Here is a 56271-nt window from a genome sequence, read left to right on the forward strand (position 1 = left end):
CTCTGGCTGCTCGACGGCAATGCCTGGGTCGCGGGCGCGGCCGAGGCGCTGCGATTGCAAAGCCGCTTCGCGCTTCAGAGCGAGATCGAACCGATGCTGATCGTCGCGGTCGGCTATCCGGGCGAGGAGCCGTTCGACCTGGGACGCCGGGCCTATGACTATCTGCCCGAACATACGTCGGGGAAGCTGTCCGAGCGCTTCATGCAGGGCGCGCCCTGGCACCAGCCGGGCGGCGCGGACGCCTTCCTCGACTTTCTGACCGGGCCGCTGCGCGAGGACATCGCGGCGCGCTATCCGGTCGATGGTCGGCGGCACATCCTTTGCGGCCATAGCTTCGGCGGTTTCTTCACGCTTTACGCGCTGCTGCATCGGCCGGGGGCATTCCGCCGCTATGCCGCGCTCAGCCCCTCGCTGTGGTGGGACGACGCGCAGTTGCTGAAGGCCGCCGATGCCGCGATCGCCGCGCTGCCGCGCGATCTGATGGCGGACGTCCTCATTGCCGTCGGCGAACGCGAGACGCCCGAGCGCCCGAAGATCAGCGCCCGGATGCTGGATGATTCCAGCGCTTTCGTGGACCGGCTGGAGCGTGAAGGACTCGCGGGCGTGTCGGTCGACTATCGCGTGCTCGCCGGGGAGAACCACCAGTCGCTGCTGATCACAGCCTTTTCCGCCGTGCTGCGCTTCGCGAGCATGAATGGAGGCCGGGTATGAGGCCCCGCCTGCGGATGCAGGCCATAAGGCAGGGCATCCGTGGTTGGATCGAGCGCCTGTTCCATGCACGGATCGAGGAATGCACGCTGCTGCGCGTGGTCGAGACGAGCCGGATCACGCCGCACATGCTACGCGTGGCCTTCATCGGGCGCGACCTCGAACCCTTCGCCACGCAGGAGAATCTGCACGTCAAGCTGCTGCTGCCGCCCGAGGGGGCGGCGCGCGACCGCTGGCTGAAGGAAGAGACGGGCGGCATGGCGCGGCTGAAGCGCCGCAAGCTCGATCCGATATTCCGCAAATACACCATCCGGTCCATCGACGCCGGAACCCGGCGCGTGGCGATCGACTTCGTGCTCCACGAGGATGGCGGAGCCGGCGCCTCATGGGCGGCGGCGGCAAGGCCCGGCGATGTTGTCGGCATGATCGGCCCCGGCGGGCGTTCCGCCGGTTCCGCCGACTGGATCCTGCTCGCGGGCGACGAAACCGCACTACCGGCGATCGGCCGTATCCTCGAAAGCATGCCCAGCGATGCGAAGGGCGTTGCGCTGGTCGAGGTAGACGGACCGGATGAGGAACAGACGCTCTCCGCGCCGCCGGGGGTCGAACTGCGCTGGTTGCATCGTGATGGCGCCCTCGCCGGCACCACCGATCTGCTGGCCGGTGCGGTGAAGGCTGCATCGCTGCCCGGCGACGGCACGCGCTTCGTCTGGGTCGCGGGCGAATTTGCCGCCATCCAGGAAATCCGGCGCCATCTGCGCGGCACGGGACTGGGCAAGCAGGAGCAGCTCGTAGTCGCCTATTGGCGGCGCGAAACGGCTGACGCGCGGGCGACGGCATGATGCAGCGCCGCGCCTTCCTTCACGCCCTGACGGCGGTCGCCATGTTCGGACTGGCTGTCCCGGCTCGCGCGGCAGGAGGGTGGGACCTGCTGACCGAGGCGGCCTTCCGCGCGCCGACGACGGCGCGGGCGCGGGCCTTGCTGTCGCAGGTGCGGGCCGAAGCGGAGACCGCGCTGCACCAGAACCCCGCGAACCATGAAGCCGCGATCCAGCAGGCCGTGGCGGCGGCCTGGGGCGCGATGCTTTCCGGCGGTATCGGTCCGGCCCGCGAGGCGCGGCGCCTGATCGAGCGGCAGATCGCGGTCCAGCCCGACAATACCGAAGCACATCTTGCGCTGGGTGCGTGGCACATCGAGGCTGTCCGGCGCGTCGGCATGCTGGCCGGGCCGACGGTCGGCGCGAGCCGCAAGGCCGGCAACGCGGCGCTCGATCGCGCGATTGCGCTGGGCGGCCAGCGCGCCTTGCCATCAGCTTATGGCGCGTTGCTGCGGGCCGCGTCGGGCGAAGGCAAGTCGGCTGGCGGTCGCGCCGCCGTCCTGGCGCTTGCCCGCCGCGCCGGGCAAGGCACGACCCCGACCACTCTCGACGCGGCGATGCGGGCCCGAGCCCAGCGGTTCGTCAATGCTCTCGCGACGCCGGCCGCGAACGCAGCTGACGCAGCGGCACCGCTGCTGCCCTTCGCCCATCTCTCGGGTAAAAGCTGATGGGCAGGATTGCCATCCGGCGCGGTTTGCGCGCGCGCATCGCCCTTTCGGCCCTGGCGTCGATCGTCGGCATCGCCGGGATGCTGCTCGCCGAAGGGGCATGGGACTGGTTGTTCTTCATGCTCGCCGCCCTGCCCTTGCTGATCGGCGGGGCAGCATCGGCCGCGCGCAAGGTCCGGGAAACGCCTCTCGATAGGCTTGACCGCCATCCGGTCGAGAACTCCTGACCGATGGCGGCGCGCATGAAAATAGCGACGATCGCACCCGCAAAGACGCCCTCACGCTGGTATCGGGCGAATCTGTGGCTTCACCGCTGGGCGAGCCTGGTGGCGACGCTGCCGTTCCTGATCCTCTGCCTTACCGGCACGGTGCTGATCTTCCACGAGGAGATCGACGCCGCGATGGGCGTCCTTCCGCCCGCGCCGGGATTGAGCGCGCAGGATCGTCCGCTGGCGGAGTCGGTGGACGCGGCGCTTGCCGCCTGGCCCGATGAGAAGGTCGCACTGATCGGCATCGACCCCGGCGATCATCCGGGGCTGCTGCTGGTGGCGACGGTTCCCAATGGCGACACCGGGTTCGACCGCACGACGCTGCGCTTCGCCCACCTGGCCACCGCAAAGCTGGTGCCGGAGAATTTTGGCGAGGGCGAGACGCTGACCGGTTTCCTCCTGGAGCTGCACGGACAATGGTTCATGGGGCCGATCGGCGAACTGATCGGCGCCCTGATTGCGCTGCTGGTGCTGGTGTCGCTGGTCTCGGGCCTTGTGGTCTACGCACCCCATGCCCGCCGCGTTGCCTTCGGTGCGTTCCGCCGCGGGCGCGGGCCGCGCCTGTTGCAGCTCGACCTGCACAATTTCATCGGTGCGGTGGTGCTGGGCTGGGCGTTGGTGGTGACGCTGACCGGCTTCCTGCTGGGCTTCGGCAGCATAGCCACCGGGCTCTGGGCGCAAAGCGAGCTTGGGCAGGCCCAGCGGACCTTTGTCGGAGCGCCCGTCGATCCCCGCCGTCCACCGGTAGATGCCGATGGCGTCGCCCGCGCCGCGCTCTCGGCCGCGCCCGAGGGTTGGCATGTTGGCAGCATCTTCTGGCCCGGCACCGACTTCTCCACCCCGCGTCATTACACGGTGCTGGTGCATGGCGAGGGTCTCGACGAGCGGATGTTCCGTGCGGTGCTGGTCGACGCGCAAAGCGGCGACGTCGTGACCACGACGGCGATGCCCTGGTATATGAAGGCGATCATTCTCTCGCAGCCGCTGCATTTCGGGGACTATGGCGGGCTGCCGCTCAAGCTGCTGTGGACTGCCTGCACCTGGCTCACCCTGTTCATCACCGGCAACGGCGCCTGGCTCTGGTGGGACCGCAGGCGCAGGCGCCGCCGCACGCCTATGGAGGTTACAGTATAATGCATCACGGTTTGCGCGGGCGCCTCGCCCTGTTGGCCCTGTTCTCGTTTGTCGGTCTCGTAGGGCCGGTTCTGGCCGACAAGGGCTGGACCTGGCTGTTCGTCGCGCTTGCGGCGACTAGCCTTGCGATCCTGGGTTTGGCGCACGTTGCACGGGCTGTCCGGGCATCTCTCGACCGATGGTGCGATGACTTGTCGGCGCGGGCGGCGGAATGGTGACGGCCCTGTGGCGACGCTGGCGGCGGAGGTGCGAATGGAAAGCCTCGCCGGCCTTTGAGGAAGCCGTCCGGCAGGAATGCGAATGGTTGCGCGAGATCCATGGCCAGGGCGCGCTGGAGGTAGCGCGCAGGAAGCTCGCTCGCCGACACCAGCGCACCGGCCGACGCTGGGTATTGCGCGCCGTCGTGGACCGACTGGAGCAGTCGGAGGCCAGTGATCCGCACAACGCGCAGCAAGGGGGAGCCGTCCCATGAACATTCTTCAGTGGGGCACCACCGGCGGTCTCATATTGATCTGGGCGCTGCTCTGCCTGCTTTTTCTGGTGGTGATGACGCCATGCTGGATGGTCGGCGCGCTGGTTGTGGTGTGGCGGGAACGGGCCGGATGTGGCGGCCATTCGACAGTTACTCGACAGGGATAGATGGATGAAAATCGCTTTATGGTCTTTGGGTGCGGTCGCCCTCTTGCTCGTGCTGGCTTTCGTTGCCCTCCAAATCTGGTTCGCGATGAGTATCAAGCCGGTGGAACCGTTTGTGCCGACGAAGGAGGAGCAGGAGAAACTGGCCTTCTATTCGCAGTCCGAAAGCTGGTTCATGGAGCATCTGCAAGGCCCGCTCGAAACGGTCGACGGGCAGACCATCGACCCCAAGCTGCAATATATGATGGAGCAGGTCCGGCCCGCCGCTCCGTGGCTGCGCCGCGCCGCGCCAATGATCTTCGCAACGCCCTGGGGCCGGGGCTTCATCCGCCACGGCGCCGACCGCGACTGGCGGCTCCTCACCAAGGTCACGCCCGACATGGCGCATGTCGAGGACCGAACAATCAAGGGACGCGGCGGGCCGATCCCCATCCGTATCTACCACCCCGAAACGGACGATGACGGGCCGCTTCCGGTGCTGGTCTATCATCATGGCGGAGGCTGGATCTTCGCCAGCATCGCCTCGCATGACGGGGTGTCGCGGCTGCTCGCCAACGAGGCGAAGGCGATCGTCGTCACGGTCGATTATCGCCTCGCGCCCGAACATACCTATCCCGCGGCCAGCGACGATGGCGAGGATGCATTCCTGTGGGCGCGCGCCAATGCCGCTTCGTTCGGCGGCGATCCCGTACGCGTCGGCGTGGGCGGCGACAGCGCCGGGGGCCATGTCTCGATCAACATCGCCCAGCGCCAACTCGCTGCGGGCCAGCCCGGCCCCGCCGCCATGCTGCTGTTCTATCCGGGCGCGGGCCTGCCGCAGAATGATCCTTCCTATCGCCTGTTCGGCAAGGGCTATGCGCTCGACAGCACGTTCATCGAGTTCATCCTGCCGCGCGTGTTCGAGGACTATAGCCCCGACCGGATCGACGAGGCGGACGAGTTCATGAACCCGGTCAGCGCGAAAAGCCTAAAGGGCCTGCCGCCCACTATCGTCGCCACTGCCGGCTTCGACATATTGCGCGATTCCGGGCGCAGGTTCGCCGAGCGGCTGAAGGCCGAGGTCGTTCCCGTGCGCTACGCCAACTACCCCTCGCTCACGCACAGCTTCCTGCAATTCTCCGCCGTGGTGAAGGATGCCGACACGGCCTCGACCGATAGCGCGCGGCTGTACGGCGAGGTAATTCGCAATCCAAACGACGCAGTGACGCTTCTCGCCGCGACGCCCGGCAACGACGTCGAAGATCCGACCAAATGAGCAGCGCCAGGCGATCCGGCTTCTTCGGAGTTGTCGAAGCCGCGAAAGCGGCCGGGCGCAGCCATGCTGGCCGACGATTCAGGAGGGTTGGCCGGGAACTGCCGGGCCTGTGTCGTCTGGCTGCGCGACCGCGCCAATGGCTTCGATTCCACGCTGATCCCGTTGAAGGGAGGAACCGAATATTCGGTGCGGAGATAGCCGTCAGCCTGTTGAAGGATTGTTCCGCCTCACGCTCCACCAGGCAGTTGCGTGCCATCTTACCGCCGCGCCTGGCTATGCGTCCGGGGACGACGACACCAACTGCGAACAATTTCAACGAGGAATGAACGGACGTGGAGAACCACGTTCGCGAGGAGGAGGAAGTCAATGTATGTCGGTCCCCGGCTGCGCAAGGTCCTTTCGCGGCTCAATAGGGCCTCTTCGATCGAGGCGCTGCGCGACGGACTGGCCGATGCCGCCTTGCTGATGGGCTTCCCCTATGTCGCGCTGGTGCAGCATGGCGGCCTCCCACGGCTGGTCGAGGGCGCGCTGGTGGTCACCAACTATCCGGAGGACTTCGTCCGATCCTATATCGACAATCACTACTTCGTCATCGACCCGGTCTATGAGGTGAGCCAGCAGCTTGACCGGCCGTTCGGTTGGGAGGAGATCGCGGGCTTCGTTGAGCTTGCCGATCACCAACTGGCCCTGTTCCAGGAAGCGCGCCGATACGGGATCGCCTATGGCGTCACGGTGCCGCTCGCCATTCCGAGCGACTCCCGCGCGTCCTGCTCCTTTGCCGGCCCGGAGCCGATCGAGATCACGCCGCCGCTGATGGCCACGCTCCAGATCGTCGCGGGTTTTGCACGCTGTTTTGCTCCGCCCATTTCGACAGCCTGCTATGTGCGCTCGTGCTTATGCTGCTGTCCATGCAGTTCCCCTCGCGCGTCGGCGCCGACGACAATGCCTGCGAGTTTGCCGCCGACACGCCCACCGCCCCGCATCATCTGCGCCGTGATGGCTATCGCACGCCCCTGTCTGGAAAATTGCGATCGTGGGCCGGGCAAGCTTCAAGGTTTCGCGGAGGATCCGATTTCGGGCCGCAGTGATCAACGCACGATAGATCCCGCAAGCCCTAAAGCCGGTTGCGGATGGTTTGCGCCATCGTGCTCATGCTCGTTCCAAAATCCTTCGCCAACTGACGCACGCTCGCTCCGGCACGCCTGCGCTTTATGATCTCGTCGGCATGGGGATGCCTTTTGATGTAGCGCTTTGTTTTCGGGTTTTGGCGCCTCTCGTTCTCCCACTCATGGAGAACGACGATCACATCGGGCCGGATATATCCGCGATCACGATAAGAACGCAGGTTCGATTCCGCGGGCCAGGGCACGGATCCCATTTTCAACAGGCCAAATTCCTTCTGGTCGGGCAACAGGAACAGGTTCGCGGGGGCATGATTGTCGTTGTCGCCGTCCAGACAGATCACGACTTCGTTTCGTTCGAGCCTCCGGCCGATCTCGCGTTCAGCGACAAGCCGATGCTCGCCATTATATTTCCCGGCAAAGCCCTGGCGGTCGATCCTGCGAAACTTGCGCCCGTTCTGCTTGACGACCCCGCCTCGCCAACCGTGCGAGCGATCGCGAACATAGTAGGCCGTCGCGCATGCCCGTGAACAGATTGTCTTGCCGGAATGCGAGCGCGACACGGTGAACGGCTCGCCGCAGTTGAGGCATGCCTTGGTGATGCGCAGCGATCTGCGATGCTCATGGAGGCAGGCGGTAGAGCAGAACCGCATCCTCGCATCTTTAGGGGGAGCGTCGAACGGCTTTGCGCAGTTGGCGCAAGACACACGCCTTCGCTGAGACCACCCGTGATGGGCCCGGACGCATTCACGCGAGCAATATTTCGCGGCGTGATCTCCACTTGCGCTCTGCCCGGCGGGGATTTCGAAGGTCTTGCCACAATGTAGGCAGCACTTGTCCCTGCGCGATGTCGGCAAACGCCGGGCCAGCCCCGCGCATTTTCGTGAGCAGAATTGCTGGTTTATCCTGTGCGCTGTGTACGGCTTTTCGCAGACCTGACAGATCTGGCCAGGAACAGTCGGCATCCAATGACCGCCGGGCGAATAATGCGGACGGTTCATAGGCTTTTTCATCTCTTCACACTTGCGCTGGAGAGACGTTGGTTCGGCAGGACGCGGACCGTTGCACTCTGGGTCGCCTGCGGGTTTCATATCTGGCCGCTCTCATCGCCGCGCCGCCATTCGGGCGAGAGATCCTGCTTGAGCGCGGTGAGCACCCAATCCGATATCATCTCGATGCACTTGCGCTCGATGGCGGGCAGATCGCCGTAGATGAGCTGGCGCGGAAAGCGCATGCGCTGGCCCGCAAAGAGGATCGAGAAGGCGATCTGTCCGGTCGGCATGCCGAGACTGAGCGTGGCTCTGATATGATCCTCCAGCTTCGTGCCCGGCCCCCCGGCCTCAATCTCGCGCATCGTACGCGGGCTGGCTCCCATATTGGTCGCAAGCTCGATTTGCGTGATGCCGCGCAGGTTGCGCTCTTGTCTGATGCGCTCGCCGGACAGCAGCTTGATCTCCCTGAAGATCGACGTGTCGACGGCGGCAAATTTATCTTCGGGCTCCATGGTCTCGTCCTCCGCGGCAACGCCTCATGGCGCGATGGATCGCCCGAAAAATCTAAGTAGACCGGATAGTCGACGGCAATGGCAGATACCGATGTTTTTAGAGGAAGTTATATTCCTAATAGCCGATAACATGCATCTATAAGAGATGAATACAGCACAATCGGCATCTCATTTCCGATCTGATCCAAAATTGGTTGTTTCGGAGCTTATTCTCCGAAAGCGGCCCAGGACGGTGCGGATGCATCCGTTCATGCCGAAATGGAACTATTTTCGAGCAATTCCAGCTAATTTCGAAGCTGTGGGCACTCCGCTTCCGGGGCCTGTTGCAATCGACTTCGATTCCCATCAGTCAGACCTCGTTCCGAACAACCCAAGGCGAATCAGACCTGATACTTCGGATCGTTAAGTAATCTTAACCGTGGCGCAAAGCGCCAAGATGGAGTCGTGCATGACGCCGATTGCCAAAGCGATGACGGTTGCCTTGGGCGCCCTGGTCGTCACGACGACAGCCTGCGCGACGCCGGGCGATCGCTCTCGGCGGGCCGGCGTCATGCCGGATGCCGAGCGGCAGCGCACCATCGCCGCGACGGCGGAAGGCTTCGTGATCCGCGCGGCGGCCTCAGCCCCGGCGGAGAACGGCAGTCTGCCGGCCACGGTGCGCCAACACATCCCAGTGGGATCGGGCACGCATCTCGATACGCGGCTTCTCTCCCGCCCCGGCAGCCCCATTCAGGAGACATCGCATGCGCATCCGTAAATTCGGGCCAAAGCTTGGGGCGGCAGTCCTCGCCCTGCCTCTGATCCTCGTGGCCCAAAGCGCCGCCTCGGCGCAGCAAGCCGATCCGCTCGCAGCGGCGGCGCGCGAGGCCGAGAGCGAACTTCGGCAGACCTTCACCAATCTCCAGTTCGAGGATTTCGGACCGGCGCCGGTAAAGGGCCCGATCTACCAGGCATCAGCGGGCGGCCGTATCATCTACTACGCGCCCGAGAGCGAGCACCTGCTCTTCGCGGAAGTGTACGACCGCAACGGACAGAACCTCACCGTGCTGGCGCAAAGCGCCGCCGCCGCGAGGAAACTCGCCGGGATCGATACCAGCAAGGCGCTGGCGATCGGCCCGAAGGACGCCCCGGTCGTCATCGAGTTCACCGATCCCGATTGCCCCTATTGCCGCGCGCTCGATCGCTTCTGGGCGGCGAAGGCGGCTGAAGGCAAGCCAGTGCGCCGCCTGATCTTCTTCGTCTCCGGCATCCATCCTGAAGCCGCGGCCAAGGCCGAGCATATCCACTGCTCCGCGAACAAGGAGGCCGCGTTCAACGCGATCTATGCGGGGGCGGCGCCGCCATCGATGCTCAAATGCGAGGAAGGGCGCGCGCGGGTCCAGGCAGATTCCGCGGTGGTGCGCAGCATCCGCATTACCGGCACGCCGACCCTGATCGCGGACGGCCAGATCATCTCGGGCTTTCGGCAAGCCGAGATCGAGGAATTTCTCACCGGGGCGAAGGCGCTCGCCGATGCGAAGCGCTGACCATGTCCCGTTCCCTGGCACGGCGATCGCCGCGCCAGCCCCATGCCGGCGGCGGGACCCGAACCGGGCCGTCCAGCCTCGCCGCCGGCCGACAGCGATCCTCATCGATGCCGGCAAGCTGATCCCGGAGCGGCCCATTTTCACAGGAGCAAGTGCATGCTGAAGACTCTTCGCAGACAGACCGTCTCGCTCGCCAATGTCGGCATCCCTTTGACCGCGCTCGCGTTGCTTGGCGCCGGTGGGGCTCACGCCTTCTCCGCGCCCGCCGCGGGCGACCTTGGCTACGACATCTACGATATCGTCGTGAACCAGGGCGTCAAAGGCCCGCTCGGGTTCGTCGGCGGGGTCGCAGCCTTCCTGTTCGGGGTGAGCAGGCTGTTTTCCAACATCATGATCGGCATCCCGACCATCGTTGCGGCGGTCTGCCTGATCAAGGCGGACAGCATTCTCCAGACATTCGGGATGGTGATCTGACGGTTCGGTCCGTGGTCCGCCCACGCGGATCGCGGACCTCAACAGGCCAGTGCGCGCAGGCGCAATGGCGAGACAGCCCACGAAGTTCAACCAGCTTCGCAGGGAGGTCACGACGCAAGGAGGAGAAGGCTCGTGGACGAGCGGCTACCCCAATATCTGCACAAACCGGTCCAGATCCTGTGGTTTGGTTCGGACGAATTCGTGCTGGTGATCACCGTCATCTTCGTCGCCGTAATCCTCGGCGGGATGCTCGGTTGGGCGCTTGTCGCAGGCCTTCTCCTTTTCGTCCCCTGGCTTCGTACCAAGCCGCGCGGGTTCATCCCGCACATGGCCTGGCGCTGGGGACTGGTCGGCTTTCGCAACTATCCGGGTCCGACCCAGACCCGCTTCTTCGAGTGAGCCCAAGCGATGTTCGGACGCAAATCCAGCGACACGCCACCACGCGATCCCTTGCTCGGCAAGCCCGCGAGCTTCGGCCTGCATCGCTACCTGCAAGGGTCGAGCAACCTGTTCGAGGAGAACCGGCTCCTCAAACTCGCCGTGGTCGGCCTGTTCGGGATCACCGCCGTGCTCGGCACGTTGATCTACACCTCGAACCAGAACACGCGCACCGTGGTCGTGCCCTTCGGCGCGGGCGGCGATCTCTATGTAACCGGCAGCGAACCATCGGAAGCCTATCTGCGCACGATCACGCGCAACCTGGTGTCACTGTCGGGCACCTATTCCGCCTATTCTGCGGATCGGCAGTTCCAGGAATTGCTGAGCATCACCCATCCTTCGACGTACAACAGCCTGCGCGACAGCCTCAACGGCCTGCTCGATGAACTGGCCAACAACCCCACGCTTTCGATCGCGACCTATATCCGCCCCGATCAACCCGTCACCTGGACGAAGACCGAGATCCTCGTCCCCGTCGAAAAGGTGCGCGTGATCGGCGGTGTGATCCGCAAGTTCCGGGGCAATCTGCGGATCCGATACGTGATCGACAACGGCCGCTTCTGGCTGACCGCCCTGACAGAGGAAAGTTTCGATGCCCAGCCTCGCTAAGCTTACGCGGTCGAGCCTGATGCTGCTTGCGCTGACGCTTGCCGCTCCGGTCGCGGCGCAGACCATCATCGCGCTGCCTGATCAGACCAGCACCCTTCGCCTGTCGAACCGCGACATCAACCATGTGATTTGCGCCGGCGGCGAGATCGAGGACGTCAAGTTCTCGGCCGAAAAGGCCATCGCCGTCGAACGCGCCGGGTCGGACGCCTGGATCAAGTTCCTCGTCCGCGAGATTGACGATACCGGCATGGTGACCCGCACTTATGTGACGGTCCCGTCCGAATTCTTCATAACTTGCAACGGCGCGGTCTATTCGCTTTATGCCGAGCCGTCCGACATCCCCGCACAGACGGTGATGCTGCAGCCCGGCAGCGCCCAGCGCGCGCAGGCGAACGAAGATCTGCTCGGGCCGCTGGTCGAGGAAGAACGCGCGGTCTCGATCACGCTCTCGATGCTCCAGGACCGGATACCAGCGAGCTTCACGACTGCCGCGACCCGGTCCGGACCGATCCGCCTGGGCCTGCTACCGGACGCCAGCATCGAGGAACGCCGCCGCATCGAGATCGACGGTTCTGGCCTTTCAGCATCGGAATATCTGGTTTCTGTGCCAACCGATACCCTGCTCGATGAACGCAGCTTCCTCGACAGCGCGCTCGGCGCCAACATCTTCGCGGTGACGCTCGATCGCGGCAATCTCGCAGCAGGCGAGACCGCGCGGCTGATCGTCGTGCGCCGGGGAGCCGGCCAATGAATCCCGCCGGCCCCAATGATCGCGGTCCTGGTGATCGCGGTCCCGGCAAACGCAGCGAGCGCGGCTCTTCCGACCGGGCAGGCCAGCCTCATGACGGCGAGCTCGACCTCGATGGTTTTCAGGAAAAGCGCGAGCGTTCGACAGGGATATTGCGCGGTCCCGCGCTACTCGACCTCAAAGCACGGTGGCAGACGCTGAGTGCGAAACAGCAACTGCGCCTGAAACAGATCGGCGTCGCCGGCATTGTCGGCGCGCTGGGGCTCGGCCTCTATTCCGCGAGCGGAGACGGCACGCAGGAAGCGGCGGCACCACCCAGCTCGCATCTCGACATGGGCGCAGGACTTCGCGGCGACAGCCTCGAGATCAAGCTGCGCGGCGATCTCAAGAAAATCCTCGACGGCCAGAACCTGCTCGGCGAGCGGGTAACAGCGATCGAGGAAGGAAAGATCGTGCCTGGCACCGGTTCGGCAGCGTCCGCGATCGACGGCGATCTTCCGCCCGCGATCCCCGGCGCAGTCCCCGAATTCCCTGAACCGCCCGCGACCGGGGACATGGATCCATCCATGTCCGCACCGCCCGCGCCTCCGATAGCGCCTCCCGCACCCCCGGCGCCGCCAGTTGAGAAGACGGTTGGGGCGATCGGCGCTGCGACGGCGCCGGTCGGCACCGATGCGGCAGCAGGCGCTAAAAAAAAGACCCGGACGATCTATTTGCCGCCTGGTTTCATGAAGGCGCGGCTGCTGACCGGGATCGACGCGCTGGCGAGCCGGGACGCAACCAGCAATCCCGAGCCGCTGATCGCGCGTGTCCAGGCGCCTGCCGTGCTCCCCAATGACGTGAAAGCGAACCTGTCAGGTTGTTTCGTGATCGGCAACGCAACCGGCAGCCTCGCCAAGGAGCGGGTTGAAGTTCAGCTCGTCTCGCTCTCCTGCGTCGACTTCGACGAACGCTCGGTGGTCGATCAGCCGATCAAGGGCTTCTTCGTCGATGCCGACGGCAAGAAGGGCCTCTCCGGCAAGGTCGTCACGCGCGCCGGCGCGGCGCTGGCCCGCTCGTTCATCGCGGGGACCATCACAGGGGTCGCGCAGACGGTCGAGAACACGGTCGGCAACGTCTCGACCTCGGCGCTCGGCTCGGTGCGCACGCTCGATGCGGGCGATGCGGCGCAGGCGGGGATCGCCGGCGGCCTCTCGCGCTCGTCGGACAAGCTCACCGATTTCTATCTCGATCTCGCCCGCCAGGCCGGTCCCATCGTCGAAGTCGGCGCGGCCAAGGATGTGGTCGTCGTCATCCAGGAAGGCGTGAGCCTCGAAATCAAGCCGACCGCCGGGAGCAAATTCTGATGCGCCCGCCAGCAACCACAAGGCCAGAAATCATCAGGGGAGTTCGTCCCATGCATCATCGTCCGCGAGGCCGCGCAATCCGGGCCGCCGCCTTGATCCTTACGCTTCCCGCGCTGGGCGGCTGCGCGACGCTAGGCTCGGTCATGTCGCCCTACAGCGAGAAATTCTCCTGCAAGAATGACGATCATGGCCAGTGTATCCATCCCGACCAGGCCTATGCCGACGCGGTGGCGGGCGTGGCGTCAAAGTCCGATCCGGCCGTCACCAATAACAAGAAGATTCTTCGCGAGCGCCAATCTCCGCGTGCGTCCGGTAGGTCCGGCTCGGGCCAGGCGGCATCGGGCAGGTTCGAGGGTTATCGCGACAGCGTCTATCGTGAATTACAAGGCCTGATCGAGCAGCCCGTCACCCCGATGCTCAAGCCCCCGCGCACGGTACGCACGCTGATCCTGCCCTATGCCGACCGGCAGCGGCCCGACCGGCTCTACATGCCGCGCTATGTCTATTCGCTGATGGAGCGCCCGCAATGGGTTGTGGGCGACTATCTGGTCGCGCCGGTCTCGCCGGCCACCCGCGCCAACGTCCTGGAACAGGTCAAGGACGGTTCCGACGATATGGAGCCTTACCCATGACCAGCTATCAGGCCGGCATGACGCTTTCGCGGCTGCGCCGCAGCGTGGAGCGCGACAGCTATTCCGATTTCCTCCCCCTCGCCGCCTGGGTCGAGGAAGAGCAGGCTTTCCTGACCATCGACGATGGCTGGGGCTACGCCTGGGAGCTGGTTCCCGCCGCTTACTTGTTCGCGCATGTGCATGAGGCGCTGCTCGGGCTGCTCAATGTCAACTTTCCCGAAGAGACGATCCTTCAGCTTCAGAGCTTCGCCGATCCTCTGGTCGAGGGTGCGCTCGACGCGTTTCTCGACCTCAAGACGCGCCCCGATCCGCTGATCCAGGCCTCGGCGCGGCGGACCTTCGATTATCTGCAGGCCGGCACCATGGGCCTGAAAGCGCTCCACGGCATCCCGGTCCGCAACTTCCGTACTTTCCTGTCGGTGAAGACCCGCGAGCCGATGGACAGCGACCTCAAGCGCCAGATCGAGGAACAGCTTTCCAAGCTTGGCATCCGCCCGATGGCAGCGGGCGAGATCGTCAGCTTCTACCGACGCATCTTCAACGGCGTCCATGCCTCCGCGCCCGGTGTGTTCACGCAATCCGCCGACGTGCCGCTGCGACGGCAGATCATCGACGCGGGACCGGCGCTTCGCTTCGATGGGCCTGAGGTCTTTCTCGGCAATCAGGTGGCGCGCTGCCTGACGCCCAAGTCACCGCCGAAGCGGATCACCGCCGAGCGCGCCAATCGCCTGACCGGCGGGATGCGTGGGAGCGCCGAGGACAGCGACCAGATCGGTGGGCCGTTCCTCTACACGCTCAATGTGCTATTCGACCATTCGCAGTTCGAGATCCACAAGCGCGCGCAGATCCTCTCGGCGCAGAAGGCTGCGGGCAGCTTCGCGGTCGAGGTCGGCAAGCAGATCGAGGAAATTGGCTGGATCCTGGATGAAGTCGGCAACAGCCGCTTCATCTCGGTGATCCCGACGCTCTGGGTGTTCGGCCGCGATAGCCACCAGGCGCGCGAGATGGCTGCCCGCGCCAAACGACTCTGGGAATCGGAGCCTCTGCCCTGGATGGTGCAGGAGGAAAGCTACCTCAATCCGATCCTGCTTGCCGCAAGCCTGCCCTTTGGCCTTTATTCGGAGCGCCGCACGATCCGCATGCTTCAGCGCGATTTCCGCGTGCCGGTACGCGCCGGCGTCCTCATGTCGCCGATCCAGACCGACTTCCGCGGTGGCGGCCGCCCTGCCCTGCTCTACACTGGCCGCAAGGGGCAGCTCGTAACGCTCGACCTGTTCGATCCGCGCATCAACAACTACAATTTCATCGTGTCGGCGGAGTCCGGTGCGGGCAAGAGCTTCCTGCTTAACAACCTCTGCCAGCAATATTTCGCGCAGAATGCGCTCATCCGCATCATCGATATCGGCGGCTCCTACCGCAAGCTCTGCACCCTCTGCTCGGGCCGCTATATCGACCTCGGCGAAGAGCATCTCGTGCTTAACCCGTTTGATCTCGGGCTGGCGCTCGATGGCGATGACCGGGAATCGGCGATCACCATGGCGGTGTCGATCGTCGCCGAGATGGCGAACGCCGCGACCCGCAAGCCGGTCACCACCTCGGAATGGAACCTGCTCAAATCCGCAGTGCAATGGGCGATCGAGAGCGGGCGCGCGGAGGCCGGGATAGATGCAGTGCGCGAATGGCTCGGTGCCTATCCCGCCAACACCGCCTCCGATCTCGATCGGGTCGACCATCTGGTGCCGACCGCGCGCGAGCTGGCCTTCAACCTGCGCGATTTCGGGTCGGACGGCGCCTACGGCCACTATTTCAACGGGCCGTCGACCTTCGACATATCGACCGACGAATTCGTGGTGCTCGAGCTCGAACGGCTGAAGGCGATGCCTGACCTGTTCAACGTCGTGATCATGGTCGTGGTGAACGCCGTCACGCAGGAACTCTATCTGTCCGCCCGGGACCGCCCGCGATTCGTCCTCTGTGACGAAGCCGCGCAGTTCATGACGCGGGGCGACGGCCAGGATCTCTCGCGCCTCGCCGAAGCCTTCAGCCAAGGCTACCGGCGCGCGCGCAAATATCGCGGCAGCTTCGGCATCGTCCTTCAGAGCATGAACGACCTCTTGCTGTTCGGCGGCACGGGCCAGGTCATCCTCGAAAATGCCGCGACCCGGTTCCTGCTCCAGGGATCGACTTACGACAAGGCGGTCGAGAACAAGATCCTCGATTATTCAGGGTTCGTTCTCGATCTCCTCAAATCGGTCCGCAACAACAAGCCCAATTATAGCGAGGTCTTCATCGACAGCCCGCTGGGGCTCGGCATTGCCCGGCTTGTCGTCGATCCCTTCAGCTACTGGATCAACACCTCCGCGCCCGAAGACGTTGCCGCATTCGAGGCCCTGGTGCGGTCCGGACGCTCGCCGCTGGAAGCGGTCTGCGATCTCGCTGGCGTCGATCCCGCCGAAATCCTTACCCCTCAGGGAGGCCATGATGCTTAAAGGTAAGTCGCATCCGGGACAGCTGGCGCTCGAGCTATCACCCGACGAAAACCTCGAAGCCTATGTCGAGGCGCGCGTCGCCGCGCGGGCCGAAGCCGATGCGCTGCGCTGGAGGTTCCGGCTCGTCATCATCGAATCGGTGATGATCGCCTCGCTGGTGATCGCAGCCGGCTTGGTTCTCAATCAGCCAATGGGGCTCGTTTTGCGCGGCGCCGCAATGGTCGGAACCGGCTGCTTCTTGACCGGCCTTATCCTGATCGGCCTGACCGGCGCTGCCGGCCGCCTGCTCGCCCGCTTCAGGAGGCCGCGATGATCTCCGTGACCCTCGGCCCTGACGGCGATGGCCGTCTCGTCCCGGCCTATTCCGAGCGCAGGCCCGACGAAACGCTCCACGAGTTTCTGCTGCGCTCCCGCCAGGAAATGGCGCTCCATATCCGGGTGCTCGAAGCGACAAGCGATGCGCAGACGCAATTGTTCGCGTCCGAACGCACGCGCTCGCGCCGCACCATGATCTCGCTTGCCTTGAGCGGAGCCGGCTTCGCCGCGGCGACCTATCTCCTGCTCGCCCACAACGGGCTTGCGGGGAACGGGCCTGCGCCGTTCCTCGCCGCAATGATCGGCGGATGCGCATTGGCCGGCGCCGCAGCGCCGCTCGGCATTGCGTCCATGGCAAGTCGCATCCCATCCTGGAGGTTGGCATCCGAGGATCTGCTACGGCGGCTGCTCGGCCGACCCCGGCGGGCTGCAGAGCCGTGCGCCACCATCCACCCGTTGGTGAGGGGCGGTGACCTTCAGGCAGAAGTCATTGCACCAGAAGAAATATCGGAGGCTGAGAACGCCGCCTGTGATCTCGACCGTGATCCCGTCGTCATAGAACTCATCGAGGACTTTACGATCGATCGGCTGGAGACCCGCACCTTCTTCTGGGGCCTTGGGCTTCCTGTCTTCCAGGCGATGGTCATCGCCACATTGTTCTGCGCCGTGCGCGTCATGTTTGGCTGGCCGCTCGCTGCGCTGATGGCCGATATGCTGCTGGTCCTGGTCATATGCCTCATCGGCTTCTTCTTCCTGCTCATCTTCTCCAATCTCGCCAGCGGTAGCCTCGCGCGGCTGATGCTGTGGTGGAGGCGGCGATGAACGGCATTTTCTCCTCAGCGCCCTGCCAATCGTCGATCCGCCTGGTGGTGGGCACGCAACTCCTGCTACTGGTGCAGGCCGGGATCATCATCTGGGCGCGTCCCGCCGCGAACGACATACGCGGTCTGGTCCTTCTCGCTTTCGCGCTGGGCCTTGCGGGATTCATCGCCGCGGTTTGCGGCGAGAGCAGCGCACCGCGCGTCCACTGGAGGGAGCGCCGCCGTGGCCGATGATCCGCTCCATAGTGGCTGGCCCGTGGTGGTCTTTCAGTCGGCGATGATCGCGGGGCTGATTGTCGGATCGCTGTTGCTGGCGTCCACCGCTCGCGCCGAGACCTCCACCGTGGGGCGCACCTGGCCGATTGCCGAGCCCGATGCGATGGCGGAAATCGAGGCGCGCGCCGCGCAGCAGCCCCCGAATATGGCCGAAAAATTCGGTCCGCGCTCTGGCTGGAGCGCGCTCAAGGGCGCAACGCTCGCTTCAGCGCGCGAGGACAAGGTGCGTCACGTCGTCCCCTTCTACACGCTCGACACCGAGATCCGACTTCCAGATGGCAAGCTGCTTTACCCCAAGGGCTTCACCTTCAATCCGCTCACCTATGTGTCGCTGCCGCAGCGACTCGTCATCGTGCATCCCCACGATCTGTCCTGGGCGCTCAAGACGGCCACGCTCACCGACTGGATCATCCTGACCGGCGGCGGCGATCCCAAAGACGACGCCCTGTCGCTCGGCGAACGCCACGGCCGCGCGCTGTTCACGCTCGAGGAACGAGTGAAGGACCGGCTCGGCCTCACGGTCGCGCCCGTCATTGTGCGGCAGGTCGGACAAAAGCTCGAACTCACCGAAGTCAACCTGTCAGCCAAGGGAGGGCGCGGACAATGACCCGCCTTGCATCCACTCTGCGCGTCGGAGCCGCCGCAATCCTGCTGGCGCTGATCGCGCCCGCAACGCCCGCGCACGCTTCCAAATGCCCTTCGGACACGGTGTTCAATCCGATCACAAAGGTCAGGTGGAACTGCATCTTCCCGATCACCATCGGCGGCGTACGGGTCGGAAGCTACGACAAGCTCGACAAGGCACTCGACGCGCAATCGGCCTCAAAACCCCTGTGCGCCTGCCGCAAGGGCGCGACCTTCTGGTTCGGTGTCAAGGTCAGTTTCTGGACGCCAAACCGGATGATCGACGTGGTGACCGAGCCAGGCTGCATGATGGCGCTCGGCGTCGACCTCATGCCGACCGGAGGCAAGCTTCAGGGCAGCCAGTCGTCGATCTCCGACGGGACCAACACGACCAAGCTGTTCGCGCAGATGCACTATTACATCGCGCCGGTCTGGAAGATGCTCGACATGTTTACCGACCTGCCCTGCATCGAGGATGACGGGTTCGATGTCGCGATGATCACCGAGGTGCTGCCGACATGGCAGTCGGGGACGCTGGGCGCGATCATCCAGCCCGAAGGCATCTTGTTCGGCAATCCCGCCGCAGGGCTTGCCTGCATGGCGGACAGCGCGGCGGCGGCGGCGGGCAAGACGATCGACCCCTTGTTCTGGTGCATGGGCAGCTGGGGCAGCACCTATCCCGTCGCCGGCGATATCCATATGGGCGACCGTGTCGAAGCCTGGGCGGGCCTTGCCGCGCGCGGCACCTTCATGATGGGCCGCCTCGGCGCGCTCACCATCCACTCCGAGGACGGCTGCTCTTTCAAGGCTCAGCCCATCTGGACCAAGAGCCGGTACAAGCTCCAGATCATGGAGCCCGTCAAGGGCGGCAAATGCGTTAATATCGGCCGCCCCGGTGCGCTCTGGACGTCGGGCAAGCATGCGCCCGGCAAAGACAATGCCCAGTTCATGCTCTTCGAAAAGGCGATCTGCTGCGCGGGGATATCCACGCCGTGAGTCAGTCGCATCCCCCATCCCGCGCACCCGGCACGGGCGGTTGTCCCGCTCGTCACGGAGCCCTCCCCACCGTGAGCGGGTGCGCGGACGGAGCGGCGGCGGCTGCCCCTGCCGCCGTCGCTCCACCCCCGGTCAGCGCGGCCGACGAACATGGGCCGGAAAGGAGGGTTGCCCCCACCACCTCGACGCCGGTGGCGGCCGCGCTGACCATTTTCGAGGGACAGGCCGTCTATAAGCTACTCTCGCCCGGATCCGCCGCGTTCCGGGCGGGAGACGTGCTGCGCTTTGCCTATGGCTCTCGCACCACATCTCCGAGGCTGCCATGAGACGGCGGGTCATTCTCATGCTGGCGATGACCGCCACGCTGCCCTTGCCAGCGTCGGCGCAAACCGTCGAGGACCGCGCCCGCGCGGCAGCCGAAGCTTCGCGGGAGAAGACGTCCGACAGCGAGGCGATCCAGCAGAACTACCTGACGCCGGGGCTTGCCGGACAGCCGATCGCGACGGTCGACAACAGCCAGACCTTCAACCCCAGCATTGCCTGCCAGCAGACAGCGACCCTGCTCGAACTGATCGCGCAGCCCGCATCTAGCGGCGATATCGGTACGCTTCGCATATCTCGCGACAAGAATCTCGACGGCAGCGTCGACCAGACGCTGACGCTACCGGTTCCCGTATCGGGCATCTGCGCCAATGGCGTCGTCTCCTGCCAGCCCGGCACCTGGAACCAGTGCCGGAGCTTCCAATGGGATGTGGCGTCGGGCGGCGATCTCAAGCTGACCGAAGTCGGCCTCACGGATCTCGCCGGCTGCTACTGCGTCAACAACAGCTGCGGGTCGAACCTCGTCTGGGGCAACATGGCCTCGGTGCTCAAGGATTTGGGCGGCGGCGTGATCGGCGCGCTGACGACGGCCGATCCGCGCGTCGGCGTCGCGCAAGCCACGATCGACGGCCCTGCGATCCGTTACACTGGAGCGCAAAGCACCGCCTGCACGCCCAATCCGTCGCTGCCCCAGACCGCCTATCGCGCCAGCCCCGCCACCATCCAGGGCGACGCTTCGAGCGCCGCCGCCGCGAGCAGCATCTTCCAGGCGCTCAAGGGTTCGCCTGCGGGCATCGGCACGGTCGGGCAAATCCGTGCCTGCACGATCGAGCGCGAAGTCAGCATCACACCGTGGCAGTTCGACGATATCGTTTCAGCCAGCGGCGTCATCACATCGAGCTGGAGCTGCGGCGAGGGATGCCGCCGCTACCAGATTCGCGGGGATGGCGCCTGCGGCGGCTATCCCCCACTCTATTCCGCTATCTTCACACCCCTGGCGCCTGAACGCATCGTCTCCGCGCGCATTGTCGAGATGGGCGCCGACGACTGGGTGCAGGCGCGCGTGGGCGGCGTAGCGGTCGGCTATGCGGGCAAGCGCGTGTGGATGCATGACGGAATCCCGTCGGGCGACTGCCGGATCAGCGGCAGCCCCTGGTACAATTACGCCCCTATCGACATCACCGAGCAGCTGAAGGCCGGCTCGACGACAGTGTCCGCGCGCGTGCGCGGCGGCGGCGGCGGGCGCTGGGGCTATGTCACCGTCGAGATCCGGGCCGATACCGCCTGCGATCTCAGCGAGCGGCTCGTCGATCTCTGCTCGGGCTATGCCGGCGATCCCGCCTGCCAGCTCGACAGCGAGCGCGTCGACGGCGTGCAAACCTTCAAAAGCGGGGTCGCGACAGGCATCAATCCCCTGCCGCAGGTCCGCCAGTTCGGTTCCGGCGCCTGTACGATGCAACTCGCGCGCGACTTCTTCCGGCGCGAGCGCAGTTATCGCTGTTCGATCGACACCGGCTCGATGCCCGCACCCGATCTGAGCCGCGGCGCCTATATCATCGACCATTCCACCGAGACGATGCTCGCCGACCGGGTGAGGATCGCCGACGGCGGCCACGCCGCATCCTCGCGTCCCTTTGCCCTGCCCGATCGCGGCTCGGTGCCCGCTTGCGAGGCGGTTTGCAAAACCCGCGCGCCCAAGGCGAATGAGAGCGTCGCATTGGATGGGGTCGTCGGCGCCAAACAGAACGCGCCGACTGGCTGGGACACCTTTTATCACGCCTGCAGGACTGACAGCGCGGGCAGCGACGTCTGCCCCGCCGGCCCCGGTGAGGAGATCGTCTCGGCCTGCGGCTGCTTCGACGATTTTCCCGAAGCGGTCGTGATGATGCAGACCGTCCGTCTCGGTGGCGCCGATCTCGTCTGCACCGGAGAAGTGCGATGATCTGGCGTCCTCTTTTCCGGCCGACGCGCGTCGCCCTGATCGCGCTTGCCATTTTGGGCTTCCTCCTCGGCGGGCAATTCTTCCCGGCGCAGGCGCAGCAGCCCGTTTGCGCGGTCGATCTCGACGGCAATGGCGATGCCGGCGATCCGGGCGAAGTCATGAGCTGTTCCGCGATGACGGACGATGCCTGGCTCTGCCCGGTCCAGCAGGTGATGTGCGTCGCCGATGCGCAGGGCGAATATAGCTGCCCGCTGGGATCGCAGCATCAATGTCTGACCCCGGCGGGCGGCGGAACGCCGATGTGCTCGCCCCATGCGTGCACGGGGAGCGACGGCGCTGGAATCGAGGACGATCCGGTCATCGACGATCCCGGCGCGCCCGCCGACGGCGTGGTCGATGCAGAGGGGCATTGTCTCGGCAATATCGAGATCTTCGCAGGGCGCGCGGTGCGCTGCCGCCCGGCGGGGCTGCGCACCACATTCCAGAATTGCTGCAAGGACAAGGGCAAGATCGTCAAGGACGGGATGGGCTCGTCCATCTCATCGATCCAGACCAAGATCGCCGTGGCCAAAGGCGTCTATACCGGCATGAGCGCCGCCTACACAGCCTTCCGGGCCGGAGCGACCGCTGGTCAGGCCGCGACATCAGGCGCGAACGCCATCATCGCCGGCATCGATCCGACCTCGATCGCGATCAGCCTCGCGATCAACTTCATGATGGATTTTCTGCTCTCGGGCTGTGACCAGCAAGACATGGAAGTGGGCATGCTCCGGGGATCGGGCATGTGCCACGAGGTCGGGCGCTACTGCTCCTCGCGCATTCTCGGCGTCTGCATCCAGCGGTCGCGCGGCCATTGCTGCTTCAACACCAAGCTTGGCCGCATCATCCAGGAACAGGGCCGCCCGCAGCTAAAATCGTTCAACAGCGTCGGCTGGGGCACGCCGAAGAACCCCTATTGCCGCGGCTTCACCCCGGAAGAGTTCCAGGCGCTGGATTTCTCCAAAATGGACCTTTCCGAATATTATTCCGAGATCGAGGCCCGCGCCCAGGCCGACATCCAGATCGACATGAAGGACAAGATCGATGCCCATATGCAGGCCATCGGCCAGTAGCGTGCGGCCTCTCGCCGCCGCGATGGCGATGCTCGTCTCCGCTTCCGCTCTGGCGCAGGACAACCCTCGCCCGGACAATGCGCGTGATGGGGCAGCAGCGCAAGGTGAGGCCGCACTCGACCGGCTCGAACGCGCCACGGCCGCCCGAAAGCAGGAAGCGGAAACGCGCGGTCCGACGTCACTGCCGACGCCATCGGAAGAATCCCGCCGCCGCGCCTTTGAAGGCCTGCGCAAGCGTGCCCCGTCCCCTGCGATGGACGCCCGCGCGCGTACAGCCATGGACAAGGCCAAGGAGGCTATGGCGGCCGAACGCGAAGCAATGGCACTTCGCCTTGGCCAAGCTCTCGGCCTCGAAGCGCCCGACATGGAGGCGGTCGTCGGCATCACCGCGCCGCCGAGCGCCAAAGGCTGGGTGCCGGTGCTGTTCGTGTCCTCGTCCATGCCGGTGACAACGCTGCGGACCTACGCAGGGCAACTTGAACGGGTCGGCGGCGTGCTCGCCTTTCGCGGAATGCCGGGCGGACTCACGAAGGTCGCCCCGATGGCGAAGCTCTCGGCCGAGATCCTGCGCCATGATCCCGGCTGCGAAGGCCCGGCCTGCGCGATGCGCGACGTGCAGTTGATCGTCGATCCACTGATCTTCCGTCAGCACAGTGTCACCCGCGTTCCAGCGCTCGCCATGGTGCCGGGCGATCCCGCCCTGCCCTATTGCGAGCGCGAGGATGACAGCCCGCGCGCGGCCCATGTCGTCTATGGCGACGCGGCGCTTTCCGGACTTCTCGAAGAATATGCCCGCCTCGGCGGAAAGAAGGAGGTCAGCGATGCTCAGGCTCGCCTTCAGGGCCGCTAAAGCCGGCTTCGTCGAATTGAAGGCGCTGCCGCTGAAGGCGGCGGTGGCGCTCGGCAGTTCGGGGCTCGGCCAGCCTCCGCGCCCGAAGCAACTGTGGAAGGCCTTTGGCATCGTGTTGCCGGTCGGCCTCTTCACCTGGTGGGCGATCCCGCAGGCGACGATCGTCATGAGCCCGTCGATCGACGCGTGGCTCGTCCGCAAGGCGCCGGGACCGATCGGCCGGGACGATCTCGTCTCGTTCACCTTGTCGCACCCGCTCGCCGGCCCCAAGCCGGTTGCTGTCACCAAATATGCCATGTGCCTCCCAGGGGACCGCATCTCGCTGATCGAGAAGCCGTCCATGACCTATGGCGAATGGGATGGCTGGTATTACTGCAACGGCAGGCTGCTTGGCGTCAGCAAGCCCTTCGGTCACGACGGTCAGCGTCTCGATCATTGGCAACCCGACAACGGTCTCATCCTGCCCGGAACAATCTATGTCGGATCACCGCACGCGAGCGGATTCGACAGCCGTTACTATGGTCCGGTCGAAATCGGACAACTCCAACGCATGGAGAAACTGCTGTGAGCCGGGCGGCCCTCCTGCTCGCGGCGGCGCTCGTGCCTGCCATGCCGGCCCCTGCACAAGCCGCCGACCAGCGCACCGGCTATTGGTGGTATCAGGCCCCGCCCGGCCCTGCGGATGATGAAGCCGATCCAGATGCGCTGATGAAGCCGGCGATCCCGCCGATGGCGGAGCTGGCGACATGGACACCACCGAAGATCAGGAATCTGATCGAGCAGCAACGCGACTATGCTGCGACCGTACTGACGGTCGATGCCGTGGCGGATTTCTGGCGGTTGCAGGATTTCGCGAGGCGCAAGGCGCGCGCCTTCGCGGGAGTCACCCAGATCGCCATGCTCCAAAATCCCGAACTCAACGCCAAGTCCGCCAATCCGATGGTCGGCGAGGCCCGCGACCAGCTTTCCGCGCAAAAGGATCAGGTCCGTCGCCAGTATCTGCGCGGCCGGGCCAACGAGTTCGCACTGGTCATGTTCTCGCGTTCGACTTGCGGCTATTGCCGCGTCCAGTGGCCGATCGTCCAGCGCTTCCAGGAGGAGATGGGCTGGCAGGTCACGCTGATTGACATCGAGCGCAGGCCCGAGCTGGCCCAGCGGTTCGGGGTCGAGATCACGCCGACGACGATGGTGATCAGGCGCAACAGCCAGCAGCGCATGGTGATCGCGAGCGGGGTCGAGGCTTATCCCAATCTCATCCAGACGGCCTATCAGGCGGTGCGGCTGCTTGCGGGTGATATCCGGCCCGAACAGTTCCTGACCGGGGCCGGCGAAGAGGACGGCTTTTTCGATGCCCTCTCGGCCGGGCCGGTGTCCGCAACCGATCCCCGCGCGCTTGGCGGCGATCTTGTCGGCGCGAGCCTGGAGCCGCAGCGGTGAAGCGGCACCTGGCCTGCACGCTGGCCGTGTTCCTTGCGGGCGCTTCCCCGGCGTCCGCACAGCCTGTCACCCGCGAGCAGGCGATGCGCGCGGCGATCCATCCCGTCGCAACCGAGGCCGGGATGCGACAATGGCTCGCCCGCGTGCCGGTGACACGCAACTGGCCGCCCGATTTCGCGGAAACCATGAAGGGCCAGGGACCGGCCTTCATCGTCGAGATGAGCACGGCGCCGGGTTGCGTGCCCTGTGCCGATCTCTGGAACAGACTCGGTGCCCTCGGGCAACGCTATGGTTGGAAGGTGCGCACGATCGGTAGCCAGGAGGCGATGCTGCGCTCCGGGCGACTCGGTCTGCCCTGGGTGGGGCATCCCGTCGCCTGGGTGCGCCCGGTCTCCGATCCCAATCGCATCATTCCGGTTGCGATCGGAACCGACCACGAGCCGAACCTGGCGCGCAACCTCTACCTTGCCGCCAAGATGCTGACCGGGGTGAAGCCCACCGTCGGCGTGCGCGGCATGTCGAAATTCACCGGGATCGTGGCCGCATCGCCACGCCCCGTCCCCAACCGGGCGAGGAATTGACATGGGGAGCCACGTCCTCGCCCACTTCCAGGAAAGTTGTCTGCCATGGCCTCCGCTCGTTGTCGTCTGACCTTGCTTGCCCTGCCGCTGCTGGCGGTCTGCGGCTTCGCTTCCCCCGCGTCCGCGCAAAGCTGGGCCGAGAGCTGGTTCGACAATGTTACTTACACCAGCCCCGGCAGCTTCGAGGATCAGACTCGCGGCTACATCACCGCGGGCGGCATGTCGGGCCGGGTCGACGTCCACAACGACTATCTGATGAGCGTCACGCTGCCGAAGATCAGGGCGGGCTGCGGCGGAATCGACATGTTCCTGGGGGGAATGAGTTTCCTCGATCCGGACTACCTCGTGCAAAAGCTCGAAAGCATCCTGCAGGCCGCGCCCGCCGTTGCTTTTCAATATCTACTCGAAACCCTTGATGAAAAGATGGGCAACATCATCTCGAAGATGGAGGCCGCGACCAACTTCCTGAACTCGATCCAGGTCAACGACTGCCGTCTCGCCAACCGCATGGTGCAGATCGCCAAGGGTGACGACAACATGTCCGGCATCATCGAGGAGATGACCGGCTATAAGTCGGTGCGCGAAGGTTTCTCGAAAAGCTATCAGCAGAGCCGTGAGAAAATCCAGGCCAATCAGGGCAATCCGACCGAGGATTTGAAGGACGCGCTCGAAAACTGCCCCGCCGAGGTCACCGACATCTTCAAGACCGGCTCGCTGCTCGCCCACGCCGCCGCGCGGGTCGGAGCATCCGAATGGGCCGGCGTTATGCGCGCGCGCGTCGGCGACGTCTATATGCGCTGGGACGCCACCGATCGCGTGCCTCTGTTTAGCGCGATCCCGGCCTGTCCACGGCAGGATACCGAGAGCGTGGACGATTTTCTAACGGGCAAGGTCCAGACCCGAGCCATCGCCGTGCCGCCAACCTCGACTGATTGTTCCGTGGACGGCAGCGGCAAGGGCGCACTGATCCTTTCGCGCGGACGGATGGAGTCAATTGCGGTCAAAATCCGCACCCGGGCTGCTCTGACGCCCGAGGAACGCCAGTTCGTCGCCAATGTCCGTACATTGCCGGTCTATCGCCTGCTGGAATGGGGCGTGCGGCAGGGCATGGTCGAGAGCGTGATCGGTGACACCGATGAACTGGTCGCCCTGACGCTCGCCTATCAGATGCTCAACGACCTCACGCGCAGCATCGACTTCGCGGTGTCCAATGCCGAACGCGGCGCGACGGCGGCAGGGGCCAGCGATCCCGGAAATGCCAAGGTCTGCCAGACGCGCATCCTCAGCAAGGGAATCGAGCAATTGAGCGGACTGCGCGACGAAGTGCTGCGCCAGCGCGCGCAGATGCGTCAGTCCTATATGGCAGCGCTTGAGTCGGCGAATCTCTCGGCCAACTATGCCGGGGTGGTTCGCCAGCGCGACCGCGATGCGCGTGATGCCGCCGGCGCCGCCGCCAACCGCAACCGCTGAGCTAGGGCCACGCCATGATCCGCATTCTCCGCGCCCTGTCCGTCCTGATCGCGCTTTTCGTGGCCACACCCGCGCTGGCGATCGATACCAGCTTCCATACTTATGACGGCTTTGCCGAGACTGTGGACGCCTTCCGCCTGGTCTCGATGATCTTCGGCGATCCGCGCTACGAGACACTGGTACTGATCGTCGCGGTGGTCGGCATCGGCCTCGGTGTCCTGCTCGCCGGCATCCGCGGTCAGGGCATGGGGCTGGTCGGGTTCGGTTTTCAGATGCTGATCGGCGTCGGGCTGTTCGTCGGCATGGTGGCGACCACGGGCACGGTCCATGTCTATGACCGCGTCCGCAACGCCTATCAGCCGGTCGGCGACGTGCCGAACCTGATCGTGCTGGTCGCGGGCGTGACCAATATGATGGAGCGCGCGCTGGCCGAGGTCATCGACGACAATACGACCGATCCGCACGCCAAGCTCGAGTTCGGCGCGGGCGGCCACACGTTCGATCTGTTTCTCAATGCCGCGTCCCCGCGCGGTCCGATGACCGACACCTTCCTAGATAGCACGATCAAGGACTATGTCCGGCAATGCTATCCGGTCGCGCGCGTCTCGCCCGCCTATGGCGTTGACGATGATATGCTGTTCCGCACCGCCACCGATCTGCCCGCCGCCTTCGCGGGTATGGCGGGTCCCGCGACATTCAGCACGGTGTTCACGTCCACCGACAAGGGCGGCACGACGGTCAGCTGCACCGAAACCTGGGAGCATATCTCGACGCGCCTCTCCGAGCCCGCGCTGTTCGACAATTACGTCGCGCAGGTCTGCACACGCACCGGCTACGATATCACCAACGCGACCCAGCTACAGCGTTGCCGATCCAACATCGGCGAACTCGGCCAGATGATGATGGACACACCCCAGTCGCTCCAGCAGTTCCTGACCAATGTCATGCTCGGCAGTACGGTGGGAGACGTGCTGTTCGAGGACAGTCCGGCAACCGCCGCGCGCGTCATGGCCAATCGCGCCGTCGTCTCCTCCGGCCTCGCCACCATGTCGACCGCCAACGAATGGATGCCGACCATCCGGGCCACGGTCTTCGGAATCATGTTATTCATGATGCCGATCGCGCTCCTGTTCATCCTCACCCCGATCAACCTGCGCGTCGCGTCGTTCGCGCTCGGTCTTTTCGTGTTCGTCGCGCTTTGGGGCGTGATCGACGCCGGCATCTATCAACTCACCTTGGGCCGCGCGACCGACGTGCTGGCCGAGATGCGCGCGAACAATGTCGCGGCCAACGCATGGATGCTCGCGCCCTCCTCCGCGATGAAGGCGCTCGCCATCTTCGGGAGCTTCCGCACGGCTGCGGCGGGACTTGCGGGCGCCTTCGTGTTCACCGTGTTCCGTTTTTCGGGCAACGTGTTCACCTCGTTCACCAGCGGCGCCCTCGGTGTCCAGGGACAGGGCACGGCCGCCGCCGCGCCGCTCGCCACAAGCGAGGGCTATGCGGGCGCGCTCGAGGCGCAGGCGACGGCGGCGGGCACCATGGCGCGGCGCGGTGCGGCGTCGAACTTCGGCGACTTCGGGGAGCGCTCGACCTTCGGCGCGAACCGGGCATTCGGCGCCGCAAGCCGGGTCCTCGGCGAGCACGGCGGCGGGGCGAACGGCACGGCCGCATTCGGCATGGGTGGGCTCGATAGCGCACGAGAACTGGGCGGGTTATCGCCAGCGCTCACTGGCCGTAGTCTGACCGATCCAGCGACCGTTCGCGCAGTGCGCGACAATGCCGCGACGACGGCGATCCATAATTTCGCGGAGAAGGATGCGCTGCGCGCGCTGGGCACGGGATATTTCGGCCAGGGACAGGCGGGCGAAGGTGCCTTTGCCGCCTTTACGCAACGGATGGTCCAGTGGAAGGCGTTCGGCGATACGCGCGCCTATGACATGATGTTGTCCGGCGCACAGCGGCATTTCGAGCGGAACGGCTACGACCAGAAGGACGCGGTACTGAAAGCTTCGACGGTGATCGCGCAGGCATCGGCCGATCCAACCTTCGCCAAGCTGATTGCCAACACCTTCGACCAGGAGCAGATGCTGCGGAACGACCTCACCGCCGCTCAGGTCCAGGTCGGCGCGATGGAAGGACGGCGCGATTTCGCGGGCGACAATGTGACGCGGATCGAGCGCGGCAATGTCGCGACCGAGCAGGCACACCGCACCGGCAGCAATGAGGGGCAGCGTAATGCCGCATCGATGCTCGGCCTCGGCGTGCAGGAAACCTCCCGTCGGATCGCCTTCATCAACGCCCTCTCGGGCGAAGCCCGCTCCACCGCCATTTCCCAGCTCTCCCGCGCAACTGGCCGCAACGAAGCGCAGGTGATGCGCGCGCTCGAAACCTACAATGCCGCTGTGCAGGTCGGCACCGCCGACGGCGCGACGGCCGAGGCTGCCCGGGAAGGCACCAGCGTCTACGGGCGCACACGCGAGGCGGCGGGCTACGACTTCGCCGAGCGGTCGGGCAAGCTCGATGCGCAGCGCGAGGTCGGCCATGATGGAACGCGCTCTGCGGCTCGGATCGGCGAGCAGCGTCGACAGGCCGACAATGCCGGCTTTGCCGAGGGTGCGGCGGCTGCGGGCATGTCGGTGCGGCAGGCGGCCCACCTCGATAGCTTCATTCGCACATTGTCGCAGGGTGCCGGCAATCAGGTCGATATGGCCGAAGGCGGCGCGGAAGGAATTGCCGATCGCGCACGTAACGAGCGGCTGACCCGGATCGTCGACAATGAGCGTCTGACCCGCATGCAGCAGCTGCTGGGCGAGCATGGCGTGCAGATGTCGAAACGGCAGATCGCCATGTCGCAGAATGGCGACCTTAGCCTCAACCTGACGCCCGAGACGGCGGCGCAGATGTGGCGCGGCGGTCTCATCAACGAGAGCCAGCTCGGGGCGATTGCCAATGGCGGGCGTGCGCGCTTTTCATTCGCTGACAATGACGTCCTTGTCTCCAGCTCGGTCGGCTTCCAGCAATCGGCGCGCAACGACACCAGCACGCGCTTCGAGGCGGGGAAACAGGCCGGGCCCGATACGATCGAGCATTTCCTGAGCAGCGGCGAGCAGGGCCAGGCCATGATGCAGAACTGGCTGCGCGGCGGGTTCGAGATGGATCGTCACGGCAACTGGCGGCTCAACCCGCAGGTGGCGGATACGCTCACGCGGGACGTGCAGGCGATCATCGCGCAGACCGGATGGCAGCGCGGGCTATCGCGGTCTGCGCAAGATCAGGTAACGATAGGCACGACGATCGGTGGCCACCTCGGTGGAAGTGTCGACACCCAGGAATCCGAAGCCATAGGCGGTCGCGGACAACCTACCGGCAAAGGCCAGCAGCCGAACCAAGCTTCGACCACCCAAAAGGGCCGGTCCACATCTGGGCGGGTTGGCGGGAGTTTGGGGTTCGAGAGCCGCGATGTTGGACTTAGCAATGAGACGGCGCAATCGTCCCTCGACATTGTCAACTATGACGTCCGCGAGGCCATCGCTGCCTCCGAACGAGCCGCGGCCCGGTCCAGCGATCCGGCTGCCACCTTCTCGCGCGAACTATCCGACCGTATTCTCGGTCCGGACGGCATGCGTAACCGCTACCTTCAGGACGCTGATTCCGGTCGAGCCACGTTCGACATCACCGGTCCGCTTACGTCGATCGAGCAAAACTCCGTTCTGAAAAGCGGAAGATTCTCCACGGACATCGAGGGCAGCCCGGGCGATGGCGACAGCAGCTTCAAAAAACGCTGATACGAGCGCCATTGTTAGGGCTTATCGGATTGCCGATGTATAGCGCCCCGGAGCGCGGATCGTGGATATCGCTGCCGGCTCGGATATCTTCCATAGCGCGATCATGCTCTTCCCACAGACGGGCAATTCTAGCCCGCGCCTCATCGGATATAGGATCGCCCTCGCCCTGCGGCGCAAATGCCGTCAGCCAATCCTGCGCGTAACCGACACCCAGCGCCAGGAGCGCAGTCATCGGGAAGAAAAGCACATTGAGAAAACCGGCAGGCGCGCTGTCGTAGAAGGCCTCCAGCGGCGCGATCTTCGTGGACGCCGCCATGCCGATCCACCAGACCGGGATCGTGGCCCACCACGCCTTTGCATACCACGGACGCCACAGCCAATCGGCTAGCCTCAGCCGCGGCGCTGCAGGATCGGTTGGGGGCATGTCGGCTGCGGTATTCATCGATAGTTCCTCGCAGCCGACTATAGCAGAGATCTTGTCATTGTTCCATCATTCATAGCCGGTTTCGTGCGGCAAATCGCACTGGAACACTGGTTTGACCCCGCTGATTCTGTTCTCTGCAAGCCGATCTGGAGCGCGCCTCAGCCTTCGGGTTCCGATGTGGATATGGTCGCGCGAGTGACCCCGGTGTGGAGCTCACGTCGAAGACAAACGACATTGCACGGCGCATCGCGCCCTGAACGCCTAGAACTGGCCTGCAGCTCTCAATTCACGTTCGAGTGTCGCAAAGGGCAATATGAGCGTCAGCGGTTTGTCGTGCAGCGGAATAGCGCCGTAGCCGGCATACCAGTCCGCGGCGCGCTCGTTTTTGGCGTCGATGATCAGCATAACCCCGCCGACCTCGGTCGCGACGCGAATGCATCTGCGCCCGATCGCGCCCAGGAGCTGACCCCCGAGCCCTTGCCCCTGCACACGCAGATCCGTTGCTAGCCGCGCGAGCCGGAAGCCCGGCACCTCATGCCTGGCGAGTCCTCGCCTCGCCAGTTCTGGCGTATCCGCATGATCCATGCTGCCCGGAGCGATGCTGTAAAAGCCGAGAACCGTCTTGCTGTCGGTGTCGTCGATGGCGAGGAACGTCTTCGCCCCGCCTGCCTCGTGGCTTTGCCGCGCATAACGCTGCAAGTAGACGTTCAGATCATTGTCGCCGCAGTCGAATGAAGTCCGGTCATGCGCTTTCGAAATCGCTTCCTCGTGCCATGAAGGAAGCGTCATGCCAACTTCGGCATCGCGGCGATGGCAGCGCGCAGTTTCGCATTCACCGGCGGCGGGTTCTCGAGCAGATCAAGAACGAGCAGGCTGTCTCTCTCGCTCAGTTTCGTCCGCTCCGACTCTTCGATCACGTTCTCGGCCTCGCGCAGCGCCGAACGTGTGACAAAGGTCGTGAGATCGGTATGCTTGAGCGCAGCCGCCCGGGCAAGCAAAGCCTTTTGCTCCGGCCGAATCCGCAGGCTCATGCGTCTGTTGTCTTCCACTACTGCTCGCGGCATTGTGTGCCTCCACTCGTACAGCTTCAATTGGTACACCCTTCCGCTGCCGTTCGTCAAGCAGTGTACGCTTTGAAAGAGCACCGGGGCGCTTGGGGGCGTTAACGCGCTTCCCCACTCACCACCTTTCCGATTCTACTCCACCGCCTCAACCAACCTCCACCCTTCCGCGCTGCTCGCCGCAAAATGGTCCAAGCCGTATCTGGCGCATCGTCCGCTCCCGCAACGCGATGTGAGCTATCCACGCTCCGGCTTGTCGTCGGCGCTCTCGGGCACCTTGCTATCCCTGTCCTGGCCATCACGGATGACCTGAGCATCGATGATCGCGCGCGCGACCAGCTCCGAGCGCCTGAAGACGCCGTAGCGTTGCTTCGCTCTCGTTATGAAATACCGAACCGTGGTTTGGGCGATCCCGAGGATCTGGCCGATCTCCCAATCGGTCTTGCCGAGCGCGATCAGCGCCGTGCATTCTGCCTCGCGGCGCGTAAGCCGGGGAACATTGCGGTCGTGCATGGCGTGATGGAGATAGAGGCCCGCCCTGAACGCGAAGCCGGCGATGATCTGGAGCGTGGTCATCAGCGATGGCGTGATCTCGATCGGTTCCGGGCGGGCGAAGGTGCATGACGCGTAGGACTCGCTCGGGATGTGTAGCGGCACGGTGACGCCGTGAACGATCCCGTAGCGCCCCGCTTCCTTGAAAAGGGCATGCTGGTGATCGGCAAGCTCGACGACGTTGCTGATCTCCTCCCAGCCGAACGGCCGATCGAGAAGCTGGCTCACTTCATAGACCGGGTCGATAACATAATAGTGGTTTGCGATGTAGGATTGGACGAACTTCGCCGGATAGTTGGTGACCACCATCGAGCACTCGACCAGCCGCGGCAGACCGCCGTGTTGGACCAGCGCGATATAGGGAAAGCCCATTTGCCTGGCGGCATCAGCCAGTCCGTCGCGCAGTGCCTCGGTCGACGATGCCATGTTGAGACGGGATAGCGCTTCAAGCAGGCGGGGTCCGACATACACGGGTTTCTCCTCCTCGCCGGCGCAGATCTTCGTCCAGTCGCAGGCTTCCGCTCCGACCAGACTAGGCGGAAACTTCTCGAAGAAGGGACGCATCTGCGGTTGTCTTAGCGTCTTGCGGACGACAACTTTTCTGATCGCGTGAGCTTGAAAAGCAATTTTTAGCCGAATCGAGGCCGGTCGTGCTAATATTCATAAAGGATGGATCCTTTGCTAGATTTGAGGGGCCTGCTGCTGCTCCAGAGCGGCCGTGATTATGGCGGCCTGCATGTGCGGCAGAAAAAGCAGTATCCTCGCCGCCTCTGGATGAGCAATCGGGAAGGGCGCGCGGACGTTCATGTTCGCCCCGTTGGGAGTATTGTCGGTCATCATTCAGTCTCTTTGGCGTAAGAGGTTGACTGACCGACCGGCCTTTTTCCAGCAATGCGGGATTCTACGCACCAGGGTCTGTTGCGCGCCGCCTAGCGCTATCGCCGTCGCAACCAGGCTCGCGATCGAACTAGCGTCGAGCTTGCGCATGATTCGGGCGCGATGAATCTCAGATGGCCGATTTGCCGCAACACTCAGGGTATTGGCGTAACCTGCTGGTATAGGTGCTGGATATTGTCTGGTCTGGCGAGATCGTGACCCGGGCTCATCACGGCGGCAGCGCCAGCAGCAATTCCGAAGCGGAACGCTTCGGCCGTATCCCAGCCGATCGAGATCGCAAAGAGCATGGCGGAGAGGAAACTGTCACCGGCGCCAACCGCACTTTTCGCCTCTATGGAGGCGGCCGGCAGAAAAAGCTGTCCGGTGGCAGTGGCAAGGATTGCGCCGTCATGGCCCATGGTCACGGCGACATGCGCGGCTTGTCCCGATCGAACGATTTCCATTGCGGCATTGGCGATCTCGTCGGGTGTCGCGAGTTTCTGGCCGGTGAATTGCCGCAACTCGCCGATGCTGGGTTTTACGAGAAAGATGCGGCCTTCCTGAAGGCCACCCTTGAGACCGGGCCCTGAACTGTCGAGCACAACCGGGATATTGCGTCGGTGCATCAGCGCCGCGACCTGACCGTAGAAGTCACCGGGCATACCCCGGGGTAGCGAACCGCTTAGGACCATGAATTTGCACTGCGCGTTTTCAAGCTGGGCAAGACACGCCTGCCATTCGACAGGCTGGATTGTCGGGCCGGGCGGGACGAAGCGGAATTCCTTGCCGCTTTCGATCTCCAGCACGGCAGATGCAACGCGGGTGTGGCCCGCGATGGTGATGCGATTGCGAACAAGCTGATGAAGGTCGAGCAGGCCGTCGAGCGCATCGCCCGTTGCGCCACCCGCCATATAATAGTTTCGAGCATTGCCGCCGAGGCGGACGAAGACCCGGGCGACGTTGATGCCGCCACCGCCTGGGCTGTAAAACTCGGATTTTGTCCGCATCTTGCGCGTGTGGAACATGCGATCGACTTCGTAGGCGACGTCGATCGTGGGGTTCAGCGTCAGGGTGGCAATGTTCGTCATTCTGCCATTGAGCGGGCCGGCCGCATTCCGGTCTATCCGCAATATCCCCAATTCAACCGGCCCATATTCGCGGATGTGATCGAGGATCGACGACGTCGCGGTCAGCGCGATGTGCTCGGCCAGTACGGCAATGCCAGTTGACGCGGCCCACTACGGGATATCTCGCATAGCTCGAGTTATAGGGGTGTCTAAGGGTCGGACTGTTGCAGACCAAGCAGGAGCAGAGTGAGCCGATGAGTAACGAGCCCAAGATCACCTTCCACGGCGCTGCAGGGACAGTCTGTGAAGCGGCGTGCAAAATTGACCCCTTAGCGGGGTGATCGGCGTCTAAAATTGACCCCCATCATTCCAGAGTTGAGGCGTCGCGGCTTGGGCTTCCAGGCTGCGAGGATGGGGATGTTGATTGTGGAGACTATTGCCAAGATACGCCGGGAGCACAGGGACGGTAAGCCGATCAAAGAGATCGCGCGTGATTTACGGTTGTCGCGCAACACGGTGCGCAAAGCGATCCGTGCGCCGGAGGCGGATTTCAGCTATGAACGCAAGGAGCAGCCTCGACCGCAGACCGGGCCATTTCGCGAACGGCTGGACGAGTTGTTGGCGCAGAACGAGGAACGGCCGCGGCGTGAGCGGCTGCGGCTGACTCGGATACATGACCTTCTGGAGCGCGAGGGTTTCACCGGCTCCTACGATGCGGTTCGGCGCTATGCGGCGCGCTGGAAGCGCGAACGTCGGACCAACAGCGGCGATATGAGCAAGGTGTTCATCCCGCTGATGTTCCGACCTGGCGAGGCGTATCAGTTCGATTGGAGCCACGAGGACGTGGAGATCGCCGGCAAGCCGATGCGGGTGAAGGTGGCACATATGCGGTTGTGCTGGTCGCGGGCGCCGTATGTGCGGGCCTATCCGCGCGAGACCCAGGAGATGCTCTTTGACGCGCATGCCCGGGGCTTTGCCTTTTTTGGCGGGGTGCCGACGCGCGGCATTTACGACAATATGAAGACCGCTGTGACGAGCGTGTTCACCGGCAAGGAGCGCGTGTTCAACCGGCGCTTCCTGATCATGACGGATCACTATGGCGTGGAGCCGGTGGCCTGTAGCCCGGCGGCAGGCTGGGAGAAGGGGCAGGTCGAGAACCAGGTCCAGACCAGCCGGGAGCGGCTGTTCAAGCCCCGGTTGCGGTTTGCCAGCCTCGAAGAGCTGAACGCCTGGCTGGAGGCCGAGTGCCGCCGGTGGGCCGAGCGTTATGCCCATCCGGATCTGGAAGGTATGACCATTGCACAGGCGCTGGAGATGGAACGATCCTCGTTGCAGCCCCTGGCCACGCCTTTTGACGGCTTCTTCGAGAGCGAACATGTGGCGAGTGCAACCTGCCTGGTGAGCTTTGATCGCAACCGATACTCAGTCATGGCGAGTGCAGCCCGGGAAGCGGTGCAACTGCGCGCATATGCCGACAGGATCATCATCCGTTGTGCAGGTCAGGCGGTCGCCGAACATGCTCGCGTGTTCGGCCGCAATCAGACGGTGTACAACCCTTGGCATTATCTGCCGGTTCTGATCCGCAAGCCGGGAGCGTTGCGCAACGGTGCTCCCTTCCAGGACTGGGAGCTGCCGCCGGCCCTGGCCCAGCTGCGCCGCAAGCTGGGCAAAAGCGATGACGCGGATCGGCGCTTCGTCCGGGTACTGGCGGCCGTGCCCGAGGATGGGCTGGAAGCGGTCGAGGCCGCGGTACGCGAAGCCATGATGGCTGGGACAGCCAATGACGAAGCGATCCTCAATATCCTGTCACGCCGACGCGAACCGCCACCGATGCGCGCGATCGACGTGCTGGTCGATCTAAAACTCAAACATCCACCCATTGCAGACTGCGCGCGTTACGACATGGTGCGAGGCCTCAATGCAGCGGCATGAGATGTTGGCAGCCCTGAAGGGGCTGGGCCTGAAGGGCATGATCGCCGCGTTCGACGACGCCGTCACCACCGGCATACGGCGTGATCGGACCGCCATGGAGATGCTGGGTGATCTGCTGCGCGCTGAAGCAGCGCATCGTGAAGCCGCTTCGATCCGGTATCGCATGACCGCCGCCAGGCTGCCGGCGATCAAGGATCTCGACGGCTTTGTGTTCGCCGACACGCCGATCAACGAAAGCCTGGTGCGTTCGCTCCATGCAGGTTCGTTCCTGCCGGAAAGGCGCAACATCGTGCTGGTTGGCGGGACGGGCACCGGCAAGACGCATCTCGCCCTCGCCATCACCGCCGCGGTCGTCCGTGCCGGGTCCAGGGGTCGGTTCTTCAATACCGTCGATCTGGTCAATCGCCTGGAGGAGGAAACCCGGCAGGCTAAGGCTGGAAACCTGGCCGCCCAGATGGCCCGCCTGGACGTCGTGGTGCTCGATGAACTTGGGTATCTGCCGTTCGCCCGGTCAGGAGGCCAGATGCTGTTCCATCTGATCAGCAAACTCTACGAAAAGACCTCGGTGATCATCACCACCAATCTCGCCTTCGGCGAATGGCCGAGCGTCTTCCAGGATGCCAAAATGACGACGGCGCTGCTGGACCGCGTGACGCATCATTGCGACATCATCGAGACCGGCAACGACAGCTGGCGGTTCAAAAACCGAAGCTGAAACGAGGAAAAACCCCTTCCCCCGGACCCCCATCCCCGGCGGTTACCCCGGTGGGTCCACAGGTACCTCCCGCGGACGCCGCCGCCAGCGCTCCTGACGGCGCGCGTCGGCGTCCGCGGGCCCCTCCTATGGACTACCGGGATAACCGCCAGCACTCACAGAAAGGGGGTCAATGTTGGGCGCCGATAGGGGGTCAACTTTGCACGCCGGTTGACACAGTCACCGGCTCGTGCATGGAACTGCACTATGGAGGGAGTACTGTGCTTATCGACTGCGGCCTTTTCCAGGGATCGCGGACTCTCGAAACGCTCAATCGGGACCCATTTTCATTCGATGTGCGCAGGATCGACGCGGTCGTGCTGACCCATGCGCATATCGATCACAGCGGGCTTCTGCCCAAGTTGTCGGCCGAGGGCTACCGTGGCCCGATCTACTGCACTCCCCAGACCAAGGATCTTCTCTACTACATGCTGCCGGATGCCGGACGGATCCAGGAGAGCGAAGCGGAGCGACGCAATCGTCGGCGTGATCGCAGGGATGAAGTGCCGTTCGAGCCGATCTACACCGAAGCGGATTCGATGGCCGCTTACAGCCTGTGCGACACGGTCGAACTGAATGAGTGGTTCGAGCCGGTACCGGGCTTCAGGACCCGGTTTTGGAATGCAGGGCATATTCTGGGGTCAGCGTCGGCCGAGATGCACGTCGGAGGCTCGCACCTATTGTTCTCGGGAGACCTTGGACCGCATCACAAGGCATTCCATGCGGATCCTGTCAACGGCGGCGTAAAAGTCGTCCATTGGGCGGAGCAAAACCAGGCCACTTGATCCGGGTGTTGGCGAGCGCCGGGAGGGCGTAGCCCGAGCGGGGGTCGCCAACACCCGGATTGCCGTTTCTGTCAGGGGTTGGGACGTGCTTTGCGTGCCTGGCTCTGGGCCAGGCGATAGCTCTCGCCGTTCATCTCGAGGATGCTGACGTGGTGGGTGAGCCGGTCGAGGAGCGCGCCTGTCAGGCGCTCGGAACCGAACGTCTCGGTCCATTCGTCGAACGGCAGGTTGCTGGTGATCAGCGTCGAGCCGCGTTCGTAGCGCTGTGAGATCAGCTCGAACAGCAGTTCCGCGCCGGTTTTGGAGAGGGGCACGAACCCCAGCTCATCGATGATGAGAAGCTTATAGCCGGTCATCTGCTTGTGTAAGCGCAGTAGGCGGCGTTCGTCGCGTGCCTCCATCATCTCGCTGACCAGCGCGGAAGCAGTGATGAACCCGACCGTCAGGCCCTTCTGGCAGGCCGCCAGGCCAAGACCGATCGCGACATGGGTCTTGCCGGTCCCCGACGGGCCAAGGGCGATGACGTTCTCGCGACGGGTAATCCAGTCACAACGCGCCAGTTCGAGCACCTGCATCTTGTTGAGCTTCGGAATGGCGGCAAAGTCGAAGCTGTCGAGGCTCTTGGCGGCCGGGAACCGCGCGGCCTTGATCCGGCGCTCGACCATCCGGCGTTCCCGGTCGATCAGTTCCAGTTCGACAAGCCGAGCAAGGTAGCGGACATGATCTACGCCCTCTGCTGCGCATTGCCGGGCCAGCTTGTCATGCTCGCGCAGGAAGGTTGGCAGCTTGAGCGTCTTGAGGTGGCTGGCGAGCAGCAGTTCGGGAGCTTGGCTGCTCATGCCGCTGCTCCGCCGGTCAACAGCCGCATGTACGAGCGCGCCGATGTTGTCTCCACTCTGGCCCTGGGCAGGTAGGGATAGATCGCCATGTCCAGTCGGGGCGGGCGGCGCTCCACCCGGCATAACAGGAGATGCTTCACCGCATCGAAGCCGATCGCGCCCATATCAAGGGCCTGCTTCACCGCGCCATGCAGATCGGCCAGAGCGAAGCTCTCCAGCAGGCGCAGTACCTGCACATATTCGCGCCGGCCATGCTTGCCCATGCGCGTCTCCATCAGCCGGCGCAGCGTTGTAAATACCTCGGGCAGGTCCCAGCCCTGCAATGGTGCGGCCTGATCGAGGGCATTGATCTTCTGTTCGATCAGGGGAAGGTAATGGATCGGATCGAAGATCACATCCTCGCGCTCGTAGCTGCGCACATGGCGGGCAATGATCTCGCCCCGGCAACCGATCACCACCTCGTCGACATAGCCCCTGATCCACACCTCCTGGTGGCCGAAGCGCACCGGCACCGAGTAATCGTTGGTCCGGTAACGCACCAGCGCCTGCGATGAGACCTGGCCGCTGGTCTGGTCACAGGCCTCGAAGGGGGAAGCCGGCAGTTCCTGCATCGCCGCCAGATCGCGCCGCAGCCTCTCGCCAATCGTCTCACTCTCGCCCCGCAGCCGGTCGTTCTGCCGTTTGCGGCATTGCTCCTCGAGCCACAGGTTGAACGCCTCCCATGTCGGGAACCGGGGGATCGGCACCATGAAGTTGCGCCGGCAATAGCCGACAAGGCCTTCAACGCCGCCCTTATCGTTACCCTTGCCGGGGCGGCCGTAACGATCACGGATCAGGTAGTGCGACAGGAAGGCGCTGAACAGCCTCGCGCGCAGCCGCGTCCCGTCAGGCAGGATCTTCGAGACCAGGCAGCGGTCGTTGTCGTAGACGATCGACAGCGGCACCGCGCCGAAGAACGCAAAGGCGTGGACATGGCCGTCCATCCAGGCCTCGGCAACGGCAGCCGGATAGGCGCGTACGTAGCAGGCGTCGCTGTGCGGCAGATCGAGCACGAAGAAGTGCGCCTTCTGCTCCACCCCGCCGATCTCGACCAGAGCTTCTCCAAAATCTGCCTGCCCATGGCCGGGTGCGTGTGCCAGCGGCACGAACATCTCCCGGCTGCGCTGATCCCGATCCCGGATGTAATCCTTGATGATCGTGTAGCCTCCGGTGAAGCCATGCTCTTCGCGAAGGCGATCGAACACACGCTTCGCCGTATGGCGCTGCTTGCGCGGGACCGACCGGTCCCCATCCAGCCAGCCGTCGATGATCGGTATGAACGCTTCCAGCTTCGGTCGCCGCACCGGGGCGCTGCGACGGTAACCGGGCGGCTCGGAATACGACAGCATCTTGCGGACCGTGTCGCGCGATATGTTGAAATGCTTCGCTGCCGCCCGGGCGCTCATGCCGCCCGCGCAGGCAAGACGAACCTTCAGGTAAAGTTCCACGGTGTAAATCCCTCATCCCTCCTCGCCAGCATCGCGAAAAGGGAAAAAGTGGACGACTTTTACGCCGCCCGCAGCAGCACTTCGCCGCCGCTACCGTGGTCTAATTTTGCACCGCCGTTCTCAGCCTGCGTAACCGATTTCTGCCAGTCTTGAATAGCTATTTGCAGGCCTTGGGTGAAGGTTGTCTGGTTTTTGATCGCGACTTGTGTCAGCGCCTGCGCGCCGCCCACGTGGTACTGGAACTGACGCCAGAAGGCTTGTGCGGGCAGCGTGGCCAGTTCCTGCCAGTTCTTGGCCTTGAGCAGGTTTTCGATTTCTGCGCCGGACTCGGCAATGCCGTCTTTGCCTGCGCGCGTGGCGTTCTCCAACCATTGCTGGCCGTTTTCCTGCACCAGGCGCTGGAGGCGCAACTGCAGTTCCAGGTTCGCCTTGAACAGGTTGAGAGGGATGGTTTCATTGCTCATGGTCAAACTCCTTACTGGGTTGAGTGCCCACTCGGGCGATCAAACGATCAGGCCATCTGGCCGATCGTTTTGCGAAAGCGTGCCAACGACAGGAAAAACAGCACCGTGCCGATCAGGGCCAGCGCCAGGAACGGCTGCCATACCGTCTCCAGGCCCGCGTCCCGGTAAAGGATGGCCTGGCTCAGTTCCACGAAATGGGTGGTGGGTGCGATCAGCATGATGTTCTGCACGATCTCGGGCATGCTTTCGCGGGGCGTGTCGCCGCCGGATAGCATCTGGAGCGGCATGATGGTCAGCATCATCAGCATGCCGAACTGCGGCATGTTGCGCGCCAGCGTGGCGATGAATATGCCCATGGAGGTGGTGGCGAACAGGCTGAGGGCCGCGCCGGCGAAGAACAACACAATGGAGCCCTCGATGGGCACGCCCAGGATGCCGCGCACCATGAGGTTGAGGGACAGGAAGGAGGCGATCAGCACGACCAGGGCCATCGACCAGACCTTGGAGAGCATGATCTGCGCGGGTGTAACCGGCATCACCAGCAGGTGCTCGATGGTGCCGTGCTCGCGCTCCCGGATCAGCGCTGCGCCGGTCAGGATGATGGACAACAGCGTGATGTGGTTGATGATCTGCACCACCGAGCCGAACCAGGCCTTGTCCAGTGCCGGGTTGAAGCGTGCGCGCAATGCCAGATCCACGGGTGGCGCGTCGGTGCCGCGGTAACGCTTGACGAACTCATTGACTTCGCCGGTGAAGATCTGCTGGATATAGCCACTGCCGGTGAAGGCCTGGCTCATGCGGGTGGCGTCGACATTGAGCTGCACGGCAGGCGATCGCCCCGCCAGCACGTCGCGCTGGAAGTTGGGCGGAATGACCAGAGCGAAGGTGTACAGCCCCGCGTCCATGCCCGGGTCCACGTCCCCATAGTCGATCATGGCCGGTGGCGTGAACTGCGGGGGGTAGAAGGCCGAGGCAACCCGCTGGGACAGCGCCGAATTATCCTCGTCGACGATGGCGATGGGCGCGTTGTGCAGCGTCTCCGGCATGGACGTGGCCTTGGTGTAGACCGACGCGGTGAACACATAGACGATGAGCACAAGCATCATCGGATCGCGCCACAGACTCCACAGCTCCTTGACACCAAGGTCGTAGATATTGGCCAGGTTTCTTCTGCGCATCTCAACGCTCCTGCTTCTTGAGTAGCAAAACAGCCACGCCGAGAATGACCGGAACCGAAATGAGCATCGACCACAGCGGCCCCGTCAGGTCGGCCAGGCCGAGTGATTTGTTGAACACGCCACGGCTGATGGAGATCATGTGCGTGGCGGGGTAGATCTCGCCGATGAACTTGCTGGAGCCTTCAAGCGAGGACACGGGATCCCTCAGGCCGGCGAACTGGGTGGCCGGAATGATGGTGCCGATCATGGCAAAGAACATGGCGGCGATCTGGCTGCGCGTGACGGCCGAGGCCAGCAGCCCCATGCCTGTCGCGGCGAAGGAGAAGATCAGCGCGGCCAGCGACAGGGTGAAGAAGCTGCCCGTGACCTGCACACCGAAGACGGTGACCGCGAGCAGGCTCATCAGCAGGAAGTTCACCATGGCCAGACCGACATAGGGCAGTTGCTTGCCAAGCAGGAACTCGATGCGCGTGACCGGCGTCACGTACAGATTGGTAATCGAGCCTGTCTCCTTCTCGCGCACCACCGCCAGCGCGGTCAGCATCGCCGGCAGCATGAGCAGCAACAGGGGAATCACCCCCGGCACCATGGCCGGCAGGCTCTTGACATCGGGGTTGTAGCGAAAGCGTGTCTCGACGCTCGCATTTCCTGCGGCGCTGGCACCGCTGCGTTCGCTGGCCTGTACGAGCAGCCAGTGCTGGTGCATGCCCTGAACGTAGCCCTGGACGGTTTCCGCGCGTTGCGGCATGGCGCCGTCGATCCAGGCACCTATCTGCACGTTCTGGCCTCGCAACACATCGCGAGAGAAGCCAGGGGGGATCTCAATGGCCAGCGACAGTTCGCCGTTGCGCATGCGTCGATCAAGGTCCTCGTAGTCGATGATCGGCGCGTGCTCGGTGAAGTAGCGCGATCCGGCCAAGTTCAGCGTGTAGTTCTGGCTAAGCGTGGTCTGGTCGCGATCGAGCACCGCATAGCTCAGGTCCTCGACGTCCATGGTGATGCCGAAGCCGATCACGAACATCAGCAGCAGCGAACCGCCCAGCGCCAGCGTGGCGCGTACCGGGTCCCGCTGCAATTCCAGCGTCTCGCGCCACAGATAGCTGAACATTCGCTGCAGACTGAAACCGCCAGAGCCGTGCCCGCCGTGTTCAGCGGGCGCCGCCGATGGTTGCTCCTCGTGATCGGCGGCCCCGGGCTGGCTGGCCGGCGCCGCCGTGCCGCCCTCGGCTTCGACGAGGTAGCCGATGAAGGCCTCTTCAAGGGTTTTGGCGCCGCGCTTCTCGACCAGTCTGGCGGGCACGTCGCTGTCGAGCACCTTGCCCGCATGCATCATCGACATGCGGTCGCAGCGCTCTGCCTCGTTCATGAAGTGGGTGGAAATGAAGATGGTCACCCTGTCCCGGCGCGACAGTTCGGCAAGCAACCGCCAGAAGGCGTCACGCGCGACCGGATCGACGCCGGAGGTGGGTTCATCCAGGATCAACAGTTCGGGCTTGTGAACCATCGCCACAGCGAGGGAGAGACGCTGGCGGATACCGAGCGGAAGTTGCTCGGGCAGCTCGTCCATGACCGGCTCGAGACTGAAGCGTTCCGCCATCTCGGTGACGCGGCCCGGTATTTCGTCGACCGGCACATGGAACAGCCGCGCATGCAGTTCGAGATTCTGCCGTACGGTCAGTTCGCCGTAGAGCGAGAAAGCCTGGCTCATATAGCCAACCCGCCTGCGCGTCGCGATGTCGTGCGGATCGACCTCATGGCCAAACAGCCAGGCCCGCCCTTCGCTTGCCGGCAGCAGTCCGGTCAGCATCTTCATCGTCGTCGACTTGCCGCAGCCGTTTGAGCCGAGGAAACCGAAGATCTCGCCGCGGCGGATGCGGAAACTGACATGATCGACGGCGACGAAATCGCCGAAGCGCATGGTCAGCCCCTCCGCCTCGATGGCGATGTCATCCTCGTCGACGTCGAGCGGCGGGATGATGACCGGCTTGTGGCCGCGTTTCCTCTCTTCGGGCAACAGTTCGGCGAAGGCAGCTTCGAGATGATCCGTGCCGGTCCGCTCAAGGATTTGCGAAGGCGTGCCCGTAGCCAGGATCGCGCCATCATCCATCGCCACCAGCCAGTCGAACCGCTGCGCTTCGTCCATATAGGCCGTCGCCACGATCACGCTCATGCCGGGACGATCTTCGCGGATGCCGGCGATCAGATCCCAGAACTGCGCGCGCGCCAGCGGATCGACGCCGGTGGTCGGTTCGTCCAGGATCAGGAGATCGGGATCGTGGATCAGCGCGCAGCACAGGCCGAGCTTCTGCTTCATGCCACCCGACAGCTTGCCGGCAGGCCGCGACAGGAAGGAATAGAGCCCCGTGCTGCGGGTGAGCGCATCGATCCGGCGGCGGCGCTCGGACGCGCCATGACCGAAGAGACGGGCGAAGAACTGGAGATTTTCCTCGACAGACAGTGTCGGATAGAGGTTCCGTCCCAGACCCTGCGGCATATAGGCGATGCGCGGACAGACGTCCTCGCGATGACGGCGGTCGGCCATATCGCCGCCGAGCACATGAACCGTCCCCTCCTGCACGGCGCGAGCGCCCGCGACCAGCGATAGCAGGCTCGACTTGCCGACCCCGTCGGGGCCGATCAGACCGATCATCCGGCCTGGGCTCAGGTTGAGGTCGATGCCGCGCAGGGCTTCCGCCTTGCCGTAGCGCAACCGCACTCCGGCAAGGCGGACGACCGGTGGCCCCTGGGGGGGCGTGGGGGAAGCCACCGGCCTATTCCTTTACAAGGTTCGACAGCTTGTCCGGCCAGGCTGCCTGGGAATCGATCCGCACATAGGCCATGCCCGGCAGGCCTGTTTTTACCAGCGCGATATGGCGCTGGAGCAGCGCGGGATCGATCTTCGCCCGGACGCGGAACATGAGCTTCTGGCGCTCGCTTTGCGTTTCGACCGTCTTGGGCGTGAACTGCGCGACATCGGCCACGAAACTGATCTTTGCAGGAATGACGACATCGGGCGCGGCATCGAGCACCAGGCGAACCTCGCTGCCGATGCGCACGCGCCCCGCGACCGTTTCCGGCAGGAAGAAAGTCATATAGACGTCGGTCAGATCGACGAGGTTCATGACCCGGCCGCCGCCGGCGACGACCTCGCCCGGCTGGGCAACCCGATACTGGATGCGGCCGCCGCGAGGCGCCTTGAGGTCGCTGTCGCGGATATCCGCCTCGATCCGCGCGATGGTTGCGCGCGCCGCATCGACATTGGATCGGGCGCCGATGACCTGGCTGCGCGCTGCGGCGATATTGGCGTCGGCCGACGCCAACTGCGCGCGCGCGGCTTCTACCGTGGCGGAAGCTCCTTCGACCGCCGCCTGGTTATCGTCGCGCTCCTGCGTCGGCGTGGCGCCTTCGCGCGCAAGCGTTTCCGACCGGCCAAGCCGCTTGCGGGCCGCATTGAGTTCGGCTTCCCGCTGGCGGACAGTGGCGAGCGCTGCCGCGCGTTCGCTCTGCCGCTGCCCCACCTGGGTTTGCGCGATCTGGACGGCATTGAGCGCCTGGGCGAGCTGCGCCTTCGCTTCAGAAAGCTGAGCAGAGAGCGTCTCGACATCCATATGGGCGACGACCTCGCCGGCTTTCACCAACTGGCCTTCTTCGGCGACGATATCGCGGATGCGGCCCGGCGTTTTCGCCGAGATATCGATCTCGAGCGCTTCCAGCCGGCCATTGCCACTGACGATACCCTCCGGCAGGTCCGCGGGCCTGAGCAGCGACCAGAGGATCACGGCCACCGCCACGACCGCCGCGACGATCGCGCCCCTGATGAACCAGGTCTTGCCTGTCGTCTGCGTCATTGTGACTGTTCCCCGTTTCTGTTCGATAGGTTGCCGTCGAAGGCGTCGTCCGCGACAAATCCTCCGCCCAGCGCCGAATAAAGTACGACGATGCTGGCCAGTTCGGCCCGCCGAAGCTGGACCAGGGCCTGTTCGGCGTCGAACAGGTCGCGCTGGGCATCCAGCACCTCCAGATAGGCCGAGCGGCCATTGTCGAAGCGAAGCTGGGCGAGCCGCGCGCGTTCGCGCTGGGCGTCCAGCATCTGCTGTGTCGTGTCGATCTGCAGCTGCAACTGCTGCCGGCGGACAAGGGCATCGGACACGTCGCGGAACGCCGATTGCACGGTCTGTTCATATTGCGCGACCGCCCGTTCCTGCCGGGCCCTGGCCACGTCGAGATTGCCCTTCAGGCGTCCCGCGTTGAAAAGCGGAAGGCGGATGGTCGGGGTGAAGCTCCACGCCTCGCTGCCGCCGGAGAACAGCCCGTCCAACTCATCGCTCATCGTGCCGTATGCGCCCGTCAGGCTGATGTTCGGAAAAAAGGCCGCCCGCGCCGCGCCGATATTGGCGCTGGCGGCGCGCAGCTGATATTCGGACGCCACGATATCCGGGCGGTTGGCCAGAAGGTCGGAGGGCAGCCCGGCAGGCAGCGTGAGCCGTTCGGGCACGTCGGTCAGAGACAGGGTCCCGGACGCGATCTCGACAGGCCGCCCGATCAGCACCGCAAGAGCATTGCGGTTGACGGCCCGGTCCTGCTCCAGCCCCTGCATCGTCGTATTGGCCTGGCCCAGGAGCAGCTGCGCCTGGGTCATCTCGAGCTTCGATCCCGATCCCACCTCATAGCGGCGGCGCATGATGCGCAGCGCTTCCTCGCGCGTTTCGATCGAGTGCCGGGCGAGTGCGACCCGTTCCTCATATTCCCGTTCGAGAAGATAGCCGTTGGCGACCTGCGCGACGAGCTGGCTCGCGACCGCGCGGCGCGCTTCCTCGGTCGCCAGATACTGCCAGCGCGCGGCATCGCGCAGGTTGCGCAGCCGTCCCCAGAAGTCGATCTCCCAACTGGCCGAGAGCTGCGCGCTGATCTGTTTGACATCGACAGGCGTAGCGCCCGCGCCGGGGAGATTGAACAGGGTCCGGCCCCGCGTTCCCGTGCCGACCGCATCGAGCTGCGGATAGAGCGAGGAGCCCTCGATCCGCCAGGCGGCGCGGACCTCGGCGACGCGGGTCGCCGCGATGCGGATATCGCGATTGTTCGCGAGCGCCTCGCCGATCAGCCGCTGCAACTCGGCTTCCCGGAAGAAGTCGTGCCAACCGATGCGCGCGATCGTGGTCCCGGCGATGTTGGCCGCCTCGTAGGTCGGCGGCACCGGCTGGGGTGGCCGGACATGCTCAGGCGCAAAAGAGCAGCCGGTCACACCCACCATCAAAGCGGCGACAACAGCGGTCCTCGGCCGCAGGGGAAAGCACGGCAGGCGCCACCCTTTCATATGGACTTGATCAGTAAATCGCACAACATCCCCTGTTGCAAGAAGACTTCAACCTGCCCCCGCCCTGCCGAAATGCCGCAGGTTGGCGGCATGGCGGTCGAACTGTGGTTTTCAGGTCTTGTCGGTCTCGGGCTTGGCCGTTCCGGTCTTGGCCGGGGCGGTCACAGGCGCCTTGGCGGCTGCGGCATCTCCCGCCTGGGAGGGTGTGAAGAAAGACGTCCAGAGTTGCAGCACATGAGCCGCCTGCTCCTGGGCCTGGCCGGGTGACAGGCTGTCACCAACCCCGGCCCGCCAATCGTCGAGCGCGCCCTTCATGTCCTGGGCGCACGCCTGACCGTTCCGGCTGATTTCCTGCCACATCTCGGAAAAGCCGGCGATATTGGGCAGAGGCACAGCCCCCGCCTTCTCCGCGCTCTGCGCCGAGAGAAGCTCGAACGTGCGCGAAGCGATCGCCGCCTGGCGCTGGCCGGCTTCGCGCATGATCTCGGCGCATTTGAGGGCGAGTTGCCGATTGGCGCCGGCGACAGCGGCAAACTGGTCGAACGGATAGCTCATGAGACTGCTCCTTGAAGTGGGGTTGGATCTGGAGTGCAGATCGGAAGACGAACCACGCATTAGATTCATGGACGGCAAGAGTTTCAGCCGTTGGCGATATATTGCCCGCCATTGATCGTGAGCACCGAGCCGGTATTGAAACCGGCCTTGTCCGAGGCCAGCCAACAAACGGCTTCGGCGATTTCAGCCGGATCGCCCAGGCGCCCGACGGGAATGCCGCCGATGATCTTTTCGCGGACATCCTGCGGCACGGCAGCGACCATCTCGGTGTCGATATAGCCGGGGCATACGGCGTTGACCGTGATGCCGCGCGACGCATTTTCCTGCGCCAGCGCCTTGGTGAAGCCGATCACACCCGCCTTGGCCGCCGAATAGTTCACCTGGCCAATCTGGCCCTTCTGGCCGTTGATCGAGGAGATATTGATGATCCGGCCAAAGCGGCGTTCGCGCATGCCTTCGATGACGGCGCGCGTCATTGTGAACATCGAGTCGAGGTTGGTGCCAAGAACCTCGCGCCACTGCGCAAAGCTCATCCGATGGAACATGGTGTCGCGCGTGATGCCGGCATTGTTCACCAGCACTGAAACCGGGCCCAGTTCCTTTTCCACGCGGGCCAGGCCTTCGCGGCAGGCCTGTTCCTCCGCGACGTCCCATTTATAGACGGGAATGCCCGTACCATCCCGGAACAGCTCGGCGGCGGCGTCGTTTCCATGATATATGCTGGCAACATTCCATCCCGCTGCTTTGAGCGACCGGGCGATTGCCGCGCCGATTCCACGTGTTCCCCCAGTTACGAGTGCAATTCCCGTCATGATACTCCGGCTCCATTTTTCAGGTCACGCCGCGCGGTTTCCCCCGTCGCGCCTCTCCAGACTATTAGTATCTATACTTATGAGTGTCGTTATTGCCGCTTTCCCGCCCCGGATCAAGTGCGGTCTTTGGCCCGCATGAAAAAGGAAGGTAATGACAAAAAGGTGACAAGCCGCCGATCACCTCGACACAAGCTGGCGCCGCGCGATCCAAAAGGCGGACGGCCGCCGCAGGAAATAGCCGCGCAATTGGGCGAGCATATATTGCAGGTCGCGCTCGACCAGTTCATCGCCCATGGGGTGGAAGGCGCCAACATGGATGACATTGCCGCGGCCGCGAACGTCTCCAAGCGCACGCTTTATTCGCGTTACGGATCGAAAACCCAGCTTCTGATCGCCAGTGCCGAGCACGGCACCCAGCGCCATCTCAAAGCGATTACCGTCGACCGGCGATCAGGAGACCTACGCAATCGGCTCCTGAAGCTTTGCCGCAAGATGCTCGACGCTGCGCTCAAACCCGAGGTCATTGGCATCGAGACACTCGCGACCTGGATTTTCGAACGCAAGCTCGAGGCGCAGCTCAGTATTCATCGCAACCCCGGCGCCTCATTGATCCAGGATCTGCTGACGGAGGAGGCGCGTGTGCGCAACATAGAAGAGGATCTGCCCTTTCTGGCAGCGTTCATCTTCGATGCAACGGTGACCGGTCCGCGCGCGAGAATATTGTTACGAAAGGATCTTGCCAACACAGCTCGGGCCAAGACCGAACATCTCGCCCAGACCATGGATCTGCTGGCACGGGCAGTTCCGCTCCTCGAACCTGAATTGCAACACGCACCCAAAAGGTGATTGCGATGTCCGCCAGCGCTCCGTTCTGTCCGAGGCATTGACAGGACGAGGGCCCAGGACCGAACGCGCGACGCCCTTGTTTTCGCCTGTCGATGGACGGCGTTGCTTCGACCGTTAGCCCCGGCCTGGTCGCAGCCCCCAGGTTCCAGGGTATTCAGGCAGCCGCGGCGCAACCCTTCCGCTCGCACCGATCGTCGTCCGGACTGTGCGTTCGACCGATTATGCTGAATGGGTCCAGGAGCTTCAACGTCCGCGCCCCCCGGCGGCCCAGGGAGCGGCGACCTGATTCGCGCCGGCAGGCGCCCGCCCAAGACCCTCGCATGTCATGGCAAATCGTCGCGACACGCAAAGCCGTTTGACGATCAAATACGAAACTTCTAAGTATAGTTCCTAATGGCGCCGCCGCTCCCTCACAGCGAGATCAGGCACGACTAAATCGGCCATGACAGGGGCCGAATCATATCGGGAGAGACTTCGACCAGGCGCATCGCGGCATAGCGCATGCGCCACTTCCCGCCGTGCGGCCCAGGCGCCCATGGCGACTATTGAAGGCCAAAGGATGATGTCATGCCCAGAGTCGCACTCGTTACCGGCGGCGTCAGCGGAATAGGCGCGGCGACCGCAATGCTCCTCCGCGACAAAGGCTATCGCGTTGCCGTCAATTATCATGGCAATGACGAGGATGCCGAGCGATTCCTCGCGGAAACCTCGATCCCGATCTACAACTGGAATGTAGCCGATTTCTCCGCCTGTCATGACGGCGTGGCGAAGGTTGCGGCAGACATCGGCCCCATCGACATTCTGGTCAACAATGCCGGCATCACGCGCGACGGCACGTTGCACAAGATGACCGAGGAGCAATGGCGCAGCGTCGTCGACGTCGATCTGGGCGGCTGCTTCAACATGTGCCGTGCCGTGATCGAGGGCATGCGCGAGCGCCGGTTCGGACGGATCGTCAATATCAGCTCGGTAAACGGTCTTTCAGGACAATTTGGCCAGACCAACTATGCAGCGGCCAAGGCAGGCGTGATCGGCTTCACCAAGGCGCTGGCACTGGAAGGCGCGTCTCGAAACATCACGGTCAATGCGATTGCGCCGGGCTATACCGATACCGGCATGGTCGCCGCGGTGCCGCAGGACGCGCTCGAGGCGGTGCTGGCCGCGGTGCCGGTCGGCCGGCTCGGCACGCCGCAGGAAATCGCGCGCGGCGTGCTCTATCTTGTCGAGGACGAGGCCGGTTTCGTGACCGGCGCCACCCTCTCGATCAACGGCGGCAAGTATCTCGCCTGAAAATGCGTGGAAGGATTATTCTCATGACCAGTCCTGTCGTTCTGTGCGCCCCGGTTCGCACGCCCATCGGCGCCTATGGCGGCGCGCTCAAGGACATGAAAGCGCCCGCGCTCGGCAGCGTCGCCATCGCCGAAACGCTCAGGCGCGCGGGCGTGGGCGCTGACAATATCGACAGCGTCGTCATGGGACAGGTGGTCCAGGCAGGCGCGAAGATGAACCCTGCCCGCCAGGCCGCCATCAACGCGGGGTTACGCGACAGTGCTCCTGCCATGACCGTCAACCGGGTCTGCGGATCGGGCGCACAGGCGATCGCCTCGGCCGCCCAGGAGATCATGCTCGGCCTTGGCCAGGCCGTGATCGCCGGCGGCATGGAGAATATGGACCAGGCGCCCTATCTCATCGAGAAGGGACGCTGGGGCTATCGTATGGGCGAGGGCAAACTCCTCGACGCCATGCTCCATGACGGGCTGAATGACGCCTTCAGCAATCAGCATTCAGGCTGGGTCACCGAGGATCTGGTCGCACAGTTCGGCATCAGCCGGGAGGCGCAGGATGGCTGGGCGTTGCGCTCGCAGCAGAGTTTCAGCGCGGCCCAGGCCAATGGCCGGTTCGAGGCGGAGATCGTGCCTGTCGAGATTCCTTCTCGCAAGGCTGTGACGCTCTTTGCAAAAGATGAGCAGAACCGGGCCGATACGAGCCTTGAGAGCCTCGCGCGTCTAAAGCCTGCCTTCCGACCGGAAGGCACCATCACGGCGGGCAATGCGCCCGGCCTCAACACCGGCGCGTCCGCGATGATCGTCGCGAACGAGCAATGGGCGCAGCGCAATGGCGTGACGCCCCTGGGGCGCCTCGTCGCGTTCGGTGTCGGCGCGGTCGCCCCCGGCCTCTTCGGCCTCGGGCCGGTGCCCGCCGTCCGGCAGGCGCTCGAGCGGGCGGGATGGTCGGTCGGAGACCTCGATCGCGTCGAGATCAACGAGGCTTTCGCGGCCATCGCCATCGCGGTCACGCAGGAACTCGGCCTCCCTGAGGACATCGTCAATGTGGAAGGCGGCGCCATCGCGCATGGCCATCCGATCGGGGCGACCGGTGCCGTGCTGACCACCCGCCTGCTGCATGCGATGCGGCGCGACGGGCTGCGCCGGGGCGTTGTCACCTTGTGCATCGGCGGCGGCCAGGGCGTGGCCCTCGCCCTGGAGGCGATGGCATGATCACGAGCGGCACGGCGCGGCGGCGATTCTCATGCGAATGTGCCGCGCCGGGCCTCTGACGATGCTCGATGACAGCGCCTGCCGCATTGCCGACACTCCATCAGCCTGCCGCGAAGGCGTTGACTGCGCCAGGCTGGACACCTCCGGGTCGGTGTCGGTGGTCGGCCCGCCCGCGCTCAAAGTCCAGGCGATCGAGAAAGCGTTCGGACGGCGAAAGGTGCTGGACGGCTTCTCGCTCGAGGTCGATCGCGGCGAGATCGTTGGCCTGCTCGGCCCCAACGGCACAGGCAAGACGATCTGCTTCTACGGGATCATGGGTCTCATACGCCTCGATGGCGGTCGTATACTGCTCGACGGCGAAGATGTCTCAGCACTGGCCATGCATGAGCGCGGCAACCGCGGGCTTGGCTATCTGCCGCAGGAAGCCTCGATCTTTCGCGGGATGAGCGTTGCGGACAACATCCGCTCTGTGCTGGAACTGCGCATGACCGACCCTGGCGACATCGACCGCCGGCTGGGCGAACTGCTTGCCGATTTCGGCCTGACGCATCTGCGGTCGACACCCTCCCCTTCCCTGTCCGGCGGCGAGCGGCGGCGCTGCGAGATCGCGCGCGCCCTGGCGGCCGAGCCTGGCGTGATCCTGCTCGACGAGCCTTTCGCCGGGATCGATCCCATTTCGATCGCGGACATCAAGCTCATGGTCCGCGATCTCAAAAGGCGTGGCGTCGGCGTCCTCATCACCGACCATAACGTCCATGAGATGCTCGAACTGGTCGACCGCGCCTATGTCATCCACGGCGGCAAGGTGCTTTTCGTGGGCAAGCCGCAAGAGCTTCTTCACCATGACGAAGTCCGTCGTCTGTACCTGGGAGAGAATTATGAGGATTGATTTTCTTTCTCTGTTCTCAACCCACATTCCCCAAGTAAATCGCTGATTTTGCTGTCAGGATCTCAATATTTCCGATATAAATCATGGTGTTGATGGCCGTGAGGGGCGCGTTTGATGGATCACCCAGAGGGTGCGGGTTCGAAGCGGGCAGATCGGGTCGAGTTCGACCGCCGGGTGCATGTGGAGTTCCGAGGTGCGCAGCTCAGTTCCGACGGCGGCCTGCTGGTGATGCGCGAGCTGGATGACGCGCTCGGGCTGTCCGATCTGGCGGCAAAAGCATTGCGCGACACCCGGCGCGGCAAGAACACGGTCCACCGGCTTGACGGGTTGTTCCGGCAATCGGTGTTCGGGCGACTGGCCGGATACGAGGATGTGAACGACGCCGACCGCCTGGCCCTCGATCCGGTGATGCGCCAGGTCGTGGGTGGAAGGGCTGTCGATGCGCAAGCGGCCTCGGCCTCGCAGATGGGACGGTTCGAGACCGAGACACTGGCACAGCCCGAGAACCGTGCCGCGCTGGCCGACCTGAATGGCCAATGGATCGACCGGTTCCATGACCGTAACGGGCTGAAGTACATCGTTCTGGACATGGACAGTTCGGTCAGCCCCACCCATGGCGATCAGGAGGGCGCGGCCTGGAACGGGCATTTCGACTGCACCTGCTATCACCCGAACTTTTTGTTCAACCAGTTCGGCATGCTGGAGCGCTGCGCCTTGCGCCATGGCAACGTCCACAGCGCCGATGGCTGGCGGGACGTTCTCGACCCCGTCATCGCCCGCTACGCGGAGCGCGACCTTTGCGGCCGGTTCTTCCGGGCTGACGCCGCCTACGCGATCCCCGCGATCTATGAGCGGCTGGAAGAAGCCCGATTCTTCTACGCCATCCGGCTGCCTGCGAACAACGTCCTGCGCGAGAAGATCGCGCATCGGCTGACGCGCCCTGTCGGGCGACCTTCGCTGACCAAGGTCAAGCGCTTCTACGAAGACTTCGAGTATCAGGCGGCATCCTGGGACAAGGAACGCCGGGTGATCGCCAAGATCGAATGGCATCCGGGCGAACTGTTCCCGCGTGTCGGCTTCATCGTCACCAACCTGCCGATGGAGCCCGACTGGGTGGTGCGGTTCTATAACCAGCGCGGCACCGCCGAGCAGCACATCAAGGAAGGTAAATATGCCTTCCACTGGACGCGGCTGTCATGCCGGAAGTTCCGCGACAATGAGGTGCGACTGCAACTGCATGCGCTGGCCTACAACCTGGCCATCTTCTTGCGCTGCATCGAGTTGCCCGAGACGATGGCCGACTGGTCGTTGACCAGCCTGCAACTGAAGCTGATCAAGATCGGGGCACGTGTCGTCCGCCATGCCCGCGCCATCACCTTCCAGCTGGCCGAGGTGGCCGTCACCGGTCCGATGGTCCGCGCCATCCTCGCCGCCATCCGCCGATTGCGAGCGCCTCCGCTATGCGCATGACCGCCATCCACGCCCAAACTGAACGAAAACGGCAGGATGGGTCTGTCCGCTGCGCTGAAAAACACCGCCACCAGGGCACAACACGGCGGCTTCGCGGGCCGATCTGCCCTGTCTCAGCGCCTTGCGCGCCCGACGACGCCGCTCGGGACGGAAAATGATTGTCCTGCGGTCGGATTCAGGCGAAACTCACGTCAGACGGCATGCCACTTGGGGAATGTATGCTCAAAGGAGATTCGCATGGAATACAACAGCGGCAATTTCTACGCCTTCGCCCGCCCCCGCAAACCCGCAGGGGTGGATGGCAAGACCGCCTGGTTCGTCGGCTCGGGCCTTGCGGCGCTTTCGGGCGCGGCCTTCCTGATCCGCGACGGCCACATGGCCGGCGAGAGGATCACCATCCTCGAGCGGCTGGCGCTGCCGGGCGGCGCGCTGGACGGCATCGAGGAGCCGGAAAAGGGCTTCGTGATCCGCGGCGGGCGCGAGATGGAGGCTCAAGGGCGACAGCGGCCTTTTGCCGCAGCTTTGCCTCCCCGGGCAACGGCCCGACCGGTAGCCGCCCTGTAATGGAAATCTTCAAAAAGGACCGATCATGAGCGCCCAGAACATGCCCCAGGCACCCGACCCGCTCGACGGGATCGCCGAAACCCTCGACAGGGCCGCGGGCGCCGCGATCGCGCAGATGACCGCGGGGCTCTCCCCCATCACCATCCTCCAGGCCTTTTCGGACTGGGGACATCATCTCGCCTTCGCACCGGGCAAGCAGCTGCAACTCACCGCCAAGGCGGCCCGCAAATATGTGCGGCTCTTCGACTATGCCGTCCGATCCGCAGGCGACCGCGACGCGGCGCCCGCGATCGAGCCGCTGCCGCAGGACCGCCGCTTTGCCGATCCCGCCTGGCAGCAGCCGCCCTTCAACCTCCTCTCGCAGGCGTTCCTTCTCAACCAGCAATGGTGGCACGCGGCGACAACCGGGGTGGGCGGCGTCGGCAGCCATCATGAGGACATGGTCGAATTCACCGCCAGACAGATGCTCGATATCCTTGCGCCGACCAACTTCCTTACGACCAACCCGGTTCTCCAGCGCAAGATCGTCGAGACCGGCGGCCAATGCCTGGTCGACGGGTTCCGCCATCTGATCGAGGATATGCAGCATCTCGTAAGAGGCTTGCCTCCGGCGGGCACGGACGCCTTCCGCGTGGGGGAGACGGTGGCGACCGCCAGGGGCAAGGTCGTCTATCGCAACCGCCTCATCGAACTGATCCAGTACGCCCCCACCACCGACACGGTGCGGCCCGAGCCGATCCTGATCGTGCCGGCATGGATCATGAAATATTACATCCTCGACCTCTCGCCCGAGAACAGCCTCGTCCAGTGGCTGACGTCCCAGGGCTTCACCGTGTTCATGATCTCCTGGCACAATCCGGACAGCGAGGACCGCGACCTCGACATGGAGGCCTATCGGCAACTCGGGCCGATGGCGGCGCTCGATGCGGTGAGCGCGAT

General features: G+C 64.3%; 58 protein-coding genes and 1 pseudogene (2 of these 59 only partly in view). 42 read left to right on the plus strand and 17 right to left on the minus strand.

Translation table 11 applies throughout. From position 1 onward, the window contains the following. The 10 genes from VHN57_RS10190 to VHN57_RS10235 all read left to right on the plus strand — a co-directional run. Positions 1–711, plus strand: the 3' portion of a protein-coding gene (locus VHN57_RS10190; RefSeq protein ID WP_048577702.1) for an alpha/beta hydrolase. The gene continues 228 nt to the left of window position 1, outside the view; only the last 711 of its 939 coding nucleotides appear in the window; the start codon falls outside the window, past its left edge; the stop codon is at positions 709–711. Further along, on the plus strand, positions 708–1550 hold the full coding sequence (locus VHN57_RS10195; protein ID WP_048577701.1) for a siderophore-interacting protein: 843 nt from the start codon (positions 708–710) through the stop codon (positions 1548–1550). Before VHN57_RS10190 ends, VHN57_RS10195 begins: the two co-directional genes overlap by 4 nt. Continuing rightward, a complete protein-coding gene (locus tag VHN57_RS10200; protein WP_048577700.1) occupies positions 1547–2254 on the plus strand; it encodes a hypothetical protein in 708 nt (235 codons plus the stop codon). The genes VHN57_RS10195 and VHN57_RS10200 overlap by 4 nt, the downstream gene beginning before the upstream one ends. After that, positions 2254–2481 carry a hypothetical protein gene (locus tag VHN57_RS10205; protein ID WP_048577699.1) on the plus strand — a complete coding sequence of 76 codons (228 nt, stop codon included), beginning with the start codon at positions 2254–2256 and terminating at the stop codon, positions 2479–2481. Before VHN57_RS10200 ends, VHN57_RS10205 begins: the two co-directional genes overlap by 1 nt. A 15-nt stretch (positions 2482–2496) precedes the next feature. Next, the gene (locus VHN57_RS10210; RefSeq protein ID WP_048577713.1) at positions 2497–3657 is read left to right on the plus strand and encodes a PepSY-associated TM helix domain-containing protein; all 1161 of its coding nucleotides are present in this window, start codon (positions 2497–2499) and stop codon (positions 3655–3657) included. Continuing rightward, positions 3657–3875 (plus strand): hypothetical protein, encoded by a 219-nt coding sequence (locus VHN57_RS10215; RefSeq protein WP_048577698.1) that lies wholly within the window; start codon positions 3657–3659, stop codon positions 3873–3875. The genes VHN57_RS10210 and VHN57_RS10215 overlap by 1 nt, the downstream gene beginning before the upstream one ends. A gap of 250 nt (positions 3876–4125) precedes the next feature. Beyond that, a complete protein-coding gene (locus VHN57_RS10220) occupies positions 4126–4296 on the plus strand; it encodes a hypothetical protein (RefSeq protein WP_158500999.1) in 171 nt (56 codons plus the stop codon). Between the two features lie 112 nt (positions 4297–4408). Then, positions 4409–5548, plus strand: coding sequence for an alpha/beta hydrolase (locus tag VHN57_RS10225; protein ID WP_423283750.1), 1140 nt, complete (start codon positions 4409–4411; stop codon positions 5546–5548). 63 nt (positions 5549–5611) lie between these two features. After that, positions 5612–5746 carry a hypothetical protein gene (locus VHN57_RS10230; protein WP_423283752.1) on the plus strand — a complete coding sequence of 45 codons (135 nt, stop codon included), beginning with the start codon at positions 5612–5614 and terminating at the stop codon, positions 5744–5746. Between the two features lie 168 nt (positions 5747–5914). Further along, complete coding sequence (locus VHN57_RS10235) at positions 5915–6763, plus strand: autoinducer binding domain-containing protein (protein WP_082166255.1); 849 nt, start codon at positions 5915–5917, stop codon at positions 6761–6763. Here the strand turns inward: VHN57_RS10235 and VHN57_RS10240 are convergent. Together VHN57_RS10240 and VHN57_RS10245 are read right to left on the minus strand one after the other, a co-directional pair. Then, on the minus strand, positions 6663–7322 hold the full coding sequence (locus VHN57_RS10240; protein WP_048577694.1) for an HNH endonuclease: 660 nt from the start codon (positions 7320–7322) through the stop codon (positions 6663–6665). The two genes, VHN57_RS10235 and VHN57_RS10240, sit on opposite strands and share 101 nt — an antisense overlap. 434 nt (positions 7323–7756) lie before the next feature. Continuing rightward, complete coding sequence (locus tag VHN57_RS10245; protein WP_048577693.1) at positions 7757–8173, minus strand: helix-turn-helix domain-containing protein; 417 nt, start codon at positions 8171–8173, stop codon at positions 7757–7759. Positions 8174–8621: 448 nt separating this feature from the next. On the opposite strand from VHN57_RS10245, the gene VHN57_RS10250 reads away from it, so the two are divergent. The 22 genes from VHN57_RS10250 (at position 8622) to VHN57_RS10355 (ending at position 30965) form a co-directional block, all read left to right on the plus strand. Further along, a complete protein-coding gene (locus VHN57_RS10250) occupies positions 8622–8930 on the plus strand; it encodes a hypothetical protein (protein ID WP_048577692.1) in 309 nt (102 codons plus the stop codon). Beyond that, a complete protein-coding gene (locus tag VHN57_RS10255; protein ID WP_048577691.1) occupies positions 8917–9699 on the plus strand; it encodes a DsbC family protein in 783 nt (260 codons plus the stop codon). Before VHN57_RS10250 ends, VHN57_RS10255 begins: the two co-directional genes overlap by 14 nt. A gap of 156 nt (positions 9700–9855) precedes the next feature. Further along, positions 9856–10173: a hypothetical protein gene (locus VHN57_RS10260; RefSeq protein WP_048577690.1), complete on the plus strand. Its 318-nt coding sequence runs from the start codon at positions 9856–9858 to the stop codon at positions 10171–10173. A 132-nt stretch (positions 10174–10305) separates the two neighbouring features. Beyond that, positions 10306–10572, plus strand: coding sequence for a type IV conjugative transfer system protein TraL (locus VHN57_RS10265; protein ID WP_048577689.1), 267 nt, complete (start codon positions 10306–10308; stop codon positions 10570–10572). 9 nt (positions 10573–10581) lie between these two features. Further along, a complete protein-coding gene (locus VHN57_RS10270) occupies positions 10582–11220 on the plus strand; it encodes a TraE/TraK family type IV conjugative transfer system protein (protein ID WP_048577688.1) in 639 nt (212 codons plus the stop codon). Continuing rightward, positions 11204–11971 (plus strand): type-F conjugative transfer system secretin TraK, encoded by a 768-nt coding sequence (locus VHN57_RS10275; protein ID WP_048577687.1) that lies wholly within the window; start codon positions 11204–11206, stop codon positions 11969–11971. Before VHN57_RS10270 ends, VHN57_RS10275 begins: the two co-directional genes overlap by 17 nt. Further along, positions 11968–13314, plus strand: coding sequence for a TraB/VirB10 family protein (locus VHN57_RS10280; RefSeq protein WP_048577686.1), 1347 nt, complete (start codon positions 11968–11970; stop codon positions 13312–13314). The genes VHN57_RS10275 and VHN57_RS10280 overlap by 4 nt, the downstream gene beginning before the upstream one ends. A gap of 50 nt (positions 13315–13364) precedes the next feature. Next, positions 13365–13946 carry a TraV family lipoprotein gene (locus tag VHN57_RS10285; protein ID WP_048577685.1) on the plus strand — a complete coding sequence of 194 codons (582 nt, stop codon included), beginning with the start codon at positions 13365–13367 and terminating at the stop codon, positions 13944–13946. Beyond that, a complete protein-coding gene (locus VHN57_RS10290; RefSeq protein WP_048577684.1) occupies positions 13943–16435 on the plus strand; it encodes a TraC family protein in 2493 nt (830 codons plus the stop codon). The genes VHN57_RS10285 and VHN57_RS10290 overlap by 4 nt, the downstream gene beginning before the upstream one ends. After that, positions 16425–16748: a hypothetical protein gene (locus VHN57_RS10295; protein WP_423283757.1), complete on the plus strand. Its 324-nt coding sequence runs from the start codon at positions 16425–16427 to the stop codon at positions 16746–16748. Before VHN57_RS10290 ends, VHN57_RS10295 begins: the two co-directional genes overlap by 11 nt. Continuing rightward, positions 16745–17572: a hypothetical protein gene (locus VHN57_RS10300; protein ID WP_048577682.1), complete on the plus strand. Its 828-nt coding sequence runs from the start codon at positions 16745–16747 to the stop codon at positions 17570–17572. Before VHN57_RS10295 ends, VHN57_RS10300 begins: the two co-directional genes overlap by 4 nt. Continuing rightward, positions 17569–17805 carry a hypothetical protein gene (locus tag VHN57_RS10305; RefSeq protein ID WP_048577681.1) on the plus strand — a complete coding sequence of 79 codons (237 nt, stop codon included), beginning with the start codon at positions 17569–17571 and terminating at the stop codon, positions 17803–17805. The genes VHN57_RS10300 and VHN57_RS10305 overlap by 4 nt, the downstream gene beginning before the upstream one ends. 43 nt (positions 17806–17848) lie before the next feature. Then, complete coding sequence (locus tag VHN57_RS10310) at positions 17849–18454, plus strand: conjugal transfer protein TraW (protein ID WP_048577712.1); 606 nt, start codon at positions 17849–17851, stop codon at positions 18452–18454. Then, positions 18451–19467, plus strand: a complete 1017-nt coding sequence (locus VHN57_RS10315; RefSeq protein WP_048577680.1) for a TraU family protein — start codon at positions 18451–18453, stop codon at positions 19465–19467. Before VHN57_RS10310 ends, VHN57_RS10315 begins: the two co-directional genes overlap by 4 nt. 322 nt (positions 19468–19789) lie before the next feature. Continuing rightward, the gene (locus tag VHN57_RS10320) at positions 19790–21730 is read left to right on the plus strand and encodes a hypothetical protein (protein WP_048577679.1); all 1941 of its coding nucleotides are present in this window, start codon (positions 19790–19792) and stop codon (positions 21728–21730) included. Continuing rightward, entirely contained in the window at positions 21727–22842 is a 1116-nt protein-coding gene (gene traN, locus VHN57_RS10325; protein WP_082166254.1) for a conjugal transfer protein TraN, read from the plus strand. Before VHN57_RS10320 ends, traN begins: the two co-directional genes overlap by 4 nt. Then, entirely contained in the window at positions 22814–23692 is an 879-nt protein-coding gene (locus VHN57_RS10330) for a type-F conjugative transfer system pilin assembly protein TrbC (RefSeq protein ID WP_048577678.1), read from the plus strand. The genes traN and VHN57_RS10330 overlap by 29 nt, the downstream gene beginning before the upstream one ends. After that, complete coding sequence (locus tag VHN57_RS10335) at positions 23664–24260, plus strand: S26 family signal peptidase (RefSeq protein ID WP_048577677.1); 597 nt, start codon at positions 23664–23666, stop codon at positions 24258–24260. Before VHN57_RS10330 ends, VHN57_RS10335 begins: the two co-directional genes overlap by 29 nt. Beyond that, positions 24257–25129, plus strand: a complete 873-nt coding sequence (locus tag VHN57_RS10340) for a conjugal transfer protein TraF (RefSeq protein ID WP_231923301.1) — start codon at positions 24257–24259, stop codon at positions 25127–25129. The genes VHN57_RS10335 and VHN57_RS10340 overlap by 4 nt, the downstream gene beginning before the upstream one ends. A gap of 83 nt (positions 25130–25212) precedes the next feature. Beyond that, positions 25213–25710, plus strand: a complete 498-nt coding sequence (locus VHN57_RS10345; RefSeq protein ID WP_373886193.1) for a hypothetical protein — start codon at positions 25213–25215, stop codon at positions 25708–25710. Positions 25711–25755: 45 nt separating this feature from the next. Then, positions 25756–27180, plus strand: a complete 1425-nt coding sequence (locus tag VHN57_RS10350) for a conjugal transfer protein TraH (protein ID WP_048577675.1) — start codon at positions 25756–25758, stop codon at positions 27178–27180. A gap of 14 nt (positions 27181–27194) precedes the next feature. Then, on the plus strand, positions 27195–30965 hold the full coding sequence (locus VHN57_RS10355; protein ID WP_423283762.1) for a conjugal transfer protein TraG N-terminal domain-containing protein: 3771 nt from the start codon (positions 27195–27197) through the stop codon (positions 30963–30965). Here VHN57_RS10355 and VHN57_RS10360 read toward each other — a convergent pair. From VHN57_RS10360 to VHN57_RS10385, 6 genes are all read right to left on the minus strand, one after another. Further along, positions 30952–31407: a hypothetical protein gene (locus VHN57_RS10360; protein ID WP_048577673.1), complete on the minus strand. Its 456-nt coding sequence runs from the start codon at positions 31405–31407 to the stop codon at positions 30952–30954. The two genes, VHN57_RS10355 and VHN57_RS10360, sit on opposite strands and share 14 nt — an antisense overlap. A gap of 243 nt (positions 31408–31650) precedes the next feature. Continuing rightward, positions 31651–32178: a hypothetical protein gene (locus tag VHN57_RS10365; protein WP_048577672.1), complete on the minus strand. Its 528-nt coding sequence runs from the start codon at positions 32176–32178 to the stop codon at positions 31651–31653. Then, a complete protein-coding gene (locus VHN57_RS10370; RefSeq protein WP_237449632.1) occupies positions 32175–32420 on the minus strand; it encodes a type II toxin-antitoxin system TacA family antitoxin in 246 nt (81 codons plus the stop codon). The genes VHN57_RS10365 and VHN57_RS10370 overlap by 4 nt, the downstream gene beginning before the upstream one ends. 267 nt (positions 32421–32687) lie before the next feature. Next, positions 32688–33566 (minus strand): LuxR family transcriptional regulator, encoded by an 879-nt coding sequence (locus VHN57_RS10375; RefSeq protein ID WP_202408155.1) that lies wholly within the window; start codon positions 33564–33566, stop codon positions 32688–32690. A gap of 117 nt (positions 33567–33683) precedes the next feature. Then, positions 33684–33842 carry a hypothetical protein gene (locus VHN57_RS10380; protein ID WP_158500997.1) on the minus strand — a complete coding sequence of 53 codons (159 nt, stop codon included), beginning with the start codon at positions 33840–33842 and terminating at the stop codon, positions 33684–33686. 191 nt (positions 33843–34033) lie between these two features. Next, positions 34034–34966 (minus strand): 1-phosphofructokinase family hexose kinase, encoded by a 933-nt coding sequence (locus VHN57_RS10385; protein WP_048578303.1) that lies wholly within the window; start codon positions 34964–34966, stop codon positions 34034–34036. 396 nt (positions 34967–35362) lie between these two features. On the opposite strand from VHN57_RS10385, the gene istA (VHN57_RS10390) reads away from it, so the two are divergent. From istA (VHN57_RS10390) to VHN57_RS10400, 3 genes and pseudogenes are all read left to right on the plus strand, one after another. Continuing rightward, positions 35363–36877, plus strand: a complete 1515-nt coding sequence (istA, locus tag VHN57_RS10390; RefSeq protein ID WP_423286012.1) for an IS21 family transposase — start codon at positions 35363–35365, stop codon at positions 36875–36877. Further along, positions 36864–37592, plus strand: coding sequence for an IS21-like element helper ATPase IstB (istB, locus tag VHN57_RS10395; protein WP_423283766.1), 729 nt, complete (start codon positions 36864–36866; stop codon positions 37590–37592). Before istA (VHN57_RS10390) ends, istB (VHN57_RS10395) begins: the two co-directional genes overlap by 14 nt. A 233-nt stretch (positions 37593–37825) precedes the next feature. Then, positions 37826–38362, plus strand: a pseudogene (locus VHN57_RS10400) (MBL fold metallo-hydrolase); the annotation flags it as partial. Positions 38363–38487: 125 nt separating this feature from the next. Here VHN57_RS10400 and istB (VHN57_RS10405) read toward each other — a convergent pair. The 9 genes from istB (VHN57_RS10405) to phbB (VHN57_RS10445) form a co-directional block, all read right to left on the minus strand. Further along, a complete protein-coding gene (istB, locus tag VHN57_RS10405) occupies positions 38488–39255 on the minus strand; it encodes an IS21-like element helper ATPase IstB (RefSeq protein WP_048578302.1) in 768 nt (255 codons plus the stop codon). Continuing rightward, complete coding sequence (istA, locus tag VHN57_RS10410; protein WP_081261070.1) at positions 39252–40742, minus strand: IS21 family transposase; 1491 nt, start codon at positions 40740–40742, stop codon at positions 39252–39254. Before istA (VHN57_RS10410) ends, istB (VHN57_RS10405) begins: the two co-directional genes overlap by 4 nt. 59 nt (positions 40743–40801) lie before the next feature. Then, complete coding sequence (locus tag VHN57_RS10415; protein ID WP_245843016.1) at positions 40802–41206, minus strand: phasin family protein; 405 nt, start codon at positions 41204–41206, stop codon at positions 40802–40804. Between the two features lie 47 nt (positions 41207–41253). Next, positions 41254–42384, minus strand: coding sequence for an ABC transporter permease (locus tag VHN57_RS10420; RefSeq protein ID WP_088137969.1), 1131 nt, complete (start codon positions 42382–42384; stop codon positions 41254–41256). Between the two features lies 1 nt (position 42385). Beyond that, positions 42386–45151 carry a ribosome-associated ATPase/putative transporter RbbA gene (gene rbbA / locus VHN57_RS10425; protein WP_089220944.1) on the minus strand — a complete coding sequence of 922 codons (2766 nt, stop codon included), beginning with the start codon at positions 45149–45151 and terminating at the stop codon, positions 42386–42388. A gap of 4 nt (positions 45152–45155) precedes the next feature. After that, positions 45156–46232: an HlyD family secretion protein gene (locus VHN57_RS10430; protein ID WP_037444232.1), complete on the minus strand. Its 1077-nt coding sequence runs from the start codon at positions 46230–46232 to the stop codon at positions 45156–45158. Continuing rightward, on the minus strand, positions 46229–47635 hold the full coding sequence (locus VHN57_RS10435; protein WP_048578300.1) for an efflux transporter outer membrane subunit: 1407 nt from the start codon (positions 47633–47635) through the stop codon (positions 46229–46231). The genes VHN57_RS10430 and VHN57_RS10435 overlap by 4 nt, the downstream gene beginning before the upstream one ends. A 174-nt stretch (positions 47636–47809) precedes the next feature. After that, complete coding sequence (locus tag VHN57_RS10440; protein ID WP_037444229.1) at positions 47810–48253, minus strand: hypothetical protein; 444 nt, start codon at positions 48251–48253, stop codon at positions 47810–47812. A gap of 83 nt (positions 48254–48336) precedes the next feature. Next, a complete protein-coding gene (phbB, locus tag VHN57_RS10445) occupies positions 48337–49065 on the minus strand; it encodes an acetoacetyl-CoA reductase (protein WP_020817741.1) in 729 nt (242 codons plus the stop codon). 135 nt (positions 49066–49200) lie between these two features. Between phbB (VHN57_RS10445) and VHN57_RS10450 the strand changes: the two genes are divergently transcribed. The 7 genes from VHN57_RS10450 to VHN57_RS10480 form a co-directional block, all read left to right on the plus strand. Next, on the plus strand, positions 49201–49911 hold the full coding sequence (locus tag VHN57_RS10450) for a TetR/AcrR family transcriptional regulator (RefSeq protein WP_221413657.1): 711 nt from the start codon (positions 49201–49203) through the stop codon (positions 49909–49911). A 567-nt stretch (positions 49912–50478) separates the two neighbouring features. Then, complete coding sequence (gene phbB, locus VHN57_RS10455; RefSeq protein WP_037444222.1) at positions 50479–51201, plus strand: acetoacetyl-CoA reductase; 723 nt, start codon at positions 50479–50481, stop codon at positions 51199–51201. A 23-nt stretch (positions 51202–51224) separates the two neighbouring features. Beyond that, the gene (locus VHN57_RS10460) at positions 51225–52409 is read left to right on the plus strand and encodes a thiolase family protein (protein ID WP_037444218.1); all 1185 of its coding nucleotides are present in this window, start codon (positions 51225–51227) and stop codon (positions 52407–52409) included. Between the two features lie 61 nt (positions 52410–52470). Further along, entirely contained in the window at positions 52471–53298 is an 828-nt protein-coding gene (gene lptB, locus VHN57_RS10465; RefSeq protein ID WP_082166316.1) for an LPS export ABC transporter ATP-binding protein, read from the plus strand. 114 nt (positions 53299–53412) lie between these two features. Next, positions 53413–54768, plus strand: a complete 1356-nt coding sequence (locus tag VHN57_RS10470; protein WP_003168745.1) for an IS1380-like element ISKpn23 family transposase — start codon at positions 53413–53415, stop codon at positions 54766–54768. Positions 54769–55005: 237 nt separating this feature from the next. After that, positions 55006–55332 carry an oleate hydratase gene (locus VHN57_RS10475; RefSeq protein ID WP_245843010.1) on the plus strand — a complete coding sequence of 109 codons (327 nt, stop codon included), beginning with the start codon at positions 55006–55008 and terminating at the stop codon, positions 55330–55332. Positions 55333–55357: 25 nt separating this feature from the next. Continuing rightward, a protein-coding gene (locus tag VHN57_RS10480) for a PHA/PHB synthase family protein (protein ID WP_048575771.1) crosses the window boundary here: on the plus strand, positions 55358–56271 show its 5' portion. The gene runs 844 nt beyond the window's last position; the window shows 914 of its 1758 coding nt (coding positions 1–914); its start codon is at positions 55358–55360; its stop codon lies off the right edge, out of view.

This window comes from Sphingobium salicis subsp. salicis, assembly GCF_049472635.1.
Taxonomy (GTDB): domain Bacteria; phylum Pseudomonadota; class Alphaproteobacteria; order Sphingomonadales; family Sphingomonadaceae; genus Sphingobium; species Sphingobium yanoikuyae_A.

Bases quoted from the DNA above. Each gene is read 5' to 3' on its own strand.
- VHN57_RS10195 (WP_048577701.1), top strand. From the start codon at position 708: ATGAGGCCCCGCCTGCGGATGCAGGCCATAAGGCAGGGCATCCGTGGT.
- VHN57_RS10200 (WP_048577700.1), top strand. From the start codon at position 1,547: ATGATGCAGCGCCGCGCCTTCCTTCACGCCCTGACGGCGGTCGCCATG.
- VHN57_RS10205 (WP_048577699.1), top strand. From the start codon at position 2,254: ATGGGCAGGATTGCCATCCGGCGCGGTTTGCGCGCGCGCATCGCCCTT.
- VHN57_RS10210 (WP_048577713.1), top strand. From the start codon at position 2,497: ATGAAAATAGCGACGATCGCACCCGCAAAGACGCCCTCACGCTGGTAT.
- VHN57_RS10215 (WP_048577698.1), top strand. From the start codon at position 3,657: ATGCATCACGGTTTGCGCGGGCGCCTCGCCCTGTTGGCCCTGTTCTCG.
- VHN57_RS10220 (WP_158500999.1), top strand. From the start codon at position 4,126: ATGAACATTCTTCAGTGGGGCACCACCGGCGGTCTCATATTGATCTGG.
- VHN57_RS10230 (WP_423283752.1), top strand. From the start codon at position 5,612: ATGCTGGCCGACGATTCAGGAGGGTTGGCCGGGAACTGCCGGGCCTGT.
- VHN57_RS10235 (WP_082166255.1), top strand. From the start codon at position 5,915: ATGTATGTCGGTCCCCGGCTGCGCAAGGTCCTTTCGCGGCTCAATAGG.
- VHN57_RS10240 (WP_048577694.1), bottom strand. From the start codon at position 7,322: ATGCGGTTCTGCTCTACCGCCTGCCTCCATGAGCATCGCAGATCGCTG.
- VHN57_RS10245 (WP_048577693.1), bottom strand. From the start codon at position 8,173: ATGGAGCCCGAAGATAAATTTGCCGCCGTCGACACGTCGATCTTCAGG.
- VHN57_RS10250 (WP_048577692.1), top strand. From the start codon at position 8,622: ATGACGCCGATTGCCAAAGCGATGACGGTTGCCTTGGGCGCCCTGGTC.
- VHN57_RS10255 (WP_048577691.1), top strand. From the start codon at position 8,917: ATGCGCATCCGTAAATTCGGGCCAAAGCTTGGGGCGGCAGTCCTCGCC.
- VHN57_RS10260 (WP_048577690.1), top strand. From the start codon at position 9,856: ATGCTGAAGACTCTTCGCAGACAGACCGTCTCGCTCGCCAATGTCGGC.
- VHN57_RS10270 (WP_048577688.1), top strand. From the start codon at position 10,582: ATGTTCGGACGCAAATCCAGCGACACGCCACCACGCGATCCCTTGCTC.
- VHN57_RS10275 (WP_048577687.1), top strand. From the start codon at position 11,204: ATGCCCAGCCTCGCTAAGCTTACGCGGTCGAGCCTGATGCTGCTTGCG.
- VHN57_RS10280 (WP_048577686.1), top strand. From the start codon at position 11,968: ATGAATCCCGCCGGCCCCAATGATCGCGGTCCTGGTGATCGCGGTCCC.
- VHN57_RS10285 (WP_048577685.1), top strand. From the start codon at position 13,365: ATGCATCATCGTCCGCGAGGCCGCGCAATCCGGGCCGCCGCCTTGATC.
- VHN57_RS10290 (WP_048577684.1), top strand. From the start codon at position 13,943: ATGACCAGCTATCAGGCCGGCATGACGCTTTCGCGGCTGCGCCGCAGC.
- VHN57_RS10295 (WP_423283757.1), top strand. From the start codon at position 16,425: ATGATGCTTAAAGGTAAGTCGCATCCGGGACAGCTGGCGCTCGAGCTA.
- VHN57_RS10300 (WP_048577682.1), top strand. From the start codon at position 16,745: ATGATCTCCGTGACCCTCGGCCCTGACGGCGATGGCCGTCTCGTCCCG.
- VHN57_RS10305 (WP_048577681.1), top strand. From the start codon at position 17,569: ATGAACGGCATTTTCTCCTCAGCGCCCTGCCAATCGTCGATCCGCCTG.
- VHN57_RS10310 (WP_048577712.1), top strand. From the start codon at position 17,849: ATGATCGCGGGGCTGATTGTCGGATCGCTGTTGCTGGCGTCCACCGCT.
- VHN57_RS10315 (WP_048577680.1), top strand. From the start codon at position 18,451: ATGACCCGCCTTGCATCCACTCTGCGCGTCGGAGCCGCCGCAATCCTG.
- VHN57_RS10320 (WP_048577679.1), top strand. From the start codon at position 19,790: ATGAGACGGCGGGTCATTCTCATGCTGGCGATGACCGCCACGCTGCCC.
- traN (WP_082166254.1), top strand. From the start codon at position 21,727: ATGATCTGGCGTCCTCTTTTCCGGCCGACGCGCGTCGCCCTGATCGCG.
- VHN57_RS10330 (WP_048577678.1), top strand. From the start codon at position 22,814: ATGCCCATATGCAGGCCATCGGCCAGTAGCGTGCGGCCTCTCGCCGCC.
- VHN57_RS10335 (WP_048577677.1), top strand. From the start codon at position 23,664: ATGCTCAGGCTCGCCTTCAGGGCCGCTAAAGCCGGCTTCGTCGAATTG.
- VHN57_RS10345 (WP_373886193.1), top strand. From the start codon at position 25,213: ATGCGCGCGGCGATCCATCCCGTCGCAACCGAGGCCGGGATGCGACAA.
- VHN57_RS10350 (WP_048577675.1), top strand. From the start codon at position 25,756: ATGGCCTCCGCTCGTTGTCGTCTGACCTTGCTTGCCCTGCCGCTGCTG.
- VHN57_RS10355 (WP_423283762.1), top strand. From the start codon at position 27,195: ATGATCCGCATTCTCCGCGCCCTGTCCGTCCTGATCGCGCTTTTCGTG.
- VHN57_RS10360 (WP_048577673.1), bottom strand. From the start codon at position 31,407: ATGAATACCGCAGCCGACATGCCCCCAACCGATCCTGCAGCGCCGCGG.
- VHN57_RS10365 (WP_048577672.1), bottom strand. From the start codon at position 32,178: ATGACGCTTCCTTCATGGCACGAGGAAGCGATTTCGAAAGCGCATGAC.
- VHN57_RS10370 (WP_237449632.1), bottom strand. From the start codon at position 32,420: ATGAGCCTGCGGATTCGGCCGGAGCAAAAGGCTTTGCTTGCCCGGGCG.
- VHN57_RS10375 (WP_202408155.1), bottom strand. From the start codon at position 33,566: ATGCGTCCCTTCTTCGAGAAGTTTCCGCCTAGTCTGGTCGGAGCGGAA.
- VHN57_RS10380 (WP_158500997.1), bottom strand. From the start codon at position 33,842: ATGATGACCGACAATACTCCCAACGGGGCGAACATGAACGTCCGCGCG.
- VHN57_RS10385 (WP_048578303.1), bottom strand. From the start codon at position 34,966: ATGACGAACATTGCCACCCTGACGCTGAACCCCACGATCGACGTCGCC.
- istA (WP_423286012.1), top strand. From the start codon at position 35,363: ATGTTGATTGTGGAGACTATTGCCAAGATACGCCGGGAGCACAGGGAC.
- istB (WP_423283766.1), top strand. From the start codon at position 36,864: ATGCAGCGGCATGAGATGTTGGCAGCCCTGAAGGGGCTGGGCCTGAAG.
- istB (WP_048578302.1), bottom strand. From the start codon at position 39,255: ATGAGCAGCCAAGCTCCCGAACTGCTGCTCGCCAGCCACCTCAAGACG.
- VHN57_RS10415 (WP_245843016.1), bottom strand. From the start codon at position 41,206: ATGAGCAATGAAACCATCCCTCTCAACCTGTTCAAGGCGAACCTGGAA.
- VHN57_RS10420 (WP_088137969.1), bottom strand. From the start codon at position 42,384: ATGCGCAGAAGAAACCTGGCCAATATCTACGACCTTGGTGTCAAGGAG.
- VHN57_RS10430 (WP_037444232.1), bottom strand. From the start codon at position 46,232: ATGACGCAGACGACAGGCAAGACCTGGTTCATCAGGGGCGCGATCGTC.
- VHN57_RS10435 (WP_048578300.1), bottom strand. From the start codon at position 47,635: ATGGTGGGTGTGACCGGCTGCTCTTTTGCGCCTGAGCATGTCCGGCCA.
- VHN57_RS10440 (WP_037444229.1), bottom strand. From the start codon at position 48,253: ATGAGCTATCCGTTCGACCAGTTTGCCGCTGTCGCCGGCGCCAATCGG.
- phbB (WP_020817741.1), bottom strand. From the start codon at position 49,065: ATGACGGGAATTGCACTCGTAACTGGGGGAACACGTGGAATCGGCGCG.
- VHN57_RS10450 (WP_221413657.1), top strand. From the start codon at position 49,201: ATGAAAAAGGAAGGTAATGACAAAAAGGTGACAAGCCGCCGATCACCT.
- phbB (WP_037444222.1), top strand. From the start codon at position 50,479: ATGCCCAGAGTCGCACTCGTTACCGGCGGCGTCAGCGGAATAGGCGCG.
- VHN57_RS10460 (WP_037444218.1), top strand. From the start codon at position 51,225: ATGACCAGTCCTGTCGTTCTGTGCGCCCCGGTTCGCACGCCCATCGGC.
- lptB (WP_082166316.1), top strand. From the start codon at position 52,471: ATGCTCGATGACAGCGCCTGCCGCATTGCCGACACTCCATCAGCCTGC.
- VHN57_RS10470 (WP_003168745.1), top strand. From the start codon at position 53,413: ATGGATCACCCAGAGGGTGCGGGTTCGAAGCGGGCAGATCGGGTCGAG.
- VHN57_RS10475 (WP_245843010.1), top strand. From the start codon at position 55,006: ATGGAATACAACAGCGGCAATTTCTACGCCTTCGCCCGCCCCCGCAAA.